At 41.2% G+C, this 57,671-nt stretch carries 59 protein-coding genes and 1 pseudogene (2 of these 60 running past the window's edge); 45 read left to right on the top strand and 15 right to left on the bottom strand.

The features are described 5' to 3' along the window. The 20 genes from FLL46_RS08385 to FLL46_RS08290 form a co-directional block, all read left to right on the top strand. Nucleotides 1-758 carry the 3' end of a class I adenylate cyclase gene (locus tag FLL46_RS08385; RefSeq protein ID WP_142893037.1) on the top strand. The gene continues 2,011 nt to the left of window position 1, outside the view, so the window shows 758 of its 2,769 coding nt (coding positions 2,012-2,769); the start codon falls outside the window, past its left edge; the stop codon is at nt 756-758. Nucleotides 759-973: 215 nt separating this feature from the next. Continuing rightward, nucleotides 974-1,174, top strand: a complete 201-nt coding sequence (lptM, locus tag FLL46_RS08380) for an LPS translocon maturation chaperone LptM (RefSeq protein WP_142893036.1) — start codon at nt 974-976, stop codon at nt 1,172-1,174. Then, a complete protein-coding gene (dapF, locus tag FLL46_RS08375; RefSeq protein WP_210418631.1) occupies nt 1,171-2,001 on the top strand; it encodes a diaminopimelate epimerase in 831 nt (276 codons plus the stop codon). Before lptM ends, dapF begins: the two co-directional genes overlap by 4 nt. Then, the gene (locus FLL46_RS08370) at nt 1,998-2,714 is read left to right on the top strand and encodes a DUF484 family protein (RefSeq protein WP_142893035.1); all 717 of its coding nucleotides are present in this window, start codon (nt 1,998-2,000) and stop codon (nt 2,712-2,714) included. The genes dapF and FLL46_RS08370 overlap by 4 nt, the downstream gene beginning before the upstream one ends. Continuing rightward, entirely contained in the window at nt 2,701-3,648 is a 948-nt protein-coding gene (gene xerC / locus FLL46_RS08365) for a tyrosine recombinase XerC (protein ID WP_142893034.1), read from the top strand. Before FLL46_RS08370 ends, xerC begins: the two co-directional genes overlap by 14 nt. 35 nt (nt 3,649-3,683) lie before the next feature. Continuing rightward, nucleotides 3,684-4,385 (top strand): HAD family hydrolase, encoded by a 702-nt coding sequence (locus tag FLL46_RS08360; protein ID WP_142893033.1) that lies wholly within the window; start codon nt 3,684-3,686, stop codon nt 4,383-4,385. Between the two features lie 143 nt (nt 4,386-4,528). Continuing rightward, nucleotides 4,529-4,963, top strand: coding sequence for a hypothetical protein (locus FLL46_RS08355; protein WP_142893032.1), 435 nt, complete (start codon nt 4,529-4,531; stop codon nt 4,961-4,963). A gap of 24 nt (nt 4,964-4,987) precedes the next feature. Further along, a complete protein-coding gene (locus tag FLL46_RS08350; RefSeq protein WP_142893031.1) occupies nt 4,988-5,302 on the top strand; it encodes a helix-turn-helix transcriptional regulator in 315 nt (104 codons plus the stop codon). Nucleotides 5,303-5,323: 21 nt separating this feature from the next. Continuing rightward, nucleotides 5,324-5,977, top strand: a complete 654-nt coding sequence (gene rluA / locus FLL46_RS08345) for a bifunctional tRNA pseudouridine(32) synthase/23S rRNA pseudouridine(746) synthase RluA (protein ID WP_142893030.1) — start codon at nt 5,324-5,326, stop codon at nt 5,975-5,977. A 291-nt stretch (nt 5,978-6,268) separates the two neighbouring features. Beyond that, entirely contained in the window at nt 6,269-7,219 is a 951-nt protein-coding gene (locus FLL46_RS08340; RefSeq protein WP_142893029.1) for a CHAD domain-containing protein, read from the top strand. Between the two features lie 37 nt (nt 7,220-7,256). Next, the gene (locus FLL46_RS08335) at nt 7,257-8,153 is read left to right on the top strand and encodes a DUF350 domain-containing protein (RefSeq protein ID WP_142893028.1); all 897 of its coding nucleotides are present in this window, start codon (nt 7,257-7,259) and stop codon (nt 8,151-8,153) included. Nucleotides 8,154-8,271: 118 nt separating this feature from the next. Next, on the top strand, nt 8,272-10,035 hold the full coding sequence (locus FLL46_RS08330) for a polyamine aminopropyltransferase (RefSeq protein WP_210418630.1): 1,764 nt from the start codon (nt 8,272-8,274) through the stop codon (nt 10,033-10,035). 107 nt (nt 10,036-10,142) lie between these two features. Beyond that, nucleotides 10,143-10,559 (top strand): DUF2170 family protein, encoded by a 417-nt coding sequence (locus FLL46_RS08325; RefSeq protein ID WP_142893027.1) that lies wholly within the window; start codon nt 10,143-10,145, stop codon nt 10,557-10,559. Nucleotides 10,560-10,579: 20 nt separating this feature from the next. Next, nucleotides 10,580-11,260 (top strand): PspA/IM30 family protein, encoded by a 681-nt coding sequence (locus tag FLL46_RS08320; RefSeq protein WP_142893026.1) that lies wholly within the window; start codon nt 10,580-10,582, stop codon nt 11,258-11,260. A gap of 114 nt (nt 11,261-11,374) precedes the next feature. Further along, nucleotides 11,375-12,022, top strand: coding sequence for a hypothetical protein (locus FLL46_RS08315; protein ID WP_142893025.1), 648 nt, complete (start codon nt 11,375-11,377; stop codon nt 12,020-12,022). 20 nt (nt 12,023-12,042) lie between these two features. Then, nucleotides 12,043-12,363 carry a hypothetical protein gene (locus tag FLL46_RS08310; RefSeq protein ID WP_142893024.1) on the top strand — a complete coding sequence of 107 codons (321 nt, stop codon included), beginning with the start codon at nt 12,043-12,045 and terminating at the stop codon, nt 12,361-12,363. 10 nt (nt 12,364-12,373) lie between these two features. Next, on the top strand, nt 12,374-13,474 hold the full coding sequence (locus FLL46_RS08305; protein WP_142893023.1) for a potassium channel family protein: 1,101 nt from the start codon (nt 12,374-12,376) through the stop codon (nt 13,472-13,474). An 11-nt stretch (nt 13,475-13,485) separates the two neighbouring features. After that, a complete protein-coding gene (locus FLL46_RS08300; protein ID WP_142893022.1) occupies nt 13,486-13,920 on the top strand; it encodes a hypothetical protein in 435 nt (144 codons plus the stop codon). Nucleotides 13,921-13,980: 60 nt separating this feature from the next. Beyond that, nucleotides 13,981-14,220, top strand: a complete 240-nt coding sequence (locus tag FLL46_RS08295; RefSeq protein WP_142893021.1) for a hypothetical protein — start codon at nt 13,981-13,983, stop codon at nt 14,218-14,220. Between the two features lie 98 nt (nt 14,221-14,318). Further along, complete coding sequence (locus FLL46_RS08290; protein ID WP_142893020.1) at nt 14,319-15,917, top strand: alpha/beta hydrolase; 1,599 nt, start codon at nt 14,319-14,321, stop codon at nt 15,915-15,917. Nucleotides 15,918-15,956: 39 nt separating this feature from the next. Here the strand turns inward: FLL46_RS08290 and metE are convergent, their stop codons facing one another. Continuing rightward, nucleotides 15,957-18,272 carry a 5-methyltetrahydropteroyltriglutamate--homocysteine S-methyltransferase gene (gene metE, locus FLL46_RS08285; RefSeq protein WP_142893019.1) on the bottom strand — a complete coding sequence of 772 codons (2,316 nt, stop codon included), beginning with the start codon at nt 18,270-18,272 and terminating at the stop codon, nt 15,957-15,959. A gap of 139 nt (nt 18,273-18,411) precedes the next feature. Here metE and FLL46_RS08280 point away from each other — a divergent pair, with 139 nt between their 5' ends. Together FLL46_RS08280 and FLL46_RS08275 are read left to right on the top strand one after the other, a co-directional pair. Further along, on the top strand, nt 18,412-19,296 hold the full coding sequence (locus FLL46_RS08280) for a LysR family transcriptional regulator (RefSeq protein ID WP_142893018.1): 885 nt from the start codon (nt 18,412-18,414) through the stop codon (nt 19,294-19,296). Nucleotides 19,297-19,412: 116 nt separating this feature from the next. Continuing rightward, nucleotides 19,413-19,808: a DUF6515 family protein gene (locus FLL46_RS08275; RefSeq protein WP_142893017.1), complete on the top strand. Its 396-nt coding sequence runs from the start codon at nt 19,413-19,415 to the stop codon at nt 19,806-19,808. A gap of 47 nt (nt 19,809-19,855) precedes the next feature. Here the strand turns inward: FLL46_RS08275 and FLL46_RS08270 are convergent, their stop codons facing one another. Then, nucleotides 19,856-20,755 carry a LysR family transcriptional regulator gene (locus tag FLL46_RS08270; protein WP_142893016.1) on the bottom strand — a complete coding sequence of 300 codons (900 nt, stop codon included), beginning with the start codon at nt 20,753-20,755 and terminating at the stop codon, nt 19,856-19,858. Nucleotides 20,756-20,944: 189 nt separating this feature from the next. Between FLL46_RS08270 and FLL46_RS08265 the strand changes: the two genes are divergently transcribed. From FLL46_RS08265 to FLL46_RS08230, 8 genes are all read left to right on the top strand, one after another. Continuing rightward, nucleotides 20,945-21,622 (top strand): pirin family protein, encoded by a 678-nt coding sequence (locus FLL46_RS08265; RefSeq protein WP_142893015.1) that lies wholly within the window; start codon nt 20,945-20,947, stop codon nt 21,620-21,622. A 47-nt stretch (nt 21,623-21,669) separates the two neighbouring features. Beyond that, on the top strand, nt 21,670-22,293 hold the full coding sequence (locus tag FLL46_RS08260) for an isochorismatase family protein (protein ID WP_210418629.1): 624 nt from the start codon (nt 21,670-21,672) through the stop codon (nt 22,291-22,293). A gap of 7 nt (nt 22,294-22,300) precedes the next feature. Next, nucleotides 22,301-22,567, top strand: coding sequence for a putative antibiotic biosynthesis monooxygenase (locus FLL46_RS08255; RefSeq protein WP_210418628.1), 267 nt, complete (start codon nt 22,301-22,303; stop codon nt 22,565-22,567). 201 nt (nt 22,568-22,768) lie between these two features. Beyond that, nucleotides 22,769-23,926 carry a serine hydrolase domain-containing protein gene (locus FLL46_RS08250; protein WP_142893014.1) on the top strand — a complete coding sequence of 386 codons (1,158 nt, stop codon included), beginning with the start codon at nt 22,769-22,771 and terminating at the stop codon, nt 23,924-23,926. Nucleotides 23,927-24,090: 164 nt separating this feature from the next. Next, nucleotides 24,091-24,453, top strand: a complete 363-nt coding sequence (locus tag FLL46_RS08245; protein ID WP_210418627.1) for an ArsR/SmtB family transcription factor — start codon at nt 24,091-24,093, stop codon at nt 24,451-24,453. After that, nucleotides 24,437-24,982, top strand: a complete 546-nt coding sequence (locus tag FLL46_RS08240) for an SRPBCC domain-containing protein (RefSeq protein ID WP_142893013.1) — start codon at nt 24,437-24,439, stop codon at nt 24,980-24,982. The genes FLL46_RS08245 and FLL46_RS08240 overlap by 17 nt, the downstream gene beginning before the upstream one ends. 85 nt (nt 24,983-25,067) lie before the next feature. After that, nucleotides 25,068-25,622 (top strand): DUF5655 domain-containing protein, encoded by a 555-nt coding sequence (locus FLL46_RS08235; protein WP_142893012.1) that lies wholly within the window; start codon nt 25,068-25,070, stop codon nt 25,620-25,622. A gap of 88 nt (nt 25,623-25,710) precedes the next feature. Beyond that, a complete protein-coding gene (locus tag FLL46_RS08230) occupies nt 25,711-26,148 on the top strand; it encodes a hypothetical protein (protein ID WP_142893011.1) in 438 nt (145 codons plus the stop codon). A 187-nt stretch (nt 26,149-26,335) separates the two neighbouring features. On the opposite strand, the pseudogene FLL46_RS08225 reads toward FLL46_RS08230, so the two are convergent. Further along, a pseudogene (locus FLL46_RS08225) lies at nt 26,336-27,157 on the bottom strand (NAD-dependent protein deacetylase); the annotation flags it as partial. A gap of 251 nt (nt 27,158-27,408) precedes the next feature. On the opposite strand from FLL46_RS08225, the gene tssB reads away from it, so the two are divergent. The 12 genes from tssB to FLL46_RS08165 all read left to right on the top strand — a co-directional run bounded on the left by tssB (nt 27,409) and on the right by FLL46_RS08165 (nt 39,860). Next, complete coding sequence (tssB, locus tag FLL46_RS08220) at nt 27,409-27,921, top strand: type VI secretion system contractile sheath small subunit (protein WP_142893009.1); 513 nt, start codon at nt 27,409-27,411, stop codon at nt 27,919-27,921. Nucleotides 27,922-27,941: 20 nt separating this feature from the next. Then, complete coding sequence (gene tssC, locus FLL46_RS08215; protein ID WP_142893008.1) at nt 27,942-29,840, top strand: type VI secretion system contractile sheath large subunit; 1,899 nt, start codon at nt 27,942-27,944, stop codon at nt 29,838-29,840. A gap of 76 nt (nt 29,841-29,916) precedes the next feature. Continuing rightward, nucleotides 29,917-30,498, top strand: a complete 582-nt coding sequence (locus tag FLL46_RS08210) for a hypothetical protein (RefSeq protein WP_142893007.1) — start codon at nt 29,917-29,919, stop codon at nt 30,496-30,498. Between the two features lie 81 nt (nt 30,499-30,579). Then, nucleotides 30,580-31,920 carry a type VI secretion system baseplate subunit TssK gene (gene tssK, locus FLL46_RS08205; RefSeq protein ID WP_142893006.1) on the top strand — a complete coding sequence of 447 codons (1,341 nt, stop codon included), beginning with the start codon at nt 30,580-30,582 and terminating at the stop codon, nt 31,918-31,920. Beyond that, complete coding sequence (locus FLL46_RS08200) at nt 31,895-32,284, top strand: hypothetical protein (protein ID WP_142893005.1); 390 nt, start codon at nt 31,895-31,897, stop codon at nt 32,282-32,284. The genes tssK and FLL46_RS08200 overlap by 26 nt, the downstream gene beginning before the upstream one ends. A 17-nt stretch (nt 32,285-32,301) precedes the next feature. Next, nucleotides 32,302-34,026: a type VI secretion system baseplate subunit TssF gene (locus FLL46_RS08195; RefSeq protein ID WP_142893004.1), complete on the top strand. Its 1,725-nt coding sequence runs from the start codon at nt 32,302-32,304 to the stop codon at nt 34,024-34,026. After that, nucleotides 34,016-34,777 (top strand): DotU family type IV/VI secretion system protein, encoded by a 762-nt coding sequence (locus FLL46_RS08190; RefSeq protein WP_142893003.1) that lies wholly within the window; start codon nt 34,016-34,018, stop codon nt 34,775-34,777. Before FLL46_RS08195 ends, FLL46_RS08190 begins: the two co-directional genes overlap by 11 nt. Further along, on the top strand, nt 34,774-35,697 hold the full coding sequence (locus FLL46_RS08185; RefSeq protein WP_142893002.1) for a type VI secretion system baseplate subunit TssG: 924 nt from the start codon (nt 34,774-34,776) through the stop codon (nt 35,695-35,697). Before FLL46_RS08190 ends, FLL46_RS08185 begins: the two co-directional genes overlap by 4 nt. Further along, nucleotides 35,679-36,887, top strand: a complete 1,209-nt coding sequence (locus FLL46_RS08180) for a type VI secretion system protein IglI family protein (RefSeq protein ID WP_142893001.1) — start codon at nt 35,679-35,681, stop codon at nt 36,885-36,887. The genes FLL46_RS08185 and FLL46_RS08180 overlap by 19 nt, the downstream gene beginning before the upstream one ends. Then, nucleotides 36,880-38,589, top strand: coding sequence for a hypothetical protein (locus tag FLL46_RS08175; RefSeq protein ID WP_142893000.1), 1,710 nt, complete (start codon nt 36,880-36,882; stop codon nt 38,587-38,589). The genes FLL46_RS08180 and FLL46_RS08175 overlap by 8 nt, the downstream gene beginning before the upstream one ends. Before the next feature lie 21 nt (nt 38,590-38,610). After that, nucleotides 38,611-38,994: a DUF4280 domain-containing protein gene (locus FLL46_RS08170; protein ID WP_142892999.1), complete on the top strand. Its 384-nt coding sequence runs from the start codon at nt 38,611-38,613 to the stop codon at nt 38,992-38,994. 2 nt (nt 38,995-38,996) lie between these two features. After that, entirely contained in the window at nt 38,997-39,860 is an 864-nt protein-coding gene (locus tag FLL46_RS08165; RefSeq protein ID WP_142892998.1) for a hypothetical protein, read from the top strand. A gap of 82 nt (nt 39,861-39,942) precedes the next feature. On the opposite strand, the gene FLL46_RS08160 is transcribed toward FLL46_RS08165, so the two are convergent. The 4 genes from FLL46_RS08160 to FLL46_RS08145 all read right to left on the bottom strand — a co-directional run bounded on the left by FLL46_RS08160 (nt 39,943) and on the right by FLL46_RS08145 (nt 44,981). Further along, nucleotides 39,943-41,700 carry a phospholipase D-like domain-containing protein gene (locus tag FLL46_RS08160; protein WP_142892997.1) on the bottom strand — a complete coding sequence of 586 codons (1,758 nt, stop codon included), beginning with the start codon at nt 41,698-41,700 and terminating at the stop codon, nt 39,943-39,945. 103 nt (nt 41,701-41,803) lie between these two features. Next, entirely contained in the window at nt 41,804-42,889 is a 1,086-nt protein-coding gene (locus FLL46_RS08155) for a hypothetical protein (protein ID WP_142892996.1), read from the bottom strand. Between the two features lie 67 nt (nt 42,890-42,956). Further along, a complete protein-coding gene (locus tag FLL46_RS08150) occupies nt 42,957-43,844 on the bottom strand; it encodes a hypothetical protein (RefSeq protein ID WP_142892995.1) in 888 nt (295 codons plus the stop codon). 147 nt (nt 43,845-43,991) lie between these two features. Next, nucleotides 43,992-44,981 (bottom strand): response regulator transcription factor, encoded by a 990-nt coding sequence (locus tag FLL46_RS08145; protein ID WP_142892994.1) that lies wholly within the window; start codon nt 44,979-44,981, stop codon nt 43,992-43,994. A gap of 323 nt (nt 44,982-45,304) precedes the next feature. Here FLL46_RS08145 and FLL46_RS08140 point away from each other — a divergent pair, with 323 nt between their 5' ends. Then, nucleotides 45,305-45,763 (top strand): GNAT family N-acetyltransferase, encoded by a 459-nt coding sequence (locus tag FLL46_RS08140; RefSeq protein WP_142892993.1) that lies wholly within the window; start codon nt 45,305-45,307, stop codon nt 45,761-45,763. Nucleotides 45,764-45,845: 82 nt separating this feature from the next. Here the strand turns inward: FLL46_RS08140 and FLL46_RS08135 are convergent, their stop codons facing one another. The 6 genes from FLL46_RS08135 to FLL46_RS08110 form a co-directional block, all read right to left on the bottom strand. Then, entirely contained in the window at nt 45,846-46,268 is a 423-nt protein-coding gene (locus FLL46_RS08135; protein WP_142892992.1) for a hypothetical protein, read from the bottom strand. A 31-nt stretch (nt 46,269-46,299) separates the two neighbouring features. After that, the gene (locus FLL46_RS08130; RefSeq protein WP_142892991.1) at nt 46,300-49,212 is read right to left on the bottom strand and encodes a protein kinase domain-containing protein; all 2,913 of its coding nucleotides are present in this window, start codon (nt 49,210-49,212) and stop codon (nt 46,300-46,302) included. Nucleotides 49,213-49,221: 9 nt separating this feature from the next. Then, nucleotides 49,222-49,812: a sigma-70 family RNA polymerase sigma factor gene (locus FLL46_RS08125; RefSeq protein WP_142892990.1), complete on the bottom strand. Its 591-nt coding sequence runs from the start codon at nt 49,810-49,812 to the stop codon at nt 49,222-49,224. A 348-nt stretch (nt 49,813-50,160) separates the two neighbouring features. Then, complete coding sequence (locus tag FLL46_RS08120; RefSeq protein WP_142892989.1) at nt 50,161-50,940, bottom strand: isochorismatase family protein; 780 nt, start codon at nt 50,938-50,940, stop codon at nt 50,161-50,163. A gap of 59 nt (nt 50,941-50,999) precedes the next feature. After that, nucleotides 51,000-51,434 carry a VOC family protein gene (locus FLL46_RS08115; RefSeq protein ID WP_142892988.1) on the bottom strand — a complete coding sequence of 145 codons (435 nt, stop codon included), beginning with the start codon at nt 51,432-51,434 and terminating at the stop codon, nt 51,000-51,002. A gap of 57 nt (nt 51,435-51,491) precedes the next feature. Next, a complete protein-coding gene (locus FLL46_RS08110; protein ID WP_142892987.1) occupies nt 51,492-52,718 on the bottom strand; it encodes a multidrug effflux MFS transporter in 1,227 nt (408 codons plus the stop codon). A gap of 133 nt (nt 52,719-52,851) precedes the next feature. Between FLL46_RS08110 and FLL46_RS08105 the strand changes: the two genes are divergently transcribed. After that, nucleotides 52,852-53,742, top strand: coding sequence for a LysR family transcriptional regulator (locus tag FLL46_RS08105; protein WP_142892986.1), 891 nt, complete (start codon nt 52,852-52,854; stop codon nt 53,740-53,742). 80 nt (nt 53,743-53,822) lie between these two features. On the opposite strand, the gene FLL46_RS08100 is transcribed toward FLL46_RS08105, so the two are convergent. Continuing rightward, nucleotides 53,823-55,652: a putative bifunctional diguanylate cyclase/phosphodiesterase gene (locus FLL46_RS08100; RefSeq protein ID WP_168204094.1), complete on the bottom strand. Its 1,830-nt coding sequence runs from the start codon at nt 55,650-55,652 to the stop codon at nt 53,823-53,825. A 224-nt stretch (nt 55,653-55,876) separates the two neighbouring features. After that, entirely contained in the window at nt 55,877-56,254 is a 378-nt protein-coding gene (locus FLL46_RS08095) for a DUF2784 domain-containing protein (RefSeq protein ID WP_142892984.1), read from the bottom strand. A gap of 260 nt (nt 56,255-56,514) precedes the next feature. Here FLL46_RS08095 and FLL46_RS08090 point away from each other — a divergent pair, with 260 nt between their 5' ends. Continuing rightward, nucleotides 56,515-57,671: the 5' portion of an ATP-binding protein gene (locus tag FLL46_RS08090; protein WP_142892983.1), read on the top strand. It continues 3,481 nt past the right edge of the window; the window shows 1,157 of its 4,638 coding nt (coding positions 1-1,157); its start codon is at nt 56,515-56,517; its stop codon lies off the right edge, out of view.

Raw genomic sequence — 57,671 nt, 5'->3', positions numbered from 1 at the left:
TAATGTCGATGGGAGGTGGATTTCTAAAATTAGACTTTACCCGAAACAGGCTCCAATTCAAAAACTTTAAACAAACCAAAAGGTTTTTAATGGCACTTAGTGAACGGCCGAAAAATGATATTAATTATGTGCTCGATGATAACTTGATTATTTCTCCCGCAATCAAAAAGATTATTAACAAACCTGTGGCGTCGGAGAAAAACTGTTATCTGATTCAACACGCTGGTGAACGCTATGACATAATCATTAAAGAGCCCAGCGGTCATTTATTTTATCACCAACAGCAAGGTATTTATTTACAAAACCTGATAAGTCACTATCAACAATTTTTTGACTCCATTGATCGCCGATCAGGTTTTCTGCAACCAGAGTCCTCTGCCTGTCAGTTTTGGCATCTTGACGAGTCGCTAAGTAATGATCCCGGGCGTTTTAAACGGCTTAAATTGAGTGAAAGAACAATTTCCGAAGATTATTGGTTGGTGCAGGCGATAGCAACCACCGATAGCGAAGGCAAAACCTGCTTTGATCTCTATTGTGGTGAAACGCAATATTGCTATCGTGATTATGGCGAGCTGGTATTTCGCAAACTCGCTCAGTTTGTTCTTAAAAAACGTAAAAGCAAGCAACGATACCCGATTTTTATTACTGATATTGATCTCTCTTTGGTACAGCAAGAGCCTACAACGATTGAATATCTTCAGTACAAACGTGTATTGGAACAGAAGCTTCAACGCGCGTTAACTCAAATTACAAAATGAGCTGGTTGGCGTTAATGGATTGCTGGAGATAATTACGAAATTGAGGGTTTGAAGTCTAAAAATTGAGCCCATTCAATAGCAAAGACACGCTAATGACTGTTTAAATACTGACCAAGGTTTTATATTGATTCAGCTATACCAATGAAAACACGTTGATTTCCTTGACGAAATTGCTGAAAATCCTTACTAGATCTTCTTTATTGATAGGCAATTTAATGCAATTAAGGCGAATTGTTGTAGTTTTCGGCATTGTGCTGATCTCCGCCTGCGGTCAGAAGGGCCCACTGACACTAGATGAGCAGGCTGACAGAGAGCAGAAGCCGCCGACACAAGCATCAAGCGACGCTAACGATGGCTCTGAACAACAACCCGTGTCCAATCAGGAAAAGCGCAATCAACAGGAGTCAAAGCGATGATGCTTAGTTTTGCCAAAATGCATGGTCTTGGCAACGACTTCATGGTTGTTGACGGCGTTTCTCAACAAATTTACTTTACCGAAGGGCAAATCCGCAAGTTGGGTGACCGACATCGCGGAATCGGGTTTGATCAGTTGTTGCTAATTGAAGCTCCTCAGCAACCCGATGTCGATTTTCACTACCGAATTTTTAATGCAGACGGCAAAGAAGTCGAACAGTGCGGAAATGGTGCTCGCTGTTTAGCAAGATTCGTCAGGCAGATGGGTTTGACCTGGAAGCACAAAATACGGGTGAGTACCATGAAGGGAATTATGGACCTGCAAATTTTGCGCAACGGTTTGGTGAGTGTCGATATGGGCGTTCCCATGTTGGAGCCAGAGAAAATTCCACTACGTTACGCGAATCAGGAAACTCATTACCAGGTGACCGTGGATGGTATCAGTCATCAATTTGGGGCTGTTTCTATGGGAAATCCTCACTGTGTACTCACTGTTGATGATGTGAAAACGGCCAATGTTGACGCCATCGGTCAGGCGCTGACACAGCACACACTTTTTCCTGAAGGCGCTAATATTGGATTTATGCAAATTGTTGAACGCGATGAAATTCGTTTACGGGTGTTTGAGCGCGGTGTTGGTGAAACTCAAGCGTGTGGAACCGGTGCTTGTGCGAGTGCTGTCATTGGACGTTTGCAACATCAGATGAGCCAAAAAGTCAGAGTTTATTTACCCGGTGGACATCTTCATATTGATTGGCCTGGTGATGGTCAACGGTTGAAAATGATGGGGCCGGCCGAATTTGTTTTCCAGGGATTTATCGAATTATGAAGTTTCCACACCCGCAAGCACTCGAACAGGGAAATATCAGCCAGCTTAATCAGTTGATGGAAGAAGCGGCAGTTAAGAACTATTTATTGAATAACCCTGACTTTTTACGTAATAACGCGCAATTGTTAACCCATATAGAATTGAGTCACGATTGTGAAGATGCGACTTCCCTGGTTGAGCGTCAAATTAAGGTTTTGCGAGAGCGGAATCAGACGTTACAAGGACAATTAATCGATATGTTGCATGCGGCGCATAATAATGAAAAATTACTGATTCAATGTAATCACTTCATGTTATCGCTACTTCAAAATAACGATCTTGAATCTCTGTGTACCGACATTATCGCCATGTTAAAACAGGATTTTTCCCTTGATGATGCGGCATTGATTTTAGTTGGTGACTATCAATCGGCAGGTCCTGCGCAAATTTATTCCAATGCGAGCGATATTAAGACTTTATTAAATTGCCAGTTTCCAGATAGTCAGCCGTTATGTGGTCGTCTGGAAATTGCCCCCAAAAAAGTGCTTTTTGGCGAGTTGAGTCGCGAGCTGCAATCTTTTGCATTGATCCCGCTGGGAAAACGCTGCGAGTTTGGATTACTAGCCCTTGCCAGTAATGATGTCTCCAGGTTTGAGCCGGAAATGGGAACTTTGTTTGTTGAACTCATTGCTAAACTCGTTACTCACTTGACTCGTCGATATGCCTCGGCCTAAATCTCAGTCAGATGATTTAATTGAACAACCGATTCCGGCCTGTCTGAGTCTACCGGTTGAAGAATTTTTATGCTTTATCCGTACTCAGAAAAACTATTCCGATCATACTCAGCAGAATTATCAGCGCCAACTGGACCGCCTGGTCCATTTTGTCGTTGAACGCCATTTGAGCGAGTGGCCCCAGGTAAAAACGATTCACATTCGTCAGTTGTCGGCTTATTGCCATCGACAAGGCTTATCGCCTAAATCAATTGCGTTGATATTGTCAGCTTGTCGAAGCTTTTTCAGTTATCTGGTTAATCAGGATCAGATTGCTTTTAACCCTGCCAAGGGAGTCAAAGCGCCTAAAGTATCGCGCTCACTACCCAAAACCGTTGATGTTGATCAGGTGGTTGCCCTGCTTGAAGGCATTGATGATGGTGAGGATATCGGCATTCGCGACAAGGCTGTTGCCGAACTTTTTTACTCCAGCGGCATACGATTAGCTGAGCTGGTAAGACTTAACCTCAACGATCTTGATTTGAAAGATGCGACGGCGAGAATTACTGGAAAGGGTGACAAAACGAGAGTGGTACCTATTGGTCGTCACGCGTTGGATGCAATTAAAGAATGGCTAAAAATTCGTGGCGTCTGGCTGGCGAACATCGACATGGATGCGCTTTTTGTGACCGAAAGAAAAACACGTTTAAGCCCGAGGGCGATTCAAAAGCGACTGGAGTTTTGGGGAAAAATGATAGGGTTGAATGGACGTTTACATCCCCATCGTTTTCGCCATTCATGTGCGACTCACTTGTTGGAATCTTCAGGTGATCTTCGAGCCGTTCAGGAATTGCTCGGCCATGCTGATATTAGTACAACCCAGGTGTACACTCATCTCGACTTTCAACAGCTCGCCGCGGTATACGATAAGGCGCACCCACGTGCGAAAAAATAATTTACGCCAGAAACTTAATTTAGAGAACATTCCTAATGTTAAAAGAATTAGAGTCGGGTTTTGAAAAGCGATTTAAAGTTCTCAGTTTTGATTTAGATGACGCACTTTATGATAATCAGCCGGTAATACAGCGAGCCGAACAAATATCATCTGACTATCTAGCTGAACAGTTCGAAAAACAAAATCAACCTTTCAATCTATCTGACTTTTTTCAGATACGAAAAAACCTTTTCGCAGCAAATAATCCAAAATACGAAAATGTGAGTCTGGTCCGTCAAATAGCGCTGGCTGAGTTTTGCAAAAAACTCGAAAACTCAGCGCAGATAGCGGAACGGGCTTTTAGTCTGTTTTTCGACGCCCGAAGTGAAGTGGTCGTTTCTGATGAAATTCAGCAAATGATTGAAAACTTGTCCCAACATTTTACTTTGGTCAGTGTGACTAATGGAAATTGCGATGTAAGAAAACTTTCGATTGGTTCATTTTTCAACAGGAACTATTCGGTCGATAAAGGGTTCAGGGCGAAGCCACATCCACACATGTTGCAGCAGGTTTTAGCCGACTATGGGGTTGGCCCGTCTCAACTGCTCCATATTGGAGATTCATTAAAGTACGATTGCCTGGCCGCAAAAGCTGCGAACGTAGAGTTTTATCATTTTGAGCCCTTTGTCGATTCAAAACACGTTGCGACCGAGATTGATGAGCTGATGAAGTATTTATCCTGGACTGAAGCTAACTAATTGAAATAAAAGCCTTTATAATGTGACAGTTTGAGTGTCATATGACATTTTTTATGACTGTCATAGTAAAGACGTAACACTCAATTTCATTCGAGGTTATCCTGAGCTTACCTAAAGACGACGAGTAAAATTGTGGAAGAGGAATGAATCAATTAGCGAATAAATCAACAGAGACTAAGCACTCAAAAGTAACCATACGAAATGGATATTGGTTTTATTTTATGGATGGTGAACACCAGATCGTTTTTCACGGTTGTGGCTATTCCGGAAAGGAATCAGTTTATTTTGATAATGAGCTGGTTAGTGAAACGAGAAATTTTCGAACCAGAAGTGAGCACAGTTTTGAACAGTTAGGGCAGAATTATTCCCTGACTTTCAGGGTTACCAGCTTAATAAAAGGGGAAGTTATTTGCGAGTTGTATAAAAATGGCGAATTTCATAGTGATCAAAACAAAGCTTATCTCGAAGGAATGATGAAACCAACGCCGACAAAAATTGTATTAGCGTTTGTGTTTGGATTGGCAATGAGCTCACTGGGGTTCTGGTTTGGTAAAAACCTGGCCTTAGGCACGTTTTAACGATGTTAGCTGTGAGGAGAAAAAATGTCGTTAAATAATGAAAAAATAAAGCAACTTCGCCATTCTCGCGGCTGGACTCAACAACACCTCGCTGAGATTTGTGGAGTCAGCCTTCGAACTATTCAACGGGTTGAAAAAAGTGGTGCCGCCTCGAAAGAGACTGTATCAGCATTGGCATCGGTATTTGAACTAGGTCTACAAGATTTATCGATTGTGCCCCAGGTTAGTGAAACTGAATTGCAGCCTGTTAATTTAAATAATTATAATTTAAAGCTATTTTTAGCCGGCTTAACTGGCGCTGTTGCAGGTGTTTTGTTAACGCTCTTTTTTCAGTCCTGAAGCCCACAGAGCTGAACCAATATGTTATTAAATTATAATCCACCCACGGAGCCTTACCTTAAGATCCTTTATCAGGATGAGGATATCGTGGTTTGTGATAAACCAAGTGGTCTTCTTTCTGTCAGAGGAAAAGCGCCTGAACATCAGGACAGTTTGCAAGCTCGTGCGAATCGAGTATGGCCCAATCTTGGAATAGTTCACCGGCTGGATATGTCAACTTCTGGACTAATGGTGATGGCGTTGAACAAACCTGCATTGAGAGCACTGAGCCGACAATTCCAGGATCGCCAAACCCAGAAAAACTATATCGCGAATATTTGGGGGGAGCCAGATTCAGCTAAGGGAATTGTTGAACTTCCGCTAATTTGTGACTGGCCAAATAAACCAAAGCAAAAAGTGTGTTTTGAGAAAGGTAAGGCTTCGAAGACACTTTGGAGAGTGTTACAACAAAAAGGTAACCAGAGTCGAGTTGAGCTGACACCAATTACCGGGCGTACCCACCAATTGAGAGTTCATATGGCTGAGATAGGCCATCCCATACTAGGTGACAAATTTTATGCCCATCAAAGTGCTTTTGACGCTGCTGCCAGGTTACAACTTCACGCGCACAAGTTAACGATTTTTCATCCGGGTACTGGTGAACCACTCAGTTTTGAAAGCCCATGTCCGTTCTAAAGTTTGATAATTGATCGATTAATGTTGGCTTGTCTCAAACTGATTATCAAAACCTTTTGACACTGGTTGCCAATTTTGAAAATATTGGGTCACCCATACTAATCTTAAAATTCCATTTTAATGACTTGGGGAATATTGTCATTAGTAAAGCGTTTGAACGGTTTAATAGCTGCAGGTGACTGTCAGGTGTGAGCTGTTTGGTAGGCGTTCGTGTGGAATAGTGACTTAAAACAGGCTATTCAATTGACAGGCGGCTGCACTGATCAGAAGAAAACGAAAACCGGAGGTTGAATGAAATATAAATGGACGATATTTATCGGGCTCTTTTTGCTGATGGGATGTACCAGCAAAACAGAGCAGATGAATCGCTTAATCGAACAGGAAGTGAAGGCTGCTCAAACGAGTATTGATTCACTCCAGAAAGCGCTCGACAGCGGTAGATTATCGAATGCCGTCTTACTCAAAGACTATGCTCAACAAGTGAAAGCGAAAAAGCCCGAGCTGAGTAGCTTGATTGACAACCTGGCGCTCAATGGCCAAAGTCACGGACAATTTGTTCAAACACTTGAAGAGCGGCTTAATCAGGTTCGATCTTCTTCAGGTGCAACGATGCAGCAGTTGGAAAATAATGTCGAAGAATTAGCTTACATTCAAGAAGCTGCTCACATACAAACTTTCAATGATGCACTTTCTGATCCACTTAATGTATTGGCAGACTTATCTGACGGCGCGCTTCCCCGAGTAAAATCAGTGAGCCGGGAAATAGAAAAGTCAGTCAATAAATCGGAAAGTTATGGGGCTGGCTCTCAATTGGTCGGCAATCCTCAATATGGTAACTGGATTACTGGTAGTAATGGGATGAGCTTTTGGGAGTGGTACGGAATGTACGCGTTGTTTTCCAATTTAGCTGATGGCAGACGATACTCCTACGGCAGGTGGTCGCAATCGAGACCTTACTCCTATTACTCTGATTATGGTCGGCATCGATATACCAAACCTTCAACCCGAGTTAAACAACAAAATCTTCAAACAAAAACCGCTAAGTCATTTAGACAACAGGGCAAGCGTTTTACCAGTCCTTATGCGAAAAAAAGAACCGGCGCCAGCCAATTGGCTAAATCCAGTCAGTCGAGACCATCATCAGGCAGTTTTAGAAAAGCGTCGACTTATCGAAGTTCAACATCTAGTTCGAGTCGTCGAAGTAGTTCTCGAACTAGTCGTGGGCCCCGCCGTGGTAAATAAGAAATATATAAAGAATCTATAAAGAGGATTTTCAGGAATGAATTTTAATCACATTGATATTTGGAATTTTCAAGCACTGGCGGTTGACCTGGTAATTGTTATCGCGTTGCTGGTGAGCATGAAGTTTTTGAAAGGTTTCTTCTCCAGCGTTCATGCGACTGAAGAACTTAAAGAAAAGAATAACGCAGCTTTCGGTATTAGTTATGCCGGCGGTATATTAGCGCTTGGGTTTATGTTAACCGGCGCATCATCTGGCGAGTTCGCTGACTCTCTGGCTGACGAAGCGATTAATATGTTGATGTTTGGCCTGTTTGGATTAGTCATGATCATGGCGGGTCGGTTTATTCAGGATAAGTTTGTATTAACCCAATTTGATGTTCACGCAGAGCTGGTTAAAGGTAATCAAGCTAGCGCATTCGTTGATGTGGGCCATATGCTTGCGGTTGGATTAATCGTGCGCGCGGCGATGATTTGGGTGCCTGTGTCCGATTGGCGCATTTTACCGGTATTGTTAGTAGCCTTTGTGTTAGCACAGGTAGTGATGCTGTTTGCGAGTATTTACCGAATTAAATTATTCAAAGCTCGCAACGAAGGCAAAGCTAACTGTTTACAAGCGGCAATTGCGGCAGGAAATGCAGCGCTGGCGCTACGTTATGCTGCTTTTATGGTCGGTGCAGCATTAGCGGTTACTGCGGCGACAGGCGTGGTTCCTTTTACCCTTGAAAATCAGTGGCTGGCTGTTGCTATGTGGGCAGGTATGTCATTGGCTGGAATCATCATTTTTGCGGTACTGGTCATGTTGGTTCGCAAAATTGTCCTGACCGGGATTGATGTTGCAGAAGAAGTTGATCAGCAACAAAATACTGGTGTGGCGGCAATTGAAGGCGCTTTGTTTGTCTCTCTAGGACTCATCCTGGTTGCGTTATTTGGCTAAGGATTTCCCGTGGTTAATCGTTGCCTGAGATTAACCACAAACCCAAATACTCACAGATTAATTCTGCGTTGTTGATTGTGGTCAATGGCTGATCTGTGGGTGTTTTTCTACGAATTGAATGAATATGCAAATTGTTGAAAACCCCAGTCGTCTTAAATTGTTAGGTCATGATGTTTTATTGATTGGCATTATGGCAGTGCTTGCTGGATGCGGCCTGATTTACGAATATCTCCTTTCTCATTATGCCGGTCGCGTCCTTGGAATCATGGAAACAGCTATTTATGCCATGATTGGGCTGATGATCGTTTCTATGGGACTGGGAGCCTTCGCGGCGAAAATTTTTAAGGATCCCTTTACTGCTTTTGCCTGGCTAGAAGCCATTATTGCGTTGATCGGTATGTCTTCCATCATAGTCATTGCTGCGATCATCGCGTTAACCGGCACGCTACCTGAATTAATTGCCGAAACTTATAATCTCCCGCCAGATACGGTTATTGATGGCGGTGTGCTTGAGCAACTGCAAAGCTATGCTACTTTTTTACCCTATGTCGCGGGGTTTCTGCTGGGCTTTTTTATCGGCATGGAAATTCCCCTGATTGCTCGAGTTCGAGAAAAAGTTTACGGAAGGCATCTGGAAAACAATGCGGGAACTATCTATGGTGCCGATTACATCGGCGCTGGTATTGGTGCATTTATCTGGGTGACAATCATGCTTACGCTAGATATTACCATTGCCGGGGTATGGACGGCTGGATTTAATATTGTTGCGGGTTCAATTTTTCTGCTGAGATATTGGCGAGAAATAAAGCGGGCTTGGTGGCTGGTTGTATTACATCTTGTTTTGGTTGTTTTGCTATTTTTTATTGCTGACAGTGGTGCCCGCTGGATGAGCAATTTTTCTAACGTATTATATAAAGATCAGGTTTTTTACCAGGTTAATACGCCTTTCCAAAACATTACGTTTACCCACAGACGGCAGGGCACAGTCGACGAGCCGGTTATTGACATGTATTTAAATGGCAGGCTCCAATTCAGTAGTTCCGACGAGAAAATTTATCACTCAATGTTAACCTACCCGGGGTTAATGGCATCGGCTCGCCATGAGCATGTTCTGGTGATTGGTGGCGGAGACGGACTTGCAGTCAGGGATATTCTTGATTGGTCACCAAAATCGGTAACGCTGGTTGACCTTGACCCTGGTCTTGTGGAATTGTTTTCTAACCGATACGCCAAAAGACACGATGATAAAACTGTCGCTTTACGAGAACAACTACTCAAATTAAACCGGGAAGCCTTTGAGGATCCACGAGTATCCGTTATTTTTGGCGATGCATTTATTGAAATTGACACGCTTTTAAAACAACAGAAACATTTCGATACCATTATTGTTGACTTGCCCGATCCGAGTCATCCCGATTTGAATAAGTTGTATTCGGATCATTTTTACTCACGGCTCAGGCAGTTATTGTCTGGTGATGGTGCTTTAGTTGTGCAGTCAACTTCTCCCTATCATGCCCGAGATGCTTTTATTAGCATCGGTAAAACAGTGAAGCAGGCGGGTTATGAGAATGTTGAACAATATCGGCAGAATGTTCCCAGCTTCGGCGAGTGGGGTTGGACCATTGCGACAAAAATGGGACAGGCTGCAACCACGCGGCTCAAGCGCTATAATGAATTGCCGGTTGCGAATAATTACCTGTCAACAGCCTTGTTGAATGGTTCATTTGCAATGCCTGCTAACTTTTATGAAGATATGGACCTTATTAAGATCAACCAGTTGGGAAGTGGTGTGCTTTATCAATACCACGTTAAAGCCTGGCAGAAAGATACAGGCGTGTATCAATCTGACGCACCCGTTCCTGATCTGGAAGTGACTAATTAACATTAATTTGAGAATGGTGTAATTTTTTAGTTGACATTTTATGTCAATACCACTAATCTTTATCTGAAACGACATTTTATGTCATGAACCAAGAGGAAAACTGAGCAATGTCTTTAAAGGAACTTGCAATTCAACTCAGCGGATACATTCAAGATGGTTATTCATTGGATGTATTACCCATTCAAGAAAACGGTAATGGCGAAATCAGCGTGTTACAGATCACGGTGGAAGGGTTTGATGAATTGCCAATTTTTGTTACATCAACTGACGAACAGATTCTTTGCGTTACCAATCTGTTTCAAAAAGAAGAAGTTAAGCAAGAGCTGCTTGATGACCTTAACGACACCTTATTGCAATTGAGTGTCAATGTACCGCTCAGCTCGTTAGGTAAAATTGATGGGCAGTATGTTCTTTTTGGTGCGATGAGTGTTAACACTTTATTGGACAACATAGCTCATGAATTAGTCGTTCAATCAGAAAACGCATTAGAAGCTTTAGAAGCGTTAGAGGAATTCTTAAATTAGTCTGCAGGAGAAAATAGAGTATGAGTATCTTTAAAAAGTTAGTAACAGCAATTCGAGGTGGCGCACGAGAAATTGGTGAAGCCGTGGTTGATACCAACGCAATTCGAATTCTTGAGCAAGAAATTGTTGATCAGGAAAATGCGATTGCTAAGGCAAAAGATGCGTTGACTGGTGTTATGGCTGATGAATCAAAGACTGCACGCCAGATTAATGCCATAAAAGATAGAATTGGTGAGCATGAAGGCTACGCGACTCAAGCTTTAGAAAAAGGTGATGAAGCATTGGCTTTAGAAGTTGCTGAAAAAATCGCTGAATATGAAAATGAGTTGGCAGAAATGCAACCTGTGCTTGATAGTTACAAGGCAAGTGTACAGAGTTTGAAGGATCAAATTCGTAAAGCTGAAAAATGTATTCAGGAAAACAAGCGCGAATTATCCGTTGTTAAAACTACTGAAAGTGTGCAGAAAGCTCGCGTATCAGTTAACTCGTCACTGTCATCGGGTGTTTCAAAATCGTCTGCCGCTAGAGAGTCTTTGAATCGAATTAAAGAACGTCAACAGCGAACGGAAGATAAAATAAAAGCGTCCGAAGAGCTGAATGCTGAAAATACTGATGCAGCGTTAAAGAGTAAATTAGAAGCTGCCGGTATCGGTAAAACCAAGTCACAGGCAAGCGATATCCTGGCTCGCTTAAAGAAGTAAGCTTGTTTATGTCAGCAAAAAAGGTATTCAATTTGAATACCTTTTTTTGTCCTTAATTAACTCGGATATGTGATTAGTTTTAATATTTTGACAATTTATTGAAAGGAAATAACCATGTTGAAAAAATGGTTCGGTAAGAAAGAAGAAACAGTAAGAAAATTAGAACGACCAGAAGATCTGAAAGTTGGCGATATGTTCGAGCTGGTTGATTCTTTCGGACTTCCGCGGGAGCTCAGGGGTCAATCTTTCCGAATTGCTGAAATTAACAGCTATGAATATCAACATGAAAAAGAAACTGAGTTTCTTTTAGAAGGGCCTTCCGGCGAAGCCTTTCATATGACGATTGAAAACGATGATGGCGAGCGTTGGGTTAACTTCACCGTGAAAGTAGAGCGAGACGAAGTTGAAAGTCTTTTTGATATGGATGCTTTTTCACAGGTTTTTGACGAAGAGCCCGGTAATCCTGTCATTAATGTTGTCAATGAAAGTAATGATTATGAGCGCTGGCTGGCGGAATCATATCGAATTGAAGGTGATTGGAGCCGAGGTTATTTTCATAAGGGAGATTACCGAAGTAAAACTTATTCGAAATATGAAGAAGATGAGAAAGGAGAACCCTTTGAATGTGTTTCACTGGTATCCGACGATGATATGCATTCAGTAGAAATTTCTGTCTGGTCTGACGGAGAAACAGAAGTTAATTTATGTGTCACGCGGCCAATTGCTGACATTAAAGAACTTTATGGAAAAACCTCCACTTAAAAGCGATAGGAGGCCGCTTAATGTTAGACAAAAATACTAAATGGGAAAAACAGGCGAAGGCAGCTAAAGCCACTCAGGTTGCCTTTGATGTTAGTGAAACTGTTCATAAAAACATTCAAAAGCAATCCGTTGATCATCAATTAAAACCCTCCGATTTTATTCGCAAAATGCTTGGATTAGAATATAAAGCAAAAAAAGTCAGGCCACGACTGACTGTTACTTTAAGCGAAGAAGATTATCAAAAACTTGGTGAACTATTCAGTATCGATCCCAACGATCATATTGCAATCAAACATGCGGTAGCGAAGAAACTAATAGAAGTGGTAGAGAATAAAGGTTAGGGAGTAAGCATTGAGGTTATTTACCAAGATCTTTCGGCGACGGCGACAATGGTATGCGAAAGGGTTAATTAGTAATTCAAAACATAGAATCCGTTATTTATTACTTTTAGTCGTTGTTATTATATTAATTCACAGCTTTGCGATGGTGATATTTGAAGGACTTACCATTGGAGACGCGCTGTGGTTAAGTTTAACGACGATTAATACCACCGGTTATGGTGATTTAAGTAGCACTTCTTTTTTAGGGCGGTCGGCGACAGTTTTATTGATGTACATTTTGGGTATTACTGTAATGGCCCAAGCCGCTACGGAATTTATCGAATATAAACTTGAGCAAAAAGATCAAAAAATTAAAGGTCATTGGAACTGGAATACAATGAAAAATCATATTGTCATCATTCATACACCAAAGCTTAACCCAAAACTTTATCTTGAGCGCCTTGTTTCGCAGATAAAGAAAACCCCAAGTTTGTCCGAGCGACCAATTTGTATAGTCACCGAGAGATTTGCCGAAGGCCTCCCGTTAACTTTACGAGAGCAAAATGTCGTGCATGTTCATGGCGAAGGCCGCGATGAAGTCGCATTGAATAATGCAAATGTGAGTGAAGCCAGTAAAATTATATTATTGTCATCTGATAGTGCCAATAGCGCATCCGATTCTATCGTATTAGACGTATTGCTTCATTTCCAGGAACTCAATCTTGACGCTTTTATTGTGGCTGAAGCGGTGAAAGATACTAATAGAGAACGCTTTTTAAATCTTGGTGTTAATTCAGTTTTACGCCCAATTCGAGCGTATCCCGAGTTAATCGTTAGAACCCTGGAAGCGCCGGGAACAGAAAAACTTCTGGAAAACCTTTTTTCACTAGAAGGCGATCGCGCTATCAGGTTTGATTATGAATTTGCAACGGAGAAATGGTCTGACATAGCCTGTCGAGTGATGCATAAAGGTTTGGGCACACTGGTTGGTTATGTTGATGAAAACGATAAAGTCTGGACAAATCCTCCGCCTTTTAAACCGGCGAAAGGAAAGGCGTTATTGCTTTTGGTTCATCACAAACATATTCCCAGTCATGAGCAACTGGTTTCATCCGTTAGCAGTGAAGTATAAAGGAGAATTATATGCATAAACCTAAAGGCGCAGGCGGCACTAGTGGTGGTGTCGGTCGGTATCTCATTGGACTGATCATGATGAGCGTTGGTGGCTACTTGTTTTTATCGAAAATTATGGTAACTACAGGCGCTTTTTCCCGTGGCTTTGGCATGGGGACTCATTTGTATAGTATTGGTGGCGGTTTTGGCGTCACCGGCGGAATGATATTGATCCCATTTTTTATCGGTATCGTTATGATTTTCTGGAATAGTAAAAATATTCTGGGTTGGTTATTAAGTGGTTTGAGTATTGTGGCATTAATTGCCGGCATTATTGCCAATATTCGCATGACTCTAGTTCCCATGAGTGCTTTTGATATTATTGTATTAATCGTGCTAATGGCAGGTGGTGCCGGAATGTTTTTTAGTTCACTGAAAAACTTTGACAGTGAAGGGCAGCAATAAATTACAAAGATTAACCGTTGTAAAAACTGATAATTACATTAAACAAAAAGGAAAAGAACTATGGCAGAATCAAGAGATTATCTAGAACTGAGCTTTCGCTCTATAGAGTGTTTTGCAGATGATGGAAAACTCGATGCGGCTGAATTGGGTAAATTACTCGATATCGCGGAAAAGGACGGCGAAATTGATCAAAATGAAATCAGAGTTTTAAATAATATTATTTCAAGAATTAAGCCTCACGAAGTCGACGAAGCAATGAAAATGAAGTTGGAAGAAGTGTCGAAAAAAATTGCGATGTAATTTCCCATAGTTAATACGCGATGTTTATGTAATTAACTTCCCTTGAATTACCTATATTCTTCATTGAAGTAAACTTGTTGGATGGAGTTCTAACAAAAATGAAATTGCCGATAATCGGTTTGGTGATAGCGCTGCTATTGAGCTCATGCACCTACCTGAAATATGCCTCCATCCAATCCGAATACGCCCGTATCCAAAATGCTGAACCCGGTCAGTTAAATCTAAAACATATGATAGATAAGGAAACTTATTTTGTCATTGGTAAAACTGTTAAGGGAGCCTGTCGATGTGTGAACTTGCAGATGGCGGTGTCGGCATATTCGGATAAGTTCAAGCGAAATGAGAGAGTCGATACAATGTATTTTGCCAGTTATGAAACTCATTTCGGGCTTAATTTACCCGAAGGAGATTATGACCTGCTGGTATTTGCAGATAAAAACGAGAACAAGATTTTTGAAAAAACTGAAATAGTTGGGCGCCAGTCAATCGCGTTAAATAACGCCGCCGCACCTGAAAATGTGCTGAATCACGTTGAAGTTAAACTTGAAGAATCTATATCGGTTGACTGGGCAGAGAGTATTCCTTTTCCGAAAGTTAACGAACCTCAAAAATCACTTTTTTACCCTGGCGGCACACTAAGAAGTTTGGACGACTTAATATTTGATAAAGGCGTTGTGACTCTGGGAATGTACGATCCTGCTTCTTTTTTAGAAAAAGCACCTACCATGTTTTATGCACTTGAAGAAGATTTATCGTTTAAGATCCCTGTGGTTTTTGTACATGGAATAAATGGTAGCCCCCGTGAGTTTGAATCTATGGTCGATAGCCTTGATCGCAGAAAATACAAACCCTGGTTTTTCTATTATCCCTCTGGCGGTGATCTGGAACAGTTGGCAGAGTTATTTTATAACGTATTTATTTCAGGCGAGGTTATTCCTCTAAATCGACAACCAATGATAATCGTTGCTCACAGTATGGGCGGATTGGTTGTACGAGAAGCGATGAATCGATACGAGGGAAATGAAAGAGAAAATAAAGTGAGGTTGTTGGTTACTATTGCCAGTCCTTTCGGAGGTCACGCTGCTGCCGCGTCTGGTGAAAAGCATGGGTTAATTGTATTACCTGCATGGAGGGACTTAAACCCTGATAGTCGTTTCATAAAACAGCTCTATCGAAAAAAATTGCCGGACTTTGTTACTCATCAACTTATTTATGCTTATCGAAATCCTGATACATTTAAGTTTGGGGAGAATAGTGATGGCGTCGTGTCATTATCAAGCCAATTGTACCCAAAGGCGCAACAGCAGGCCGCTCAGCAGTTTGGGTATGATAGTAGCCATGCCGGTATTCTGAAAAATCAGGAAATGATTAATCGACTTATGGCGCAGTTTAACCAAGTCAAAAATATTTTTCCTGATCCCCACATCAAGTTACTCGCTGAAGGCGGATTTAATACAAATTTAAGTAATGATTATAGTCCTGTTACTCAACATGTAATTCGTTCGGCTGGTAAGTACCTCGTGTTGTTAGTCAATGGAGTAATTGAACCTGTTCACGAAGATTTAGAACATTTCAAACGTGCCGTTGAGGGTAAGACAGCACCGGTTAATGATGTTGAAAGAGAATTTATCATTTTTATGAAAGAACACCATGAGATGATTGAACGTGTCTTAGACAACAATTCGGTAACACATTAAATTCCATGATGTTCTGGTTGATTCAGTTTATCTCCAAAGTCAATTTATATTTTCCCTTAACACTTTGGCGGCACTAACCATATTTTTTAGCGAGCTGGTAACTTCTTGCCAGTTCCTGGTTTTCAAACCGCAATCGGGATTAACCCAAAGTCTATCCGCTGAGATCCGTTCTGACGCCTTTTCTAACAAACTAGTGATATCGGAAACAAACGGAATATTCGGTGAGTGAATATCATATACTCCGGGGCCGATCTCATTGGGATAATTAAAGTTTTCAAATGCCGTTAGTAATTCCATATCTGACCGTGATGTCTCTATGGTGATGACATCTGCGTCTAGATCAGCGATAGACTGAATAATATCGTTGAATTCAGAGTAACACATATGAGTGTGGATTTGCGTTTCATCCTGAACGCCGTTCGCGGATAAGCGAAACGCGTTAACCGCCCAGTCGAGATATGTTTGCCATTCATTTTTTCTTAATGGCAAACCTTCTCTAAGTGCCGGTTCGTCAATTTGAACTATGTTGATGCCCGCCGATTCCAGGTCCAGCACTTCTTGTCGAATTGCCAGCGCCAGTTGTAAACAGGTTTCTGAGCGAGGTTGATCGTCACGTACAAAAGACCAGTTCAACATGGTAACCGGCCCGGTTAACATGCCTTTCATCGGTTTGTCAGTTAAGGATTTTGCGTAACTTGTCCAATCTACAGTAATTGGTTTGGGTCGCGAAATGTCACCGAAAATAATGGGGGGCTTGACGCATCGAGAACCATAAGATTGCACCCAACCAAATTGGGTAAATGCATATCCGTTGAGTTGTTCGCCGAAATATTCAACCATATCATTTCGTTCGGCTTCGCCGTGAACCAGTACATCAAGCTCTAATAACTCTTGTTCTTGAACACAGCGTTTTATTTCCTGTTTCATGGCCAGTTGGTAGTCATCTTGACTCAACTCGCCAATTTTAAATTGGCGTCTGGTTCGACGAATTTCCTGTGTCTGCGGAAATGAACCGATAGTCGTCGTCGGGAACTTGGGCAAATTGAGTTTTTTTCGTTGGTTTTGCGCGCGTTCTTGATAGTGTGAATCACGTTGCCCCATGTCGCTATTAATAGCGGCAACTGCTTTTTTGACTGCCTCGTTGTGGACTCTTTGAGAAAGGTTTCGACTATCAATTGCTTCCTTGTTGTTTGCCAGGATCTCTGCGACAGAATCTCTGCCGTTGTTAAGTGCGCTACCGAGTGTTTCTAGCTCAAGCAATTTTTGTTTTGCGAAGGCTAGCCAGCTACTAATTTCACTATCAATATTTTGTTCATTATTAAGATCAACCGGAACATGTAACAGCGAACAGGAAGGCGCCAGCCAGAGTCGATCACTCAACTGGGAGTGAATGGGCTCTAACCAGTCAAGTAGTTGGTTGAGATCAGATTTCCAGATGTTCCTCCCATTAATGATGCCTAACGAGATAACTTTATTTTTAGGAAAGTCATTGATTAATTCACTCACTTCATGTCGGGTTGTTTCACATTTGAAGTTTGATGCATCGAGATGAATACCTTGAACCGGGAGCTGTTTTACTAACTCAATATTTTCTTTTAGTCGGCCAAAATAAGTTGTTATCAATAAATTGGGCAATCGGCTGGAATTTGATAAATGCTGATAAGCTGTTTTAAACGCTTCTTGCCATGCCTTGTTTAACTCTGTGACTAGTATGGGCTCATCAATTTGAACCCAGTCGATTCCTAATTCTGCAAATTCTGTAAGGAGCTGCTGATAAACCGGCAGTAAATTATGCAATAGATTAAGTTTTTCTTGATCGTTGATTGACTGGTTTTGTTTTAGTTTTCCTAACCACAGATAAGTCAACGGGCCGATGATCACCGGCTTGGTCTTGAGCCCTAACTGCTGGGCTTCTCGACATTGAGCGATAAGGCGTGTTGGATTGAGCTTAAATTCAGTTTCATTATCAAATTCGGGAACAATGTAATGATAGTTGGTATCAAACCATTTAGTCATTTCTGCAGCCGGAACAACATGATCTTTTTGATCGGCGGGAGAGCGTCCTCTGGCTGCTCTGAAGTAAGAATCTAGCTCACTACCCTCAAGCTGAGTGACTCTCGCAGGTATATTGCCCAACGTAAAACTCATATCTAAAACTTGATCATATAGCGAAAAATCGCCGACAGGTACCCAGTCCAAATTCGATTGCTGCTGCCAGTGTTTTTGCCGTAATTCTATCGCCTGGGCTGTTAATGACTGTGCGTCGATTTGACCACTCCAATAAGATTCTAAAGCAAGTTTTAATTCACGATTTGCACCAATTCTGGGAAAGCCAAGATTATGTAATTGAGCCACAACAATTTCTCCGTTGAAAAAATAGTAGCTTAGCGGTTTAAAATCATGAAAAATAATGGTATTTATTCAATTATTAATGAATATTATTCATGGTTTGTCGGCTCAACGAATCGACCGATCAACCATCAGGGTTTTGTCTATGTTAGAAAGATCACATCTTGCCATTATCAGGGCTGTTGTTGCTAAAGGAACACTGACAGAAGCGGCTGATAGCCTCTGCTTATCGCAGTCTGCTTTGAGCCATGCGATAAAAAAACTGGAACATCAAATGGGGACTTCTATCTGGGTGAAGGAGGGGCGACGTTTACGTTTAACAGAATCGGGTGAATATTTAAATATTCTGGCCAAACGATTGCTGCCCCAATTTGAGTTTGCAGAACAGACCATGCATCAATATTCTCAAGGTTTGAAAGGTATATTACGAATTGGTATCGAGTGCCACCCTTGCAATCACTGGCTATTTAAAGTCGTTGCGCCCTTTCTTAAGCAATGGCCGGATGTTGATGTGGATGTCAAACAACAGTTCCAATTTGGCGGAATTGGTGCACTATATGCCCATGAAATTGATGTGCTTATTACGCCAGATCCACTGTTAAAAAGAGGACTGACTTTTACCCCGGTTTTTGAATACGAACTCATGCTGGTTGTGTCTAAGGACCATCCGTTAGCCAGTGAGAAATGTGTTTTACCGCAGCAGATTGTCGACGAAACCTTAATTACCTATCCGGTAGAGGTGGAGCGATTGGATATTTTTAGTCAATATCTGTTGCCCGCGAATTGCCGTCCGTATAAACACAAGACCTTTGAGACAACAGAGATTATTTTGCAGATGGTACTGTCCGGCCGGGGGATTACTGCTTTACCCAACTGGTTGTTCGATGACTATGCGAAAACAATGGATATCCAGAGTATTCAATTAGGTAAAGCCGGTGTGCATAAACAGATTTTTGTGGGCACTCGAAGTGGTGATGTTGACCCTGAATATGTTCGTTCCTTTGTAGAGATTTCTACCGGCCACCATTGACCTTGTCAGCCTGAGGACCGGGCTGCCTTTACGTATTTTTACAAAGTTGCATGTCAACAATAGTCGGTGTCGACACGTTTATGGGTTATCGATTCATTAATTCAGCGGTAATTTATATGACAAAAATAAGCCTCCAACGTGTGACCTGTGTTTTTATGGTATCTATTTTAATGTCTGCTTGTGTCGTTCATCACCCGGTCCATCGGCATCCTGGTAAACATCGCACAAAGGTTGTGGTGAAAGCCCCTAAAACAGTTCATATTGTTAGCGTGCCCAAAACCGCTCATCGCGTTCACTGGCAAGGTCATTCCTATTACGTGCATAAGGGTCTGTTTTATAAATCACACAAACATGGTTATATTAAAGTGGTGCCGCCGGCCGGATTAACTATCAAAGTGCTACCTGCAGGATTTGTGAAAGTTAAACACAGAGGGCGATGGCACTTTCATCACAACGGCGTTTACTTGCGATGGAATACTGGTTTAAAGGCTTATGTAGTTGTCGGAGGATAGTAATCAAGTTGATCCATCATTAGCAGTAATCATCTGTTTTAAAAAACTTAATGTTTTAAACTTTCGATGAGGTAGTCAATGAATACTCTGACTTTAGGTGTCGCGCCTTTATGACTGGGGAACAAAGCATAAATATCAACAGTTTTAAAGGCCCAGTCAGGTAACACGCGGACTAGCTTACGCTCGTTAATTGCCTGTCGGCAAATATAACTGGGTAATCTGGCAATTCCTGCGCCGTTAATTGCCATTTTGCGTAGCACAGTAAAATCATCGCATATAAAAGCTGGTTTAAAATCAACAATTGATTCTTTTTTGTTATTTTCAGCCTGGTTTTTTAACAGTCGCCATTGTGGTTTTTGACTGACAGTGCTTGCATGTAAACATTGATGATGGCTAAGGGCATCAGGGTTGGTTAGCTTTGGTTTGCGTTTTAAATATTCAGGACTGGCAAACAACATCAATTCGCTTTGACACAATCGCCGTGCAACCAGGTTAGAATCCTTTAAATCTCCAACGCGTAAAACTAGATCAAAACCTTCTTCAATGACATCGACTCTGCGATTGGTTAGCTGTAAATTCAATGTTACCTGTGGATACTTCTGTTGAAACCCGTGCAAGTGCCGTGAAATGAAATTCTGGCCCACTGTAATCGATGCACATATATTCAACTGCCCTATTGGTGATGCCGCCATTTTATCAATTGAAAGTCTGGCGCTTTCAATTTCTTCTTGAATGCGTACGCAATGTCGATAGTAGATTTCACCTATTTCAGTCAGATGCAACTTTCGGGTTGAGCGCTCAAGTAATCGTACCCCTAAATGTTCTTCAAGCCTTGAAACTTTACGACTGATGTTGGATTTGGGTAATTCATAAGCGTTTGCAGCAGCAGTAAAACTCCCCTTATCAACCACGCTGGCAAATACCATCATATCGTTCAAATTAGCCATATTGTTACCTCAAGTAGAACAGTGGTTTACTTTTTAACTTATATATCAAAATAACGCAACAGCGTATTCTGTTAATCAAACAACGGGTTATTAAGCGTCAGTTTAAAAATGAGCGCATTAACTTAAAGATTAGTGCTCGGCAAATCATCAAGATCAGCAAGCCGAGTGAGTTAACGGAGGAATCTTCCAATGAAATTACTGCATTATGATCAACTACCACAAGGTGGTTTCGCAGGGTTAAAAGAGCGCCGTATCGTAACAGACAGTCGAGCGTTCGGCTCAAGTAAACATCCATTAGCGGCGGAAGGTATCGGAAATTTTATTTACCTGGCCGATGCACAGTTTTTACCCCATGGAGAAACAGGTATGCACCCTCATCATGAAATTGATGTTATTTCAGTCATGGTTGAAGGGCGCGTGTCTCATCAAGGTTCATTGGAACATGGTAAAGGGTTGGAATCAGGTTATGTGCAGGTTCAACGTGCCGGTGCTGAAGGGTTTTCACATAACGAAGTAAACCCTGACGACGCTGAAAACCGCATGATTCAGTTATGGGTGATGCCAGACAAGCGTGGTGAGGCTGCTGGTTATAAAGTCTATCAACCGTCAGAAGGTGGTGTAACCCGAATCTATGGTGGAAAAGAGGCGCAAAAGGACACTTTTTATAGTGAAACGCTGATAGATATTGCTGTGCCAACCAAAGGTCAGATTATTGAGCAGGAAGGTGAAGTGATGGTCTACCTCACCAAAGGCGAAGGCATCGTCAATGATAGCCGAATTACTGCCGGCAGCTTGATTAGAACCAGCAATCTTCATTTTCAAGCAGTGGCGAGCTCACAATTAATTTTAATTTATACCCATCAGTAAAATCTTACTGGTGAACTGAATAGAGAAAGATTTAAACAGAGGACAATATGATGACAGATAGAAAATATGCAGAAATGTTAACACCTGACAATGCCGTGCTAGCTATGATCGACCATCAAACGGGTTTAATGGTTGGTTTGGGCGATGAACACCCAACTGTCTTGAAAAATAACATTCTAGGATTAATTAACACTGCTAAAGCTGTTGATTTACCATCCGTGATAACTGCCAGTATGCCGCAGGGACCGAATGGTCCTGTCATGCCAGAAATTCCTGAAATTCTGGGGAGTGAAGTCGTTGAACGTGAAGGAGAAATAAATGCCTGGGATAGCATTGCTTTTAAAAACGCGATAGAAGCAACAGGTCGAAAGAAAATTATTATGGCTGGCATTGTTACTGATGTTTGTCTGTTGTTTCCGGCCTTGTCGGCTGTCGCCGAAGGGTATGATGTTTATGCAGTTATTGATGCTTCGGGTACCTGGAACAAAACGGTTCAGGAAGTGACGATGCACCGATTAACTCAGGCCGGCGTAAAAGTGACTACATGGGCTTCGGTTCTTGCGGAATTAATGAATGATTGGCGACACCCCCATGGCGATGCGCTTGGAAGGGTATTAGCCGAGCACACGACCAAGTATGGTTATGTCATGAATAGCCACTTCGCGAAATAAATTGATAATGGCTAAGCCTATTTCAAATAAACCAGAGAAGCGGCCAAATAAACATTTGATCGCTTTTCTTACTTTTGTTGCGTTGTTGCCTCTGGTTTATTTTATTCCACCTTGGGTAGGAACGTATATCAGCAATGACCATTTTTGGATAACTTTAATTTCGGTAGCACTTATTGTACCCATTATTTCTTATGTGGTTATGCCAATGATGTTCTATGCAATTAATTACTTTTCTGCAAAGATTACAGAGTTAATTACTGCCAAAACGAATTAGTTATTGCTGATAACTTAACCTGAACTTTTATCAATCCGGTAATGTATGCTTACTCTATTAATTTCTTAATATATTGTAAGATGAGCCTACTAACTTTGATTACTGTGGTTGACTGATAGAAGGGCCTGTTGATATTGAGATTTCGCAGAGTTCAAATCTTGAGGTTGGCCAGCGTAAAATATGCACTGGAATGACTTTTAAATGCTTCAATATTTCAATAAAAACAACGTTACTGTTTTATCTGTCAGCTTCTCATTATTGATCATTTTATCAGTTGTGGCGCTATTAAAGATTGCAGTGTTTGAGCGAAAGCCGAGAAATTTTAGTGAAAAAGTTTCAGAAGCACGTTCTATTTTTCAAAAATTAGCGAGCGGTTATCCAAGCTTGAGCGTGGCTGTTGTTGAAAATGGAAAAACGATCTGGAGAGAAGCACAAGGGTTTGCAGATATTGAAGAAAGACGGCAAGCCACTCCAGACACGATCTATCCAATTTACAGCATATCAAAAGGTTTCTCCGGTATCTTAGCTGCAGTAATGCAAGCACAAGGTAAACTCGATATTGAAAAGTCTGTTCGAGTTTACTTACCTGATTTACCGAATCACTATCAGGACGTCACCGTCAAACATTTACTGGGCCACACCGGGGGAGTCCGGCACTACCGGGATGCTGGTAAAAATTACCCACCTGATGGAGAGTGGATGGATATAGCTAACCGTCACTGTGAAAATCCGAACGACATTTTACCTTTATTTATTGACGATGAACTGGTTTCAACACCCGGTGATTATAAAAATTATTCGACATTCGGTTATGTTTTATTGAGTGCCGCATTAGAAGCGGCAGGCGATAAGAAATATACCGAATTGATGCAAACTCTGATTTTTGAAAAAGCTGGGGCCAATCGGATGTATCTGGATCAAGCTAATCATGGCACCGAAGAGCGTGCATCACTTTATCGGATTGGTGAGAGGGATTATCAAGCAATTCCTCCAATTGATAACAGCTGTCGATTCGGTGGCGGCGGTTTTGTTGCCACGGCAACCGACTTGGCGTTAATTGGTAGTGTTTATGCCGCTGGTGGATTAGTTGATGAGAATCAAATGCGAAGAGTAGCGACGCCAATAATTCCACGTAAGGAAAATTCTTCTACCGGGTATGGATTTAGCGTTAGTAAAATGGAATCGGCAGGACAGAAAATAAATATTTTGACTAACGGTGGGTCGGCCCTTGGTGCGCGAGCTTACCTTTACATTATTGAAAATAAAAGGATTGCTGTTGCTTTGACAGGCAATGTCAAAGGTGCAGAAATGGATGAACAGGCCGAGAAAATAGCGAAAATTTTTGCTGATTTGGATTAGCCGCAATTTATAGTAAACCCTCTTTCATAACAATTCTTGACCTTCACCAGAAAGCGATCTATATTATGTAACCATATGGTTACATAAGAAACAATTCAAGCCTTGCTTCGGTTGCCTGGTTGAATTAGCAATATTTCAGGAAGTCAGCTATTGGAAAATGGAAAATGGTAGAAATCGCTGAAGTGGATGAGATGGATGCTATCTTCCACGCGCTAGCACACCAGGTACGTCGTCAGATTCTGGATTTTGTGACAGAAAATCCGGGATGCCAGAGCGGTGAAATTTGTGAACAATTCACAATTAGTCGCATTGCCGTAAGCAAACATATAAAAATTCTGGAAAAAGCGGATCTGGTTGTGATCGAAAAAGCAGGGCGAGCCCGCTTACACTATTTCAATTCGATACCAATACAGGCGATATATGACCGTTGGACCAATGAATATAGCCATTTTTTTGCACATAAACTCAATGCATTTAAACATCAGTTAGAACAAGAAGAAGAGGATACTAATGAAAAGATTGCCTAAGAGCGTTTATAAAGTTGTCATCAAAGCGCCGATTGAAAAAGTTTGGCAAGAACTTACCAAAAAGGGAGGATTGTGCGCCCATTTTTTTAATGCAAAATTGGACACGCCCGGATTAGCGGTCGACGCACCGGTAAGAATGCGTTCTAAAGACGGAAAATATACATCCGTAGTAGGTGAAGTGCTTGAGTGGGATCCACCTTATGTTTATTCGCACAGTTTTAAATTTACTAACCTTGACGATCCTTACTGCAAAGTAACTTACCGGCTTAAGGAAGTTGATGGCGGAACAGAATTCACCTTAATCAACGAAAATGTGCCAGCTGGTACAAAAACAGCCGATTATATGGACCAGGGTGGAACCTTTATTACAGAGACATTAAAAGAAGTTATTGAAACGGGAAGACCGTCATTTAAACATCGCTTTATTTTGAAAATGATCGGACTCACTGCCTTTATGACTCCCGCAATTTGCAAAAGTGAAAATTGGCCTTTTGACAAAAAAGGAGATTATGACGAGCAGAATTTATAAATAGCAGGTAGTTAATCAATCAAGAATGATCACCATTTAATTGAATACTTTATCTAATTGAACGCTTTTACCAAGGAGAGTACAGATGGCAAGTCCAGAAGAAATGGCAGCAAGCATGCGCAATAATTTAGCTGAAAAAACCGGAAAAAATTTTGATGAGTGGCAAGTGGTTGTTGCCCAGTCAAAATTGGAAAAACATGGGCAAATAGTAAAAATGTTAAAAGCCGACCATCAGGTGACCCATGGTTTTGCCAATCTGATTGCACATGATTTTCTCAATGCTAATAGCGGTAGTGAAGAGCCAGATCTTATCGCCGCACAATACTCCGGAGCGAAACAAGATCTAAAAATCATTTATGATGCTCTGATCGAAAAAGTTTCAAAGTTTGGTGACGTTGAAGTCTCACCCAAAAAAGCTTATGTCAGTTTACGTCGCAAAAAGCAGTTCGCAATCATTCAGCCATCGACCAAAACGCGCGTTGATGTCGGCATTAATCTCAAAGGCGAAGCACCGACCGAAAGGTTAGAAGCGTCTGGAAGTTTTAATGCAATGGTATCTCATCGGGTCAGAGTTACCGATTTGAGCCAGGTTGATAACGAGCTGGCCAACTGGCTCAAACAGGCTTATGAGCTAAGCTAGTTTTGTATATTAATTTTTATTTCCACTGCGAAATAATAATTGAAAAAACAGATTGACTCTATTAATAACAGAAAAACGGAGGACTAAGATGTCAGAACAACAGAACATAAAATTGCCAACCTGGTTCTGGGTTGTATCCGGTCTAGCACTGGTGTGGAATCTTCTTGGCGTAATGGCATTTGTTGGGCAAATGATGATGACTCCTGAAATGATGGCTGAATTGCCACAGGCGGAGCAAGAACTTTATGCAGCAACGCCTGCCTGGGCAAATATCGCGTTCGGATTCGCCGTTTGGGGTGGTGCGTTAGGAGCCGTCGCGCTACTGATGAAAAAATCCTGGGCTACACCGCTATTTATCATTTCACTCACAGCGGTTTTAGTTCAAATGTATTATGCATTTTTTATCAGCAAGTCATTTGAAGTATTTGGACCTGGTCGTATGATTATGCCGGTGATGGTTATTGTAATTGCCATTGCGCTTGTCTGGCTTTCGAATAAAGCAAAATCCGACGGCTGGATCTCTTAACCGATTATATTCGAGATAAATAAAAACTGAAGAGGCCAATTATTGTAGGTTGGGTTGCAAAACCCAACGTCATTGGAAGGTATTAACTCCGATGTTGGGTTTTGCAACCCAACCTACAAAAAATTTGAGCAAGCCTCGTAGTCTAAAATAGGAGTCAGTGGTTGTAACTACCACTATGAAATTTCTCCTATTGAGAAATCAAAGTTCTGGACAAATCAGCTAAAACTTTCGCACAGTCCGCGTCAATTTTTAACGTTAGAATATCGTCGGCTCGGGTTTTTCCCTGGTTAATCACAATAATTGGTTTTCCCATTTTTGCTGCCAATTTACAAAATCGAAAACCAGAATAAACCATTAGTGATGAACCAACTACTAATAAAGCTTTGGCTGATTCCAATGCTTTCGAGGCTTGAGTCACTTTCATTTTGGGAACCGTTCCGCCGAAAAACACAACATCAGGCTTTAGCACACCGCCGCAAAATAAACATTCCGGTGGAACTAAATCGTTGAAATAATTTTCGGAGACTTGCGCATCTCCATCAGGAGCAGGTACTACAGTTATTTCTTTTAGTATTGGATTGTTATCAAGCAAACGGTTTTGTATTTGCTCTCTCGATTCACCTTTACCGCATGTAAGGCAAATTGCCTGATCAATTCGCCCATGGAGATCGACGACTTGCTTATGCCCTGCTTTTTGGTGAAGTCGGTCAACATTTTGAGTGACCAAAGATGAAATAAAACTATGGGCTTCTAATTCCGCTAGCGAATGATGGGCGAGATTAGGTTTTGCGTTGAATACTGTTTTCCAACCCAACGCACTTCTCGCCCAATACCGTTTTCTATGGTTTAAACTGCCAATAAATTCATGGTGTTGTATAGGGTTGTTGCTTTGCCACTGTCCATTATGATCGCGGTATGTGGGAATTCCAGAGGCAACACTAATTCCTGCGCCGCTGAGTACGAAAAGGTTTGCGTTTTGATGAACCAGGTCGACCAGTTGTTGCATTTTTTTAACCTTCGCTTTTTTGCCTTATTGTAGTCGCTCACTTCGAATCAGGAAACTTCATGTAATTACTTGTAATTTTCTTCCAGGCGCGAATTCTCTATCTTAAACCTTATTGATGATTTTATCTTTGTATTTGAATTGAGCCATCGCCGATATTGTATTCTCGACTGCGCAGGCTTCTTAAATTTCCAAATCAAAGTAACGAAGTTAAATCAATAGTATTTTATTACACACCACAATGATAGGAACTTACGATGTCTATTCAAGATATATTACCAAAATCTCGGTTGACACTTCGTTACCGAACGGAAATCAGCGGTCAGCCTGAAGATATTGAATTACCGCTACGAATTTTAATGGTTGGTGACTTCTCAGGAAAATCTACCAAAAAGCCAGCATTTCAAGACCGTGATATTTTGCAGTTTGACGGGAAAAATACTAACGCGATTCTGGAAAAAATGAAAGTTAAGGTCGCAGTTCAGGATAGTGAAGAAAATATTCACAAAATTCCCATTGAAAATGTTGACTCCTTTTTACCGAGTAGCGTGTGTGATTCGATAAAAAAAATGAACGACATGATCGAGTCAAAAAAAATGCTTAATCATCTGTTGTCCAGTCTAAACAACAGTACCAAATTTCGGAACGCGATCAAAAGCCTGGTTGAAAATAAGCAATCAATGGATGATTTGAAAGAGTTGATGGCACCCAGTTACCAGGAAAAAGCGACCCTGCCTGAAATGTTAACCAAACAGCCCGAAAACGCGTAATTAATTTGTTGGAGAATATCATGTCTACAGAAAATGAAGCCATTAGCGACTCACCAATCGCAACATTGGGCAACAGTCTAAATTATACTTCTGAAACTTTAGAATCACTATTTGATAAGAAAAATAAACATCAGAAAGTCGAAGGACTCAGTGCCAATTTATTCGATATTATCGACGTTGTTAAGGAGCAGGAAGATAGTAATGACCCTTCGCAACTAGACGCTGCCTTGCAAAGTTTGAAAGAAAATAGCGCCACTGTCCAAGAGTCACTTAAAGAAATGCAGGACGATGCGCTGAAAAAAATATCGAGTACTGTTGAACAACAGGTTAAGTCGCTTAATAAGTTAGCAGATAATGCGGCGGCAAAAATAAAAGCTGCAATAGAGGACGATAACGAAGATAAATCGAAAACTCTGGGCCAGGCGCAAACCGCTTTTTCTCGTGTGGTTAAAGAAGTTAATACTTTATCAACTATCGAAAGACAGCTGACTGAAAACTTAACCTCAAACAAAGATCTGCTTCTGGATGAAAGTGAACAGGCCGCAGACTTTTTCCTCAATAGTATTGCGACTGCGTTGTTTAACGACATCTTACCTTCTGATGATTCTGACGGTATGGCGATGGCCTCAATCCGACAAAAAGTTACTGACCTCTCGGCTGATATTGATGAAAAGCTTTTCCAGGATCTTAACGCCATTATCCATGATAAAGAATTTAAAACATTGGAGGAAAACTGGTTAGGACTTCAGGGATTGATCGAAAGTACGGATTGGTCTGCCAACATCATGATCGACGTGCTCGATTGTAATAAAGAGGAGTTACGCGAAGACTTCAAAAATAACTCTGTCGATTTAACTAATAGTGACTTTTTCAAAAAGGTGTATGTTGCGGAATATGATCAATATGGTGGTAATCCCTACGGCGCCATCATTGGTTTGTTTGAATTTGAAAACAATGAGCCTGACAGACGTTGGTTAGCAACCATGGGAAAAATTTCAGCTGCCAGCCATGCGCCTTTTATCAGTTCAGTTGGACCGGAGTTTTTTGGCTGTAAGAATATTCAAGAGCTTGCGGAAATCAAAGATCTCGATGCGCACATGAGTCATCCTCGATTCGAAAAGTGGCAACAATTTCGTGATTCTGAAGAGGCGCCCTATATTGGCTTAACCTTGCCAAAGTTCTTATTAAGAGCGCCTTATCATTCAGAAAATAACCCTGCAGGGATTGGTATCGATTACAACGAAAAAATCGATGATGAGGAAGGGTTTAAAGACTTTCTCTGGTGCAATGCGGCTTTTCTGGTGGCTAAAAATATGATCAGTTCATTCGCTGAGTCTGGCTGGTGTCAGTATTTAAGAGGGCCGAAAGGAGGCGGGCTAGTCGAACACTTGCCGCGTTACGCTTTTAACTTGAACGGGCAACATGAACTTAAGTCGCCCATTGAAATGACAATTCCAGACTATCGTGAATTACAATTTTCCAATGCAGGTTTTATCCCCTTAATCTATCGAAAAGGAACCGCTGATGCCTGCTTCTTTAGTTGCCAGTCAATCAAAAAACCGAAGAAGTTTAAAGATCCTCACGATTCGGAGAATTCACAATTAGTGACTAACTTGTCCTATACCTTTTCGATCACTCGAATTGCGCACTACATCAAATGCATTATGAGAGATAACATCGGTAGTGCTGCGACGGTAGAAACAATTAACAACACCATTCAAACCTGGCTATCTCAATATGTCACCACAGTGGTTAATCCAGATGACAGAACTTTACGCCATTACCCTTTTAAAGCCGCTAAAGCATTTACGACTGAGCGAGAAGGGATGGTCGGTTGGTATAACAGTGAAATTACCGTACTTCCTCATCTTCAATTTGAAGGAATGGACGTTGAACTAAAAATGGACGTTCGTATTTAATTAGCGAAACTCATTTTAAAAGGGGGGAGTTTTCTCCCTCCAGAGATCAAATTTTTATTATCAGGAGTCAATTATCATGGCTGAATCATCATTTAACTGCAGCGTTGACCAAGGGTTCAACTTTCAAAAAGACGCGCAATGTCTTGTTGGGCATATTAACTCGCTAAAAATTGGCGATAAGGAATTTGCAAAAGACATTGAAGTAATGGACCCAACTAAAATCAACGACGAAGCCAATAAGGTTAAAGTCGTGGGTGTTGCGTCGGGAATATTCTGGGAAGGCGGTTTTGCTAATTCGGTGAGTTTCACTTGCCAGTTTTCTACCACGAATAAACAAGATGCCGCCCTGTTACAACATACCAATCTGAGTAACACCAACGTCGAATGTAGCTTCACGATTTATGATTATGATCCGGTTAAAAAAGCTTTTTATAAAGCTTTCCACACCAATGAAACTGATTTAAAAGGCCTGGTTCAAAAAAGCGGTGGTGAACTCGAGTTGCGAATTGATATGGACCAGTCGACGGAAGTCACCTCCCCTAAAAATTACGCATTCTATTTAAGTGTTATGCCCCAGGAAGAAGAGCAAGATATTCACCTGGCCGTTTCAGTCGACTCCAAATTTGTGAAAAAATGGGGGGTTGCTGTGGGAGCCTGATGTGGCTGGTTAACACATGAATTCGAATTGAGAAGCGTCTGATAAGGCTTTTTCTATCAACAGCAAGGCAGGCAGCGAGTAATGACTATGACACAAGAAGCACTAGCGCCGGTAAAATGGGAAATGGGGCAACCGTTGTTGCCGCAACATTTGCTAGCTCAGGAAGAATCTTTGTTGGGCGATGCCTCTCTTCGTTTTCAGTTAAAAGGGTTACCTTCCTATGGAATATGTCGACTGAATTGGGATGCTGCTGTACTAACCCAGGGATGTTTACAAGTGACTGCACTACGATTGTTAATTCAGGGATATAACAGGGTAGTGGATTACCCCAGCAACGCAAAAATTGTGAGCTCGCCGTTGGAGCTGGAGAAGCAACACCTACCACACGTTTTTTGTTATGTTTTTGAAGAGTCTGCGTCCACACAGCTCAGGGTAGATAATTATTTGCCTGGCTCAGTGAAAAAAATCAATCGAAGAATGCTTAAAATTGTTTTGTCCTGCCAACAGAGTCTGCCGCAAGATTATGAAGTGCTGCTTAAAACACATGTGCTCATTTACCAGGGATCCTTGGGAATTTTTGAGCAAAATAATCAAGGCCTCTGGCGACTTTCAGATATAGTGATACCGCCTCTGGTTCAGATCGGCGCATCACCTTATCTGCAAAAACCACTGAAGCAGACGAAAACGTTAATCAGGCGGTTTCGAGCGAGTTTAACGCAAAAATATAGCCCTCAAAATCTACCCAGAGCCCATTTGCATGATGTTAAGTTGTGTATGAACAGCCTGCAAACAACGTTGCGCTTAATTGAAAATCTGGAGTTCTGGGATGTTGCTCAAGGAGAGCTACAAATCCATCCCTACTTTGTTTATGAGTCGCTACAAAAATTATTGAGTGACATTTCTCTTTTCAGAGGTGAGTGGCCAGAAAGAGAACCGCTGGTTTACCAGCACAATCAATTACATGTGATATTTAAACACTTATTCCAACAATTATTGCCGCGTCTTAAATTAGATAAGACCAATGCGCAAACCATTGAGTTGATTCTGGAAAATGGCATTTATTCTTGCACCTTGCCGAACGATTGTGTTGAGAAAGACAGTCTTTATTTAATCGTCACAAGTAGCGGGAAAGAACAACTAAACAGCGATGATTTACCAAAAGTCAGTAGTAAACTCCGCCTCCAGACGCTGAATGATTACTCGCTACGTGGAATAGAATTAGCTGCCGTTAATCAACCGACTCTGGGTTATGAGTTTGGTGCTCATTTCCAGTGTTTTAAGTTGGGTAATGGTAGCGAAAGAGAGTTTATTCATCGGGAAAAATCAGTTGGCTTTTTTGCACAATCTGCGCTTAAACCATTTGATTTCTATCTACATAAAAAATCGAGCCGTTCCAATGACCACGCTCCTATGTCGAATTGAACTCAACAAACAGGAAGGTGTTTTGATCACGGTGGATAATGAAGCTGACTCGATTGTGCACACGATTGTTCTTAATGATAAATCGATAACTACCACCAGTAAAGGCAGTTCACAAACATCGACCATGATACAAACGCCAGATTCTATTTCGTTGTCGTGTAAAGATTTTAAGTTAGAGGCGGACAATATTAGTTGCCACGCCAATCAAAAAACTAGCCATACCAGCGGCGGCGATTTTGCCATCTCTAGCGATGCCAACTTCGATGCGTCAGCAGTAAATGATGCGAGTTTAGGCGCAAATAATGTCAATGTATCAGGAACAACACTGATCAAAGCTGAGGGAGGCATGATTAAACTGCAATAGGTTTATCAAGAATAATTATGGAAATGAGCGCCTTACTAAAACAAGCCTATAAGGAAGAGATTAACTTTATTAAAGAGTTTCACTCCCAATATACTCGCCAATTTAGTGAATCTCGATTGGAAGAAGATAATCCCAATGTAAAGCAGATGATTGATTCCATGGCATTATTTATGGCGCGAAGTCGGTTGTGTGGCAAGCGGCAGATTAAGCAACTCCACCACCGAGTTTTTCATCAGCTGCTTCCTTATTTATTATCCCCTGTCCCAGCCAAAGGTCTGATTAAACTGGGGGTCGATAAATTAATTGAGCCGACCCAGATTAATGCTGGTACTATTTTAGTCCTTTCTTCCTCAGATGATGTTCAAGCCAAATTCCGTACTTTATATGATATGCCGGTTCAACCCCTCAGCCTACAAAGAGTAGGAAAAACCGCTTATCAAAAAAATCGGTCAGAATTAATGATCCGAGTGCTAGCGCTAACTGCTTCGCCAGGAAAGTTGGATAGGCTCAATATTTTTGTTCATGGTCAGGGGAATTATGTTTTATCGCTAACATTGCTTCATCTTTTCAAAAAATATACCACAAAAATCTCCGCCAACTTTGATGCCGGTAAGCAGATCGATTGTGCTTATTCATTAGGAGCGCCGGATGGTTTAGATAGTGAAAATAGCGCACAGGAAAAATGGAATGTTCACCCGCTCGAACAAGAGAGGAGTTTCTTTCACTTGCCACAACAAACGTGTTATTTGAATCTTAAGCTCGATGATGCGCCGACTCAGTGGCGCTATTGTGATATTTCAATATCACTATGCTGCGACTGGCCTGAGGAAATTCAGTTAGCCTCGGAACTATTTCATCTATTTGTCATTCCTGTTGAAAATAAAATAATGGACCAGGCTCAACCCATTCAATGTGATGGAACGCAAAGCCAGTACCCAATACTATCGCCTGTTGTCGACCCGGAATTGTCTCTTTGTAGTGTCGATGGTGTTTATCAAGTTAATACAGGTGAACGCATTCCAATTCGGCCGGGAATTGTGAAAGATGGCCTTAACAGTTACCAGCTATATCCACCAGAAAGTGCGAATGACAATGGTGACAATACTGCACCGGCTATAGAGCTGAATTTACCTCAAGCCTTTCATCAACCGCAGAAAGTTGTTGTTGATGGTTTCTGGCATCACCCGAATTTCAGTCAGGTCATCGGCGATAAAATTAATGTGCGGCCTAATGATCTGGATATCGCTGGACTAACCTGGAGCCTACTCAGCAGCGGTAGCGGTCAATTAGTTTCTTATATACCAGCCCCAGAGTGCTTGCCGGAAAAGTATCTTGAACTATCTGCGCTGAAGAACAAAGCGATTTTAAGCTTTAACGAAATGGCGATAATTCTCGATAGTTTTACTTCCATCTGGTCAGGAGAGTATGGCGCACTTCGTGAGAAGTTAAAGGATCTCAGAGTGATATCCAATCAAGTGGATAGTGAACAACCTTGTTTGGTTTATGTGGTTGTGTTTTTTCCGATGGATTTTCAATTAATGCTATTAGCAGATTCGTTTTTGATCCATCTGCAAACAATACTGGATAACTGGATTGGTGACATTTCCATCAGAGTTAAGGCCGAGTTTACTGACGTCAATGGCAAGGGAGCCATTTCTCCAACCGAAGCGAATAATCAGCTAGCTAATTTTAGTATACATGAAGACCCAAACAGGCTAACCAGGGGGGATAATGTATTCTGAAGCGTGGGACATTATCTACTGCTTTATTGAGCGACGAACAAGGGCGCTCGATCATTTAATGCCAGTTGATAGCGAAGCAAATATCGGTCTCGAACCACAATCGGCAGCGATCGCTGTGTCAGAAGTTACGGTAGTTACCGAGAGCGAACAGCCGTTAAAGAAACCTGTCAATTTAGCGCTCGAGACCAATCAGGAACTTTTGGCTGCGTTAAAAGAATGTCATGGAAAGTTAGTGAATCTGATTAGCGAGAATGAAGCCAGGTCAATCGTGGTTGCCTTGATTATTCAAAGTGACGAAATCGTGCTAAAAAATCCTTCGCTGGATAGTCGAGAACGTTGGTTCAAATTACAACAACAACTTTTAAAAGTTTCTGACGGCGGCAACCAGTTTTTTCGTTATCTAGAACGATTAATGGCGTCACCTGCGAAAAATAAATTTTCGTTGCAAGTTTTCTATTTATGTTTAAAACAGGGATTTGCTGGTGAATATATTGATAGAAAAGTAGAGCTGGAGAAAATAATATTTCGGCTAGCTGAGTTAATTGAATCCACCTTACATTACACACCTGTTGATAAGATAGTCAACACTTCATCAGCAGTGAGTGATGAAAGTCAATTTGATAATAGACGTGAAGACCGGTTTATTGATTTTTCCAGGCATACACCGATTACTTATCTGAAAACAAATAAAGACAAAGTCGGCAAAGGTCTAAGCATTACAGAATATTTACGTCGGAGAATTGGCGTATGAGCACTCTTCAACTTCGGACCGACAAAGATTTATGCAGCGAAATAAACTCTCGTTTAGCGAGCTTTGATTTATTGGCGCTTTTAAGGTTGTTAAAGTTGGAAGGTTATTCAATGAATGATATTTGGTTTTCCAGCCATGATAGTCTTGCGTCGCAAGATCGACTAATTGAAAAGGTATCGTTGAACAACGAGCGGGTTTTCATTAGCATCAACCTCGGATTGCTTGGTGTGCATAGTCCACTACCGAGCGCCTTATACCGTCAGCTCGATGTTGCATCCATGCAACAAAAAAGTTTGTCATTATTCCTCGGTTTTTTTGACCACTTACTGATTACGAACTACCTGGGGAACCTCTATCCACAAATTAACACTGAGCTGTTCAGGGATTGGCAAAGTACCAATCAAAATTACCTGGTATTACAAAATATGCGGTCTAAATCGACTTTATTCTGGCTGTTTCAGATGGTGTTTCCCGAGTTTAAAATAAAAGTAGGGTGTTCTAGTTTTCCTACCTCTGTGACCGCTGAAGCCATCTACCTTGGAACGCTTATCTTAGGTGACGATTCAACTTTTGGTGGACAGAAAATAAATGAACTTGCCGCCCGGCACATTCATTTAAGGTTGATGCATGATGATTATCAACCAAATTTAAATTGGGCAGAAGAGGCTCTGCGGCGAGTTGAAGAGTTAGTGTTTCCCTTGCTGGATGGTCTGGAGCTCTGCTTAAAAATTACCATGGCATTGGGTACACATAACCACAGTTTGCATTTAAGACCTGCGAGTAGCCTGGGTTATGAAACTTTACAAACAACGGCAAAACAGGCGCATACTCTTTGCTTGCATCAAGGTGCTGTCAGATTGCCTAAAGTTAAGTCAATGCCGGATGTTATCTGGGGAGTACCATGTCGCATTCAGGTTTAGTTTGTTTACAAGGTCTAGTAGAGAGAGACCCAGGTATCGCGGAGGAATATGTCGAACAGGCTTTCCTGTCTATGGGCAGTCAATGGCAAGTTGGTAATTATGATTTGATTATTGAGCGTGCCGAAGCGCTTTTTTCGCAGAAGGTGTTTGATATTCGAATTGTGACCTATTATCTGTATAGCTGTTGGGTGGTTTCTCCAAGGGCTCAATTACATCAGATATTGAATTCGCTTAATACGTTACTTGAGCAAGACTGCGATGTATGGTTGCCACTGAATATTACTAGCCGCAACTGTGAGTCGAAAGGCACTAGTGATATTTTATTGCAGTGTCTAAAGTTATTGTTAAAAAAAGTCGAACAAAGAATTGGCCAACATAGCAATGAACAAGAGGCGTTTAAAAGCTCCTGTGGCTTGATTGTAGCTGAGATGAATAAATTGGCAGCGCATCTTTCGAACCACTTTCAGTTGAGCGAACTCGTTTATAAAATTCATGAAATAAGAAAGAACCATTTTGATGAGTTGATTGAATATGATCCGGAAAGTCAATCCGCAGAAAATGAATCTCAAGAACTCAATTGCGAAGAACATTTAATCGAGTCTGACAGTAAAAACGAAAGTACAGAAAAAGGCACAGCACAGAATTGTATTACTCGTGAGCTAAACCAAAATCATGCCGCTAGTCAGCTAGAGTGCCATTCTCGACTTGAATTGTATTGCTCACATCCGCTAAAAAAATTAATCAGAAAAATTGAATTATTTGATGAGCTGATTAGCCAGAAAGATTTATTTAAGGCTTCAATTGTAAACGATGATATTCAACAAGAAATTGACAATTTTAATCCACTTCATTATTTGCCATCGATATTCAAACGTTTCGCAGAATTGAGGGTTGTCAATGAACCGTTACTTAGCCAACATTTAGCAGTTCGAGATACCTCTTATGGTCAAGCATTAAGAGAATATTATGCCGTTGATATGGAGGGTTTTTTTAATCTTGAATTGGAAGAGGTCAATAATTCTAGCGCTAGTGAAAATAACCAGGATAACTGTCACCCTTTTTCTCCAGCGAGTGGCTCGAAACTTCATTATGTCACTGAGTCAGATGGTAACTTGAATCACTATCAAGGTAATCATGGGCAACATGATTTTGAATATGCGCCTGAGGCAGTGGAGTTTGATAATGAATAAATTCGATCCACTAAAGCAATTGAAGGAGCAATCTAGCGTCGATAGTCTAGCCTTCGAACTAACGCTTAAAATTAACGGAGCTAGTCATAAAATTCCTGGAGCGAATGTCAAACAGTGCCAGCTAAGTTTAGTCAGTTATGGTTTTTCTGGGAGTGTCGGATTCTGGCTACCTGTGGAGCAAAATAAAGATCAGCTAATCGATAACTTTGCGACGGAAGATTTGATTGAAATCGATTTATCTATTACGCCGGTGTTCAACCTGCCCGAACCTCCACCTGAACCGTTAGTTGTGAAGGGTTTAGTCACAGATAAATCGGTGATTGAACTCAATTATCTTACCTTGTCTGAGCGTCCGATTCTTTATCGATATTATCGGGTAACTTTCGCTGATCCTGCGGCTGTCTTATGGCGACAACATTTTCCCTGCGAACTTTATGTCGACCAGACAATGGCTTCTGTTATCAAAGCGCAAATCCCGGAATTGATCAAACTTGATCTCGAACTAACGAGTTTAAATGAAGCGAAACCAATTATTTGCCTGGGACTAGGCAAAAGGGGAGACGTTAATGTAGGCAGTAATAATATTCAAAAAAAAATCGATAAAAATATAACCGCCGCGAGAAGTACAAGTTTTTATGATTTTTTAATTGAATATCTGCAAAATAATAATGGTGTTTTGAGCTACGATTATGCGCAGCAAAAATACTTGCTTAGTGATGATAAACCAGAGCTAACCGAAACGAAAATATTCTTACCTCACGAAATTTTCAGCCTGTCGAGTTTTTGGCCGGAAACCGCGCGCAATAATACCCAGTTATTAAATGCTTTAGCAGATAATCCTCAGCAAGAATTAATTGAGCAAACTCAAGCGGTCTCAGGCGTGCGACAGGACAAACTATTTCGTTGTCCGATAACCAGTGAGTTTAGCGCCAAAAAACAAATAGAGACAGATCAATTGGTTAGTCATGGTGAGTGTGTATCGGTGAAATTTTCACAGTGGCCACTGCAGTCATTTTACCCCAATATTGGATTTAAAGTTAACAATGAGGTTTGGGGAACAACCGCCCTTTACGCTAACAAAGACTATCGTGTTTATCAGATCAATATCAATATTGAGGCGGTCGCGCAAAATCACGAAGAGGATATTGATACCGAATTTACTCAGTATCAATTAAATTATGATGTATTAGCAGAGCAATCGGCCAGTCTGAAGAAACGCTTTCCCGACTATTACTCAACTCGCTTCCCGTTGTTGGTTGAAGGGAAGATAGTTAGCACTATCGGCGAGGAAGGAAAAGACAAGACCTATGATATTGTTGAGAATAAAGATTCTGGTCAATATGAATACCAGGTCTACATTCCACTCTGGGACAAAAATATAAAAATTTTGTTTGAGCCAGACTTTTTAAATTCTCATTTTTACTTTCCTTTTTATCGAGATAACAAAGTGTTAGTTGCTTTCGATTGCTATCAGGCATCCATAGTAAAAGTATTGAGTTGGGGAGACAGGGTAAGGCTCCCTGTGGCTACCCAGGGGAATCACATTCTTTTTGGAAAAAACGATCAAGATGAAACCTCGTTAAGACATATTTACGAAGCGAGCAAACCAGTGTTGGACATTAAACGTAAAAAAGAAAAAGACACTGAATTGGTTCGTCTCGAAGAAGGTAGCATCATTTTGCAAACTTGCGAAGAAAAATGATCCAATTAAGGAGAAACTATCATGCCAAAATGTGTTTGTAGCGGTGCGCTAATGCAATGCTCTTTCGGTGTCGCGCCGGCAGCCTTGAATGTGCTGCCGGTAAAGCGAGTTGACGAGACGACTCCTGGTGCAAATATTCTCGATTATATTCCAATTACCAACATACCGACTTTCGGAATGTGCAGTGCACCGACCAATCCGGCGGTAATTGCTGCAACTTCCGCCGCGTTAGGTGTACCAACGCCAGCGCCTTGTGTTCCGGCGACGGCAACACCCTGGGCGCCGGGGAATCCGACAGTATTATTAAGTGGTGCTCCGATACTGACCGATAATAGCAAGTTGGCGTGTAGTTACGCCGGCGTCATCAGTATCAACCAGCCAGGCCAAATGATAGTGGAAGCGTAGCGATGAATAAGACAATACAACTTATAGCACTTACGATTTTTTTTAGCGCACTTACCTTTCTGGTTTTACGCATAATTTTAAGTTTTGATAAAGCGCTTGCCGTTAATTATCTAAATGTGGCGATTATTTTTCTGGCTGTGGTATTGGTTATTTTATTAGTGGTTGTGCTGGTCCACTTTCTGTATGGAAAATGGCAGTCTTATAAAAAGCAAAATCGACGTTTATTCATTATTGGCGACGAGGACTGTGATCCTGAACAAATGATCAATTTGTTATTTGTAGAGGGGGGGAATTTACAAGCCCAACAACTCCCGGATCGTGAAAAGTTAGAAGCACACATCATCCCCGACTTTCTTATTACTGATCAGTCGCCAAAAGCAAAACTCCAGCTGTTGCAGCTTAAAGGTTCCTGGTTTGCGTTAAAACCGAAAATCCTGATTGTTGTTAAAGTACAACAACTCATGCAAATGGAAACTGAACAAATTAGAAAATATGTCTTCGACCTCAATCAAGTTGCCAAACAACTTTCGTTCTGGAAGAGAAAGTCTGCTATTTCGGTCTACGTTCGTCAAACAGATTCGATTAAAGGATACGCCAATTTTATTCAATGTAATTCAGCGCTCAGTGACTTTTCAATGCTGCACTTTGAAATTCAAGATACGCTTAATAGTCAAATTGACCGTCTAAGACCAGGATTACTAAAAGCCATCACTCGTTTTACTGTCGAGCGCTTTATCAGTTTACTCGACTTTTATCATTATTTTGATGTTCGATTATCCCAAGTGAATACTTTTCTAGAGACCTTTGCACAGCTGCAAAGTAATCAGCCGGTAAATGTGTTTATTGCTAATGCTGAAGTGACATGAAAACCTGAGTCAGTCGACAATCTTTATATCTGCGATGGAAAAATCGAATAAGAGCGATTTATCAATCTTTTCAAATTATTAATCAGATTTGATTTCCCACGGCCCAGGAGCCCCAGGCTGCCATTGAAAGCCGGCTCACTTGAAAATCTGCCAAAGTTAATGGAACAATATGAACGCGGGTTCGGTTGATGCTTCCAAGCCTTCGCTCAATATTTCTCAAATTCGTTTTTGCTTTACTACGCCATGCAGTAACGTCAGCATCAAAATTCACTTGACCCATTCCCCAGTGAGTAAATAGTTTTTTCCGAATGCTTTTGACTTGTGATGGTGTGTTGATCATCAAACTCATTTCAGCGTCAAATTGCATACTACGATAAGTCCAGTTGCTTGTGCCAATAAATGCGACTTTATCATCGATGAGCATTATCTTTGAGTGTACGTAAGGTGACTCTGCATTTCGATCGGGGAGTAAGGGCGAGTAAAAACTGGCTGATGTCGAATCTATGTTCGTAATCTTGCTTAGATAAACAGAGCCGTTTCCGCTGGTACCGGTGCCACGCCATTTAATAAAACGATTCATATACTGACTAGCTGGACGAAATGGAAGTAGTGGATGAGTTTTGTTGTGGTAAAGCGAATCATTTCCGTTGGCAAGCGCAGTTGCCGTGCGAGTTACCGCGTCGCGATTGTTGCCGGCCCGTGTGTCTGTCCCTTGATCACCATTAATAAATCTTTCGGTTGTAATATCAACAGAACGATCAGAGGTAAAGTATCCCTGGTACAAGAGTTCGGCAGAATTAAGCTCGTTGGCGCGAATGATCCATTCACCTCGAATTCGCCCGGGATAGCGAAATGATTTCATCCCGGCTAATGCGAATGCTTTGAATGCAAAACCCATTACATAAGCATAACCACTATAGTCACCTAACATGGTTTGCTGAGGATGTGGTACAACACAAATAACTTCAACGCCTCTAGCAGTTGCGGCAATCAAAGCGTCAATAATTGCCGGATCAGTAAGCGCCTGGTTTTCAAGATAAACGTACCTTTTGGCCTGGTTAATCGCGGCGACCACTTCCGTTCTGATATGCCGCTCAGCCCGCCTCCAACGCATATCCGTTGTTAATACCTTAACGTCTATTCGCTGTCTCGCAGCGGGCATATCAGTTTCATCATCACCCCGTTGTGCTGGCAAATTATTCGCTCTCAGGCCGTCACAAAAATTATCAATCACTTCAGCTGCTTTTCCTTTAAACTCTATTGCAGCATCGTGCCAGTTATTCGTCCGGTCATGGATTTTATTGGATTTATAACATTCTCCCAGGTTTAGTCCGCCTAACATAACTTGAGGACCATTTGCTCTTTCAAATACTGCGATTTTAAGATGCAGGCTAGTGGCGGGGTGAAGAATGTAGCCTCGGTAATTATGTCTTTTCAATTCAAATACGCCTTCTCTCTCCGTTCTTCGAGAAGCACGAATGGTTGCAACTTGTTGACTGAATCGTCTTGCGGGAAACCAGCATTCTGTTTTCCAGGCATTCCATAAAATTACGTAAATATTAACGCCTTCGTAGCAGGCTGCCTGTAATGCATCAATTAGTCGACGAGATGTTCGCATGACTGTCACGCCGTTATGCTGTACTGTAACTTTCGGTAGCGTTAAATGTGGATCTGCTTTCCAGTAGGCGAGTTTAATTGAAATGGAATCGGCATCGTCGTCAGCTTCAAAATTATCTTTGCTCTCTAATTCTGAGCGCAGTATATTTTCATGAAGTCGAGCAAAGAAATCTTCGCCATCGAGTAAAAAGTCAATTGATTTAACTTGAGTTGTCACACGCATCAGTTACCCCCATTTATTCTAACGAATTGAGGCGTCTGATTCAGTTTACAAAGTTAAACTCAGAAGTCACATTACAGATAATTACAGCTACCAAATTGACAAGTTAGTCATCAAGGTAATGCTCTCCTGCTAGCCTGTCTGCGCGTTCTTTTTGATTGATCCACTGAGTCATTTGTTGATGAATACGGTCAAGGCGAAGTGCGATGGCGCCATAACGGAATTGATCGAGTTTACGAGCAAGAGCCGAAATTTTTTTAATTAGATTGGCCTGTGAGCGGAATTTACCCCAGTTTAACCAGGAGCCAACGAGCTCCATGGTTGGAAAACGATAGAGCTTTAACAATGGGTCCATTTCCGCTGCACAAACCAAGGCTGTTTGCATCAATTGTTGCGGAACTTCTTTCACTTTCACATAGACTCGCGCCGAATCTTCATCGTAGCCATAGCCGGTTTTGCGGGTCCGAAAATAACCAACGACACTGTTGGTGACATCATATAGACCAAATACTTCAACTAGCCATGGAGCCGAGCCGCCCCAGGTGTAATCGAAGTCAGTGATAAGGAAACCATCAACTTTCAATTTATAGAGATAGTCAGCCCAGCCTTGTGGATCTGTGTACAACCATGATGCTTTATCAATCAGGCATCGGTAACTTTTTGAAGGTGACACGGTTTTGAATTGACTGTAGGTCATTTTTAAAAGATTAATAGTGAGCGGAACAGAACAACAGGAAGTGAGAACTTTCAGTTGGGTTTTGTTAAGCGATTTCTTTTTGTGAAGTAGCTCAACACTGCTGCAGCAAGTTTGCAAATCCTTAATCACCTTGGGAACATCATTTTCATCAAAACTGACCATGGTTATATGACTGCAAGGTGTGCAAAGAAAAGGATAGACAATTTCTTTACTGGCGCCGAATACTAAAACCTCATCCAGGTAACTGAGTTCCATATATTCTCTGATAGTTAGCAGCATTTCATATCGGCTCAAATCCATTAAAGGAGGTCGTTTAAGTGCCGGGTGGGATTCTGCATGTGCACGTCGAGGTCGTTCGATCAGGTCTAATAAGCGTGACCTCGGTGCTACGCCGCCAGTAGTTTGCCCCACGCCAGAAAAAGGGGTAAATTCTTGTCGCGGTGTTGAGTCTGGCACAATGACTATCTGGCCATTGACGATAGTTGTTCTAGGCATGTGGACTCCTGAGTTTATTCAGTAACAACACTCGGAAATTATCAGGCTCAAAAATAATTATGTTTGCTCACAAACTTGAGAACTGGGTTGTTGTTGCTTCTTCCAGTCGATTTGCCCCGGCGCGCTCGAAATTGGCATCTTCAAGAAAAGCCGGCAATGCCCAATTGATAGTTGTGCCTGAGTGAGAACCGGCTACCAGAACTTCCATTGTTCCCTGATGCATATCGTTAAAAGCATCGATCGCTCGCCGACAATCAGCGCAACATGGAAATGCGACACCGATATAAATACAGCTTTCAATCGGCTGCAAGTAACCACACCATAACATGTCGAGAATTCTCATTTCCGCGTGTAGCATTTTTTTAGAAGCGCGATAGACTTTTGCGTAACGGCTCTCATCTTCTTCATCAACTGGTGGAGGCATTAATTCGTTGGTTGTGCCTCGTCCAACGCATGACGATGCGCTTTTATAACAGTCTTTAACACGACGATCTCTTCTAAAGTCTTCTGCTGTTGCGACAATGCCAGGAATAAACTTTCTATACTCCGATGAGTATTTCACAATATTAGCCTTTGCCGTTTCTCCACCCTGGCTGTTATCGGTGGCTGTCGCGGTCCATTGAGTCTTCAGATGATTGGTTGGATTGTTGCTGGTCATTGCTAGTAAACCTTCGCCATCGGTCGATTGAACAAAAGCGGCGGCAACACAATATCGTTGTTTGGTTAACTTTACGTAAACCGCAATACTGTCGAGAATACATTGATTTCTCAACCAGTCTCCTTCGGCGAGCAGAGTCGAACCACGCCATCGAACAGGTTGTGTTGCAGGCAGTAAAGATGGAGGAACAGAAGTTGGAAGCGGATAACTTTCCGCCGGATAAAGTGGTTGCATACAACTCCAACAGATATTGTTTTTATCCGGGTTAGCAAAACCACAATCGCTGCAAAGTTTCATTATCAATAGTCCAGTGATAATTGGAATGTATTTTTAAATTCACAGATTAGTTTATTCATTGGGCGGTTAAAGGCAATTACACCGAATTACACGGGAATTTTCATTTACTGAAAGTCGAATGTGAACCAAAAAGGCATTCGCCATCCTCTAATTTCCGCCAATTACCTTTGAATATCCAGGTGAGCACTCAGTAGAGTCATAGTCACTAATCTGATACGCGCTTTCTAATCTTCCTGCTCGAATGATTCGACAGATCTTCCCGGCAAACCGAATGCTCCCCGTTCGTCGTTCAAGCACCTCGACAGGGTTATCCTGCGTACTCATTTTTTTGTTAATTTGCTGACGAGCTCTGAAAATGTGAATATTAAGATGACAATAATCAAGGCGTAGCATATTTTGTAGATCAGAGATTTCAACCCATCCCTGACTACTCTCTTCAAATCCCTGTTGATAGTCCTGTAGTCTTTGCCGAGCTAGAATTAGCAAAAGATAGTGATGTACTCGTTCACCAAAATCAAAGTTCTCACCCGAATGTTCTACGCTTAAGAAAGTATGCTCTTCATCGGCGCTGACATTAAATTCAAAGCAGGTATTGTCTAAGTTCGACTGGTGGGCACTGTCATTTCGATTTTTGGTATTACGTCGACTGAGTGCATCATGTGACTGAGTAACGTCGTAAATTTGAGATGTCTCATGAGGCCTTTTTATTGGTGTGTTTTTTTCCTTAATGTGAACCGGTTGATCTTTTAGAGAAGGGGTTAAAGCATTCTGATTGGATAGGACCGTTCTTATTGACTTTAACATCACGGCTTGAGGGCTTTTTTTGGATATAACCGATGTAATACCGGCGTTTAAAAACATTTTACTTTGACGTTTATCGTTTACCGAAGATAAAACGATGATAGGGGTATTAAGAGCTGAGACTGAGTTGTGGTTAATATGATTGAGAATATTTAAACTCAGATCGTTAACCCCGATAAAAACAATATCAAATTCTGTTTTGTCTGATTGGATTTGCTTTAATCCCTCTTCTAAACCAGTTTCCATCGCATAGGTATGCAAAGAAAAAGTGCTTTGTAACATCGATTTAAAACCTAAGCTATATGCAGGTTGTTCCTCGATCATCAGAATATTCATGTTTTCGGGTCCTTTTGTTCCATGTAATTTAAACTGTGGATGATGACAACATCCAAATAGTTATTTTCTTGTTGTGTTTTTCCATTGATGGCAGTATTCCAACAAATGCGCTTAGGGCATAATTATTTTGCTGCTCGAAAATTTGTCACCGTTAATAGTCATTACGCAAAAGGACCGGGAAAGAGCTCAAAAAATGTTGTCTATTTTATTGAGAAGGCAGTAAGCTTTTGAAATTAATCAGTTTTTATCTGCTGGAACGAAGTTAAGAATTTTTACCTCAATGTTGCCCGATTAAAAAGTCGATTGAAAAGTTAGTTTATAAAATGAAACTAGAAATTAGAGAGTACGATAAAGAGTTAACCAGCGAGCTGATGGATTTGTTATTAACTGCGGATCCTGATAAAGATAAAGTTATTGCTTACTTTACTGGTTCAACAGTATTGGTGGCGCAAGAAGAAAATGCAATTGTTGGCATTGCAATCCTTTCTAGAAACCTGGATAAGGAATTTGAACTTAAAAATATTGCTGTTTTGAAAGACTACCAGGGAAAAGGGATTGCGAAGCTACTCATTGCTGCAATACAAAAGTTGGCAAAAGAAAAAGGAGCGAAAACTTTAGATGTGGGAACCGGTAATTCTAGCTTAGCTCAATTAGCGCTTTATCAAAAATGTGGTTTTAGATTGCATTCTATTGAACATGACTTTTTCAGTTCTTATCCAGAGCCGATTTATGAAAATGGTATTCGGTGCCTTGATATGGTGCGGCTTCGTATCGAGTTGTGATCTTGTTTTGTTAATACCTGGCAGTGGCGTTGGGTTTTGCAACCCAACCTACCATATTTTGCTAACTCAAAGAAAGAAGAGATCAGGTTGGCTTCACTTTTATATCCATTTCGGGTGGGTATAAAGTATCTTCTCCACCTGGCAGATTCGCCCAATGAACACTAAGTCTGATGTCGATATCTTTACAGCGCAGTTCTTCAATAAGGTTTACCTCAAGAATAGCAAAGCAGTTGTCTTCCAGTTCCAGTTTACCGTCAAGACCTAACGGGCATCGTCCGTAAGTGTCTCGTGTATCAAATATGTGCTGCAAAGGATACTCCACTTTTAATGTAACCCAAACGGTATCATCGGGAACTTTGGCTGCTTTATAAAACATAATCGCGAAAAGATCGCCATCCTGAACTTCAAGATCTTTATCGGGTTTGATGATAATACCGTCCTCAGCACCTGAATGATGTTTGCCAAAAATATAAACATTTTTCATCGGCGTATTTGCTTCTATCATTGTTTTCTCCTTTTCACATTTAACTGGTCATTTAGTATTTAGCCATCAGTTGTTTAAATGAATCTGTTTGTTTTAATTTTTTCAGATCCGGCGAATTGAGAATATATTTTTTAGGAAAGCCTTTTGCCAAAGCCTTATCGATCCAGCTAATAGAATTTTCTGAATCATGTAGCAGCTCGTAAATTACAGCAACCTGGAAATACCGATTCACTGTTAAAGAGGGTGATTCTTTTACCACTGATAAATGTTTTTTCGCCAAAGTCGATTCTTCAATCCATGCGTAATAAGAAGCGAGGTTTGCGTTTATTTCAATATCCCTGGGGAGTGTCTGGAGGTTTTTTTGTGCAAGAAGGATTGCCTTTTTAAATGTTTCAACAACTAGCTTTCGGCTTTTGCCCGAATGATGATAAGCACCGGCGAGGTTTCCCCAAAGCTTATAGTCATTATCGTTGAGCAATGTCGCGTTGGCATAAGCCTGCGCCGCTTGTTGATAGTTTTCCTCATAAAAATAAAGTGTCGCTAGATTTTTATAAAGTGCATAGTCCTTTCGAATAGAAAGTGACTTTTGAAAGTTATCAATGGTTTTGTCCAGCTGACCTAGATACCAGTAAGCTGTCCCCAGATTACTGTAGCCCCATGCGTTGTCCGGCACTAAACTAATGACTTGATTAAATTGAGTTACCGCTTCCTGGTAACGCCCCTGCCGCAGATAAAATGCACCGATATCATTATATCCATCCCAATAGGTCGGGTTTTCATTGATTGCTTTCAATAAGTTTTCTTCCGCTAGCTCTAGTTCACCGGTTTTTTCATAGACATTTGCCATTCCGTTATATATCTGCGCATTATGGCTATTGTATTGCAATGCCAACTGGTAGGAGGCAAGTGCTGTACCGTGTCGTCCCAGGGCAAAATGAAGTTTTCCGAGGGTCAGGTAGGCGCTTAGGTGTTCAGGATTTTCTAACAGGATTTTTTCGTAGAACTCTTCAGCTTTATTTGCCAGTTCGACATCTTTATTTTCCAGGTATAGTTGCCATAAACTATCGGCGAGTTTTGCTTTCGCATCAAGAAATTTCGGATCGTGTTCGAGAGCAACTTCTAATAACTGGATAGCCTCGTTGATATTATTTTTTTTATCTGGATGCAATAACAGGCCTGACGCTTTGGTATAAGCTTCAAAGGCTTGGGGATTTGATGTGCCGATACTGGTAAGTTTTTGTACTAGTTTTGGAGAGTTCGTCAGGTCAAGTAGTTGTAACAAATTAGCGTTAATAGCGGCGTGTAGGCTAGCGATATTGGTAGTGCTTTGTTCGATTTCAATTTTTTTTAGCGAGGCCAGTGTAGCAGAGTCGATAAGATTCAATTGAATGGAGTTTTTTTCATTTTGTGATGACAAGTTGACATCAATGATCAAGTTTACGCCAAAAGTTTTGTTCGCTTGTTCTAATTTGGTTAACTGATAATCTTGAACTTTTTGATGAGGTACAACCCAGATGTCTTGATAGTTGTTGCCAAGCGATAGCAGCGTTTGCGTTAATTGCTCTATCAGTCCCGTTTGAAAGTCATTTAAATTAGTCTGTAAGGCAAAGACTGCAATACGTTTTTGGGCAGGTAACTCAATTTCTGTGTTTTCAGCTATGTTGCTATTTGGGATGATGGTATAGGGTTGTAAATAGTAAGCTCCTACCATGATCATGATTATCGCTGATAGCCCCGCCACTCGTAACTTTTGTATTTTTCGCAAGAATAGTATTTTTTCTAAGATCCCTGGGTACTTTGAAAGAGTGTTTTTTTGTATTTTTGTTTGTATATCATTAAGCGCTATCCGCAGCTCCTCGGCAGATTGATAACGGTCACCCGGATTTTTTTGTAGGCATCGATGGACTATTTTTTTTATTTCTAACGGGACTTCCAATACCGAAAGGTCTGGCTCGTCATTTAACAAAGCAAACATTAGCGATTGTTCGTTAGTACCGGTAAATGGTCTTTGGCCTGACAGTAACTCAAAGAATAGGATACCGAGAGACCAAATATCGCTTCTAGCGTCTAGCGCTTCGCCTTTGATGTGCTCGGGGCTCATATAACCCAGCGTGCCAATCTTAATACCCGTTTGAGTGAGTTTTTCATCGCGAATTTTGGCTAATCCAAAATCCAGAATTTTGACAGTATGGCTGTCTGACTGCATCGGTTTGTTTGTATCGAGTTTGACCGCAGGATCTTTAGTGCTTGATGAAAATAGCTCGCTTTCTTTAAGCGTTTGCTCATTTAGAAGAATAATATTCGCTGGTTTAATGTCTCGATGAACGATATCTTTTTTATGAGCGGCGGCAAGACCTAGCGCAACCTGACACATGATATCCAGTGATTGCTGAATGGAGAGCTTACCATCATATAACTTTGTTTCAATCGTATCTCCCTGGTAGTAAGCCATGGAAATAAACGGGTGGCCTTGCGGTGTTTCTTCAACACTGTAGATAGTCCCCACGTTAGTGTGATCAATACTGGACGCCGTGATTGCCTCTCGCCGAAATCGTTTTGTTGCTTGAAGATCGTTATTTAAAGAAGGAGGAAGAAATTTTAATGCGACGACGCGATTAAGGCGATTATCTCTGGCTTGATAAATCACACCCATCCCGCCATCGCCTAGTTTGGAAAGTATCGAATAATGATTGATTTGTTTGCCAATAATATTATAAGGATCTGGATTTAAATCTTCGACATTATCATCATCTTCATGAAGTTCTGTACCTAGAATGCCTTTTGCTAAATCGCTAAAAAATCCGGCTGACTTTTGGTAAGAAGAAAGTAAAGTGTTAACTTCAGTAATTAATTCTGAATTTCCTTTGCATTGCTCTTCAACAAAGGTGTGTTGCTGTGATTTTGATAATTGACAAGCTTGATAAAATATATCTTTAACCAGTTCATGGTGTGCTTTTTCAATCATAGGCCAGAGTTAGCACTCCATTTCTCGTAATAACCATGCTTGCGCGATAGTCCAATCCCGTTTAACAGTTGCTTTTGAGATCCCCAAAGCCGCTGAGGTTTCTCCTAAGCTCATACCAGCGAAAACTCGACACTCAACAATCTGACTTTCTCGCTTACTGATTTGTGCGAGTTTTCTTAATGCTTTATCCAGAGATAAGAGATCTTCAATATGCTTTTCTTCAATATGCAATTCATTAATCACTTCGTCGATTGCAATGTGTTGATCTTCGCCACCTCTTTTCAAGGCCGATCTTTGCCTGGCATGATCGATCAAAATGTGGCGCATTGCTTTGGCGGCGGCAGTGAGAAAATGTGAACGACACTGCCAGTCGACTTTATTATTTTCAACCAGCTTTAAATAGGTTTCATTAATTAACGCTGAAGTATTCAGTGTGTGCTGATTATACCAATTGTATCTTTGTTGTTTTGCTCGCTGGCGCAAATCGCTATAAACAATCGGAAACAGTTGCTCATAGGCTTGCTTGTTTCCCTGGCTTAATTCAACCAGTAATTTGGTTACGGAGTTTTCGGGTTGATGATTACGTTTTCTATTAATCATTTTTAATTGCCGCCAATGATAAACAGGCCTTGGTGAACAAGGAATGAGCCAATATTATTTAGATCATCTACAGCGCTTGATCACATAATCTATACTTATACTAACTGAAATTTTTAACAAAAACAGGTTTATATATTCAAAGACATAAGATAAATCTCATGGTGAAATATTTGATTTGGTTTCTGGAAAGATTATCGTTTTTAGAGAGGTGAGAAGCGATCTGTATTAATCATTTTGGGGGTAAGAATTGGCAGGCAATATGTCAGAGTGTCTGGAGAACTCAGCTCGGGTGGCTCGTTAATTTAACGAGCCACCCGAACATCTCTATGCTTAATACTCCTGTTTCCTCTATTTCCAGCCTTTGTCCGGATCCATTTTGAAAAGAAATTCCAGAAAGATTCGTGTGGTTTCACCTTCAGTTTTTGTACGAGCATGATCCCGTTGTAGTTCAGCGAGCACGACATTCCAGGTTAACGGCGTCACTCCTGCTTTGAGCATTCGCTTCATTCCATTTTCATGTGAAAGTTGCGTAATACTACCAACGGTATCTTCCGGCACGTAGACTTCATACCCGGCGTTAGAAGCTTCTATTGCAGGGTAAGCTAAACAAACATCTGTCCACAGGCCACCCATAATCAACTTTTTTCTACCTAAGCCATTCACTGCATCGACGAACTCTTTTTCTTCCCAGGCATTCACATTGGTTCTGTCGATTATGATGGCGTTTGGTGCTAACTCTGTTAATTCTTTCAAAAAAGGTTGGGAACCTTTTAAGCCAACACCGACATGAGAAAATATAATCGGAATGTTAAAGTGGACCGCTGATTTGATAAGTCCTTTGGTATTATTGATCAGATCTTTATGATCAATGTTTTTCACACCCATTAAAATATGTGGCTGATAATCAATTAGAATCAGGGCAGAGTTAGAAGGGGAAATAAAAGGATCTTCCTTTGCATCTCTAATTGGGGTGCCTTGATAACCTTTGGGATAGGTCGCGACGCCGTTAATGGTTTTGATGTTGACAGAATCAGTCGTTTGATGACTGGAAGCACTGGCATTTAGCGAGCCAAGTACAACTAATATTACCGTTGTGAAACGAGTGATTTTTTTTAAGAAGTTTTTCATTGGAATTCCTGTTTAATTGGGTTATTAATCAATTTAAATATTCAATGGCTCTGCGTTTATCAATGGTGGTGTTTTGAATTGGTGTCAGCAAAAAAATTCTCGCCTGAATGTTCAACCAGTTCGATCACGTTACGGTCTGGATCACGAATAAAAATAGTATTGATCCCTTTAAATTGGTGACGGCCGGTAATTTCAATATTGAGTTCTTCCATTAGTGCTTTGGCCTGTTCTATCGATTCGATTTCAATGGCGACATGAGTGTAGCCCGAGTATTTTTCATCAACGTCCATTAAGATATTGTTGTCGATTGCATTGGTTGCCGGGCCTAAGAGATTTAATACTAATCCGCTGGGGTGAAGCATAATGACCGGGTGGCCGTGTTCAAAGCCACCGTCAAATTTAAACTCATATCCCAGACTTTCGTAAAACTTGATTGACACATTTTTATCTTTAACACGAATGCCAACGTGATCGATTTTTTTAAGATTTAACATGGTTGTTTCCTCGAATAATTTAAATGTATTTCGGTTAATATTTTGAAATAAAGTGATTTAGTTAAGAGAAAGTTTTTCCGCTTTGTTGTCAGACTGTGTTCTGGTCATGCGGTACAGCCAGAAACCGCTGCAAAGCGCGAGTAGTCCACAGCAAGCCATAACACTGGTCATAACGGTTGCGTCAACGCTGTGGAATCCGCTGACAAGTGCGCTTGACACTGCACCCAGACCGAATTGAAATACGCCATATAGTGCTGAGACAGTTCCGCCGTCCTGTTTAAATTTTGCCATTGCGCCGGCAATCGCATTAGCAGCGATTAAGCCGAGAAGACCGACATAAGTGACAATAATTCCGACCAGTGACCAAAGCCCGAGAGAAAGCTGATTAACTAGTATTAAACAGAGACTGACTAAGCCGATGGCAAATGAACCAACGACGACTTTTTTGGTCGGTGGAATAGATTGAAGCACTTTTGCGTTGACTAAGTTAACGCCAATCATTGCGACTGCATTGAGTGCGACCAGGTAACCATAATGGTTTTCCTGAACACCAAAATACTCGATGTAAACAAAGGGGGAGCCTGCGACAAACGCGAATGAGCCGGAGAGTACATGCGACATCACGTAACCATGACGAATAATCGGTAAATAAGAGCGAAATAAACTGCCGATTGATGCGGTCAATGATTGCTTACTGGTGTTGTTTGTGTGATCGCTTGCATGTTTTTTCTTCGATTTTTCTCTGACAATTAACTTTGCCGCGATTAACACCAATGTGGCATAGCCGGCCAGTCCATAAAATATCCATTCCCAACCATATCGGATCAGGATTTCACCACCGATAATCGGCGCTATCAGCGGAGCGATCACAACCACGCTCATAATGTAGGATATAATCACAGCACTTTGTTTTTCCTCAAATCGATCGTTGATGAGCGCAAAGACGACAACGGAAGATCCTCCACCCAGTGCTTGCAAGAAACGATAGAAATAAAGGGTCGTCGGTGTTTCCGCAATTCCGCATAAATAACTACTAACACTAAATAAGACCAGACCGGCTAATAATACGGGCCGGCGACCGATAGAATCTGACAGGGGTCCAAGAAATATCTGACTGACTGCATAACCTAATAAGAAGATGGCTACTGAGGCTTCAACATGATTGATATCGGTTGATAGAGCGGTGGCCATTGCAGGCAAAGCTGGCAGGTACATATCGATTGCGAAAGGAGCAAGCGAAAAAATAGCGCCCATACAAATGATTACCCGAGTTGTTACTTGCATAGTGCCTCCGAAGTGTTTATTGGTTAAGTTGAGTTCGCTTTAATCAAATTGGTTATTTTTAATGTCAGCTAAAATAGGTTAAATTAATTCCAAATAAAGATTAATATGTATTTCAGAAATAGATTATTTCCATATGACTAAGAATAAATTGTTAGATGGTATTGTGACCTTCGTGCAAGTCGTTGAAAGTAATAGCTTTTCTAATGCTGCTGAGAAGTTGGGGCATTCGGCGTCGTATATTAGTAAGGAGGTTAATAAGCTGGAAGAGCGTTTGGGGACAAGATTACTTAATCGAACTACCCGAAATTTAAGCCTTACTGACGAAGGTAAGACCTACTACCAACGCTGTCGTCAAATAGTTATTGATGCTGAAGACGCTGAAACTGCGATAAATCGCCAACAGGAGCATCCTCGGGGATTATTAAAGCTCAGCGCACCCTATAGTTTTGGAATGGCTCACCTGACTGACGCGCTACCGGATTTTTTGCTGCAATATCCCGATGTTCAACTTGAAGTAGAATTCAATGAACGACTTGTTGATTTAGTCGCGGAAGGATTTGATATGGCTATTCGGATAGGCAAACTGAAAGATTCAAACCTTATCGCGAGAAAGTTTATGCAATCGAAAGGTGTTGTTGTCGCTTCACCTGAATACCTAAAAATTCATGGCAAGCCACAAGAACCGCAAGCAATCAGCGAGCATCAATGTATTAGCTTTTCACTACATAATTCGACGACTCAGTGGGAATTTACACACAACTCCCAATTAATTAGCGTATCGGTCAATTCCCGTGTCATTTGTAATAGTGCTGAATTAGAGCTTGCTATGGCGCTAAAGGGAATCGGCATAGCGAGACTCCCTTATTTTTGTTGTGAACGCCAGATTGAGAGCGGAAAATTAGTTGAATTGTTAGACGATTATGAAAAACGAGAATTTGGCATCTACGCGGTTTATCCACATCGCCAATTGTTGTCGCCAAAAGTCAACGCGATGATTAATTTTCTAGCAGATAGATTTGGTTGATAAGCAGAAATTAGTTAACCTCAGCGCTTATTCCGAGATGAGGTTAGTTAGTGCTATCTGTGCGTCAATTCACATGGCACTTAATTAAGCTTGTCTAAAAAGTTCATCTTCAATATATCCGCTGGTGTCTTCGGCGGCGCGATAAGATTACCCTGGACGATATAACACTTGGTTGACTTAATAAAATCCAGTTCTGTTTCTGTTTCGATTCCCTCGGCTATGAGTGAAACTTCCAGGTTGACTCCGATATCAATAATACTTTTTGCGATTGCCGCTTGCTGGGGGTTGCTGTCAACGTGACGAATAAAGCTTTTATCGATTTTAATGAAATCAATTTCAATCAGCTGAAGGTATCTAAAAGAAGAATATCCGGTCCCGAAATCATCGATAGCGAATCTGATGCCGTAAGTTCTCAAATCGTTGACTACCTGAGAAATATTGCTAATGCCTTCTAGAAAAATCGATTCAGTGATTTCAAAAATCAGTTGATCGCCTGGGACGTTGTAGTTGTTTAGGATGGCAATGACTTCGGCGGAAAATGTTGGTGACTGCAGGTCTTTGCCCGATAGATTGACGGAGATTGGAATCCCCTGAAGCGGGGTGCCTCGCCAACTTCGAATACTAATGCAAACTTCTGATAACACGAATTTGGTAAGCACACCGATTAATGCGGATTTTTCAGCGATGGGAATAAACTCCTCTGGCGACTTCTTGGTTCCATCAGGTAATTGCCAGCGGAGCAGCGCCTCCACGCCAACCATACGATTGTTGCGTAAATCGACTTCAGGTTGATACTCCAGAAATAGTTGTGAGGTGTTCAGTCCGTGACGCAACGCATTTTCAATTTCTAATCGATTTAGCGCCTGTTTTTCCATTTTTGGATGATAGTAGCAGTAGGTGTTTTTTCCCTTACGCTTGGCTTCATACATCGCCATGTCGGCCTGCCTCACAAGGCCTGCGGGATCCATGTTATCTTGTGGATATTGACTGATACCAATACTACATGACACATAATAGCTGTATTTGCCGACATTGAGCGGCTGTTTGAAGTTGTCAAGAATCCGGCGATAAGTTTCGTCTGCGCCACTCGTATCGTAAAGATCTTCAACGACAATCAAAAATTCATCACCACCAATTCGTCCAAATGTATCACTCTCCCTCACACAACTTTTTATTCGGTTAGCGACAGCAATAAGAAAGTTATCACCTTGTTTATGGCCGGCGGCATCGTTGATTTTCTTAAAATCGTCCAGGTCGATAAACAAAACCGCTACGCGTTTATTCTGCCTTTTGGCTAAAGATATCGCATGTTCAAGGGAGGCCAACATTAAAGTTCGATTAGGCAGGTCAGTCAGATTATCGTGATAAGCTTGGTGTTCGATTAATGCATCTTTGCGGCGTATTTCAGTGATATCACGTAAACACCAAACTCGACCCAGGTATTCGCCATGACGCAATTTAGGCAAACTGTAATACTCAAATTCTCTACCATCTTTAAAAGGCGTAAAACCTCGCAAAATTGCCGTGTTGTCCGACGCAATCCGATCAAGTTCAAGCAGAAATTGATCGGGCTTTGCCAACAAGCTGAGTAAAGCTGGTAGCGTGTCTTCCGCGGTTATAGTTTCAACGGGTAAATTTTCAAGTTTGATTAGTTTGGCACCGGCAGAATTCATCCGATCAAAATCACCACCGGGTTTAAAACTGAAAACGGCCTCTTTGGTCGTATCAAGTAGTGTTTCCAGGGTGACATAGGCTTTGCGTAATTCGTCTAACTCTCGTAGCTGTAGGTCATAATCAAAAAAGCACTCTGAAGTTTCATGAAGCAGACTTTTCAACACAGATACTGGTTCGTCCTGTTGCAGAGCATTGAATAGCGCTTCAAGTTTTGGGTGTTTTGAACGTGATTTCATTTCATAATTCGCTAAAGAGTTATAACCCGAAAACATCAGGGTTAACTGGGTGACTATAGTAAGACAGAAATCGTTTAAGTTCTATGAATAAAGTGTATAAGTTGCACGCGGATACTTGCTTTGCTGGTGTGATAAAACTTGATGGAATTGATAAGGCTTTCTAATTAATAGTGATGGATGTTTTCCTTAATAATTGTCAATATTGCAGCAGGTCGTCTTACTCTTTATTCATGTTTTCTACGAACAGCATAATGGCGAATAACATAAGCATAAATGCCACCGTTAACCAATAAAGTGAATGCGCCTAATAGTAATTGAATATCATGTGTCAGACCTGTGGGATAGATGACTGGTAGCACATAAAACTCGACAAAGCCGCCGCTATAACCGGCACTGTTGCCACTGATTCTTAGCATGTTTTCCAAAGGTGTGAGTGGGCAGATCCATCCGTTAAACTCTAGCAAAACACCCCATAAAAATGCAGGTAGATGAATGAAACAGAGCCACCTTCGCCATAGCACCAAAAGGCCGCCAAATAATACAAATAGTATAAAAAACAAATGTATTATAACTACTATGTCTGCAAGTATACGATAAAGCATGGCACGGACTTAATCAGCTTGTGGATAAGATTGGGTTAAATGACAGCGACGCAGAGCAATTGAATTTAGCATCATAATAACAACATTATTCACTATTTTGGCGACCTTGTGCTATACCTTTACAAGAGTTTTTCTAATTTAAGCGACGAAAATTCGCTTTTTTCTTGAGCCTGTATTTTTGTTAAGAATGAGGCTGTCTGAATGTATCGTGCTGATTATCAATAAGGAGCATATTTGAGAGACAGCGCTGGGGTTGTTGAATGAAGTGCTCGTTTATAGTGGTCTGGGTATTTATGATAGCTTGCCTGTCCGCAAATGCTTTATCTGCACATGGCCAGTCTTTAAATACTCGATCTTTAAATACTTCTGAACCGGATAAAAAATTTCATCAATATATTCAAAACCAGTGGTCAGTTGAAGACGGCTTGCTTCAGGTTGTCGCTAAATCGATTACACAAGATGCAGACGGTTATATCTGGATTGGCTCGCAATTCGGGCTGACCCGGTTTGACGGTGTGCGCTTTAAAACTTTTACTCAAAAAGAATTCACCCAACTTGGCGCTAATGTTCAAAAGCTCTTCACTGATGAACAGGGAAATATGTGGATTGGTACAACCAATGACCTGCTGGTTTATTCAAACCGTTCTTTTAAAGTAATTTCTGATTGGGATAGCTCACTCGACGGACTACTGACCGATCCGAAAATTCAGAATATTATCCAACTAGAGTCGGGCAAAATAATTATAACGACCCTTAATGGTACCTTTGAAGTTGTTGATAGTACGATTAAAAAAAATGCTAGCTTGCCAAAGGATGCCGGGTTCGGTCTGTATACGGATAATGATGAGTTATGGATTGGCGGCATCGGAAAAGTGACCCGGATTATTAATTCCAAACCAGTAACTTTTCGGTTACCTGAAAATCAAAAACATGTTCGTGTTGAACATATTTATCGGCATCACGATAGACTCTGGTTTGGCACTACCGAAGGACTATATTATTTTCAGGATCAAAGTATAGAAAAATTTGAGCAGCACCCGGTGTTGCTTAGTACGCCAGTTACCTCAATGCTAGAAGACGCAGATAACATCTTATGGATTGGCGCTAATGTCGGATTATTCCGAATGAAAGAAGGTCAGATTGTTGAATTTGTTTCCAATGATCATCCGAAAGCATTTCAAGTCATACTATCGATGTATAGCGACCACGAAAATAACATCTGGCTAGGAAGTTATGTTCACGGTGTGGCTAAGCTAACCAAAGCAATTACTAATAATTATGGGGTAGAGTCGGGGCTAACCGAACCAATTGTCTGGTCGGTACAACGGGATTCTGACAAGATTTATGTGGGAACGAATAATGGGTTGGACACTTTTAAAAACGGGCAGTTTGAGTTAACTGTCGCCGGAGAAGAACT

The organism is Aliikangiella coralliicola, assembly GCF_007004725.1.
Lineage (GTDB): Bacteria > Pseudomonadota > Gammaproteobacteria > Enterobacterales > Kangiellaceae > Aliikangiella > Aliikangiella coralliicola.
This window is presented reverse-complemented; position numbering and strand designations above follow the sequence as displayed.

Excerpts from the sequence above, each read along its gene's own strand:
- FLL46_RS08155 (WP_142892996.1), bottom strand. The coding sequence starts at position 42,889 with ATGCCTAGAACAACTATCGTCAATGGCCAGATAGTCATTGTGCCAGAC.
- FLL46_RS08110 (WP_142892987.1), bottom strand. The coding sequence starts at position 52,718 with ATGCAAGTAACAACTCGGGTAATCATTTGTATGGGCGCTATTTTTTCG.
- FLL46_RS08105 (WP_142892986.1), top strand. The coding sequence starts at position 52,852 with ATGACTAAGAATAAATTGTTAGATGGTATTGTGACCTTCGTGCAAGTC.
- FLL46_RS08360 (WP_142893033.1), top strand. The coding sequence starts at position 3,684 with ATGTTAAAAGAATTAGAGTCGGGTTTTGAAAAGCGATTTAAAGTTCTC.
- FLL46_RS08230 (WP_142893011.1), top strand. The coding sequence starts at position 25,711 with ATGTCAGAACAACAGAACATAAAATTGCCAACCTGGTTCTGGGTTGTA.
- FLL46_RS08210 (WP_142893007.1), top strand. The coding sequence starts at position 29,917 with ATGGCTGAATCATCATTTAACTGCAGCGTTGACCAAGGGTTCAACTTT.
- FLL46_RS08290 (WP_142893020.1), top strand. The coding sequence starts at position 14,319 with ATGAAATTGCCGATAATCGGTTTGGTGATAGCGCTGCTATTGAGCTCA.
- FLL46_RS08165 (WP_142892998.1), top strand. The coding sequence starts at position 38,997 with ATGAATAAGACAATACAACTTATAGCACTTACGATTTTTTTTAGCGCA.
- FLL46_RS08335 (WP_142893028.1), top strand. The coding sequence starts at position 7,257 with ATGAATTTTAATCACATTGATATTTGGAATTTTCAAGCACTGGCGGTT.
- FLL46_RS08340 (WP_142893029.1), top strand. The coding sequence starts at position 6,269 with ATGAAATATAAATGGACGATATTTATCGGGCTCTTTTTGCTGATGGGA.
- FLL46_RS08120 (WP_142892989.1), bottom strand. The coding sequence starts at position 50,940 with ATGAAAAACTTCTTAAAAAAAATCACTCGTTTCACAACGGTAATATTA.
- FLL46_RS08125 (WP_142892990.1), bottom strand. The coding sequence starts at position 49,812 with ATGATTAATAGAAAACGTAATCATCAACCCGAAAACTCCGTAACCAAA.
- FLL46_RS08270 (WP_142893016.1), bottom strand. The coding sequence starts at position 20,755 with ATGGCTAATTTGAACGATATGATGGTATTTGCCAGCGTGGTTGATAAG.
- FLL46_RS08140 (WP_142892993.1), top strand. The coding sequence starts at position 45,305 with ATGAAACTAGAAATTAGAGAGTACGATAAAGAGTTAACCAGCGAGCTG.
- xerC (WP_142893034.1), top strand. The coding sequence starts at position 2,701 with ATGCCTCGGCCTAAATCTCAGTCAGATGATTTAATTGAACAACCGATT.
- FLL46_RS08195 (WP_142893004.1), top strand. The coding sequence starts at position 32,302 with ATGGAAATGAGCGCCTTACTAAAACAAGCCTATAAGGAAGAGATTAAC.
- FLL46_RS08145 (WP_142892994.1), bottom strand. The coding sequence starts at position 44,981 with ATGAATATTCTGATGATCGAGGAACAACCTGCATATAGCTTAGGTTTT.
- FLL46_RS08240 (WP_142893013.1), top strand. The coding sequence starts at position 24,437 with ATGAAAAGATTGCCTAAGAGCGTTTATAAAGTTGTCATCAAAGCGCCG.
- FLL46_RS08265 (WP_142893015.1), top strand. The coding sequence starts at position 20,945 with ATGAAATTACTGCATTATGATCAACTACCACAAGGTGGTTTCGCAGGG.
- FLL46_RS08175 (WP_142893000.1), top strand. The coding sequence starts at position 36,880 with ATGAATAAATTCGATCCACTAAAGCAATTGAAGGAGCAATCTAGCGTC.
- FLL46_RS08180 (WP_142893001.1), top strand. The coding sequence starts at position 35,679 with ATGTCGCATTCAGGTTTAGTTTGTTTACAAGGTCTAGTAGAGAGAGAC.
- FLL46_RS08115 (WP_142892988.1), bottom strand. The coding sequence starts at position 51,434 with ATGTTAAATCTTAAAAAAATCGATCACGTTGGCATTCGTGTTAAAGAT.
- rluA (WP_142893030.1), top strand. The coding sequence starts at position 5,324 with ATGTTATTAAATTATAATCCACCCACGGAGCCTTACCTTAAGATCCTT.
- FLL46_RS08260 (WP_210418629.1), top strand. The coding sequence starts at position 21,670 with ATGATGACAGATAGAAAATATGCAGAAATGTTAACACCTGACAATGCC.
- FLL46_RS08235 (WP_142893012.1), top strand. The coding sequence starts at position 25,068 with ATGGCAAGTCCAGAAGAAATGGCAGCAAGCATGCGCAATAATTTAGCT.
- dapF (WP_210418631.1), top strand. The coding sequence starts at position 1,171 with ATGATGCTTAGTTTTGCCAAAATGCATGGTCTTGGCAACGACTTCATG.
- FLL46_RS08130 (WP_142892991.1), bottom strand. The coding sequence starts at position 49,212 with ATGATTGAAAAAGCACACCATGAACTGGTTAAAGATATATTTTATCAA.
- tssK (WP_142893006.1), top strand. The coding sequence starts at position 30,580 with ATGACTATGACACAAGAAGCACTAGCGCCGGTAAAATGGGAAATGGGG.
- FLL46_RS08135 (WP_142892992.1), bottom strand. The coding sequence starts at position 46,268 with ATGATAGAAGCAAATACGCCGATGAAAAATGTTTATATTTTTGGCAAA.
- FLL46_RS08160 (WP_142892997.1), bottom strand. The coding sequence starts at position 41,700 with ATGCGTGTGACAACTCAAGTTAAATCAATTGACTTTTTACTCGATGGC.
- FLL46_RS08310 (WP_142893024.1), top strand. The coding sequence starts at position 12,043 with ATGTTAGACAAAAATACTAAATGGGAAAAACAGGCGAAGGCAGCTAAA.
- FLL46_RS08275 (WP_142893017.1), top strand. The coding sequence starts at position 19,413 with ATGACAAAAATAAGCCTCCAACGTGTGACCTGTGTTTTTATGGTATCT.
- FLL46_RS08245 (WP_210418627.1), top strand. The coding sequence starts at position 24,091 with ATGGTAGAAATCGCTGAAGTGGATGAGATGGATGCTATCTTCCACGCG.
- FLL46_RS08315 (WP_142893025.1), top strand. The coding sequence starts at position 11,375 with ATGTTGAAAAAATGGTTCGGTAAGAAAGAAGAAACAGTAAGAAAATTA.
- FLL46_RS08300 (WP_142893022.1), top strand. The coding sequence starts at position 13,486 with ATGCATAAACCTAAAGGCGCAGGCGGCACTAGTGGTGGTGTCGGTCGG.
- FLL46_RS08190 (WP_142893003.1), top strand. The coding sequence starts at position 34,016 with ATGTATTCTGAAGCGTGGGACATTATCTACTGCTTTATTGAGCGACGA.
- FLL46_RS08370 (WP_142893035.1), top strand. The coding sequence starts at position 1,998 with ATGAAGTTTCCACACCCGCAAGCACTCGAACAGGGAAATATCAGCCAG.
- FLL46_RS08255 (WP_210418628.1), top strand. The coding sequence starts at position 22,301 with ATGGCTAAGCCTATTTCAAATAAACCAGAGAAGCGGCCAAATAAACAT.
- tssC (WP_142893008.1), top strand. The coding sequence starts at position 27,942 with ATGTCTACAGAAAATGAAGCCATTAGCGACTCACCAATCGCAACATTG.
- FLL46_RS08150 (WP_142892995.1), bottom strand. The coding sequence starts at position 43,844 with ATGAAACTTTGCAGCGATTGTGGTTTTGCTAACCCGGATAAAAACAAT.
- FLL46_RS08200 (WP_142893005.1), top strand. The coding sequence starts at position 31,895 with ATGACCACGCTCCTATGTCGAATTGAACTCAACAAACAGGAAGGTGTT.
- FLL46_RS08325 (WP_142893027.1), top strand. The coding sequence starts at position 10,143 with ATGTCTTTAAAGGAACTTGCAATTCAACTCAGCGGATACATTCAAGAT.
- FLL46_RS08295 (WP_142893021.1), top strand. The coding sequence starts at position 13,981 with ATGGCAGAATCAAGAGATTATCTAGAACTGAGCTTTCGCTCTATAGAG.
- FLL46_RS08350 (WP_142893031.1), top strand. The coding sequence starts at position 4,988 with ATGTCGTTAAATAATGAAAAAATAAAGCAACTTCGCCATTCTCGCGGC.
- tssB (WP_142893009.1), top strand. The coding sequence starts at position 27,409 with ATGTCTATTCAAGATATATTACCAAAATCTCGGTTGACACTTCGTTAC.
- FLL46_RS08320 (WP_142893026.1), top strand. The coding sequence starts at position 10,580 with ATGAGTATCTTTAAAAAGTTAGTAACAGCAATTCGAGGTGGCGCACGA.
- FLL46_RS08355 (WP_142893032.1), top strand. The coding sequence starts at position 4,529 with ATGAATCAATTAGCGAATAAATCAACAGAGACTAAGCACTCAAAAGTA.
- FLL46_RS08250 (WP_142893014.1), top strand. The coding sequence starts at position 22,769 with ATGCTTCAATATTTCAATAAAAACAACGTTACTGTTTTATCTGTCAGC.
- FLL46_RS08095 (WP_142892984.1), bottom strand. The coding sequence starts at position 56,254 with ATGCTTTATCGTATACTTGCAGACATAGTAGTTATAATACATTTGTTT.
- FLL46_RS08280 (WP_142893018.1), top strand. The coding sequence starts at position 18,412 with ATGTTAGAAAGATCACATCTTGCCATTATCAGGGCTGTTGTTGCTAAA.
- lptM (WP_142893036.1), top strand. The coding sequence starts at position 974 with ATGCAATTAAGGCGAATTGTTGTAGTTTTCGGCATTGTGCTGATCTCC.
- FLL46_RS08330 (WP_210418630.1), top strand. The coding sequence starts at position 8,272 with ATGAATATGCAAATTGTTGAAAACCCCAGTCGTCTTAAATTGTTAGGT.
- FLL46_RS08185 (WP_142893002.1), top strand. The coding sequence starts at position 34,774 with ATGAGCACTCTTCAACTTCGGACCGACAAAGATTTATGCAGCGAAATA.
- FLL46_RS08170 (WP_142892999.1), top strand. The coding sequence starts at position 38,611 with ATGCCAAAATGTGTTTGTAGCGGTGCGCTAATGCAATGCTCTTTCGGT.
- FLL46_RS08100 (WP_168204094.1), bottom strand. The coding sequence starts at position 55,652 with ATGAAATCACGTTCAAAACACCCAAAACTTGAAGCGCTATTCAATGCT.